55 protein-coding genes and 3 pseudogenes (1 of these 58 running past the window's edge) are annotated in these 55448 nt (G+C 71.6%); 26 read left to right on the forward strand and 32 right to left on the reverse strand.

Annotated elements, in window-relative coordinates; translation table 11 throughout:
- Positions 1–99: 99 nt before the first annotated feature.
- Positions 100–468, forward strand: coding sequence for a hypothetical protein (locus tag AC2CHE_RS15055; protein WP_484505516.1), 369 nt, complete (start codon positions 100–102; stop codon positions 466–468).
- Between the two features lie 49 nt (positions 469–517).
- A complete protein-coding gene (locus AC2CHE_RS15060) occupies positions 518–970 on the forward strand; it encodes a GNAT family N-acetyltransferase (protein ID WP_484505517.1) in 453 nt (150 codons plus the stop codon).
- Here AC2CHE_RS15060 and AC2CHE_RS15065 read toward each other — a convergent pair.
- Positions 960–1244 (reverse strand): hypothetical protein, encoded by a 285-nt coding sequence (locus tag AC2CHE_RS15065; protein WP_484505518.1) that lies wholly within the window; start codon positions 1242–1244, stop codon positions 960–962. The genes AC2CHE_RS15060 and AC2CHE_RS15065 overlap by 11 nt on opposite strands.
- A gap of 202 nt (positions 1245–1446) precedes the next feature.
- On the opposite strand from AC2CHE_RS15065, the pseudogene AC2CHE_RS15070 reads away from it, so the two are divergent.
- A pseudogene (locus AC2CHE_RS15070) lies at positions 1447–1554 on the forward strand (XRE family transcriptional regulator); the annotation flags it as partial.
- A gap of 49 nt (positions 1555–1603) precedes the next feature.
- Entirely contained in the window at positions 1604–1786 is a 183-nt protein-coding gene (locus AC2CHE_RS15075) for a DUF397 domain-containing protein (protein ID WP_484505519.1), read from the forward strand.
- 94 nt (positions 1787–1880) lie between these two features.
- On the opposite strand, the gene ligD is transcribed toward AC2CHE_RS15075, so the two are convergent.
- Positions 1881–2906 (reverse strand): non-homologous end-joining DNA ligase, encoded by a 1026-nt coding sequence (gene ligD, locus AC2CHE_RS15080; protein WP_484505520.1) that lies wholly within the window; start codon positions 2904–2906, stop codon positions 1881–1883.
- A 47-nt stretch (positions 2907–2953) separates the two neighbouring features.
- On the opposite strand from ligD, the gene msrB reads away from it, so the two are divergent.
- Complete coding sequence (gene msrB, locus AC2CHE_RS15085) at positions 2954–3364, forward strand: peptide-methionine (R)-S-oxide reductase MsrB (RefSeq protein ID WP_484505521.1); 411 nt, start codon at positions 2954–2956, stop codon at positions 3362–3364.
- A gap of 79 nt (positions 3365–3443) precedes the next feature.
- Here the strand turns inward: msrB and AC2CHE_RS15090 are convergent, their stop codons facing one another.
- Positions 3444–4094 (reverse strand): DUF305 domain-containing protein, encoded by a 651-nt coding sequence (locus AC2CHE_RS15090; RefSeq protein ID WP_484505522.1) that lies wholly within the window; start codon positions 4092–4094, stop codon positions 3444–3446.
- Entirely contained in the window at positions 4079–4828 is a 750-nt protein-coding gene (locus tag AC2CHE_RS15095) for a lytic polysaccharide monooxygenase (protein ID WP_484505523.1), read from the reverse strand. The genes AC2CHE_RS15090 and AC2CHE_RS15095 overlap by 16 nt, the downstream gene beginning before the upstream one ends.
- 152 nt (positions 4829–4980) lie before the next feature.
- On the opposite strand from AC2CHE_RS15095, the gene AC2CHE_RS15100 reads away from it, so the two are divergent.
- The 3 genes from AC2CHE_RS15100 to AC2CHE_RS15110 all read left to right on the forward strand — a co-directional run bounded on the left by AC2CHE_RS15100 (position 4981) and on the right by AC2CHE_RS15110 (position 7108).
- Positions 4981–5241: a Prokaryotic metallothionein gene (locus tag AC2CHE_RS15100; protein ID WP_484505524.1), complete on the forward strand. Its 261-nt coding sequence runs from the start codon at positions 4981–4983 to the stop codon at positions 5239–5241.
- A 66-nt stretch (positions 5242–5307) separates the two neighbouring features.
- Positions 5308–5748: a GNAT family N-acetyltransferase gene (locus tag AC2CHE_RS15105; protein ID WP_484505525.1), complete on the forward strand. Its 441-nt coding sequence runs from the start codon at positions 5308–5310 to the stop codon at positions 5746–5748.
- Between the two features lie 262 nt (positions 5749–6010).
- Positions 6011–7108, forward strand: a complete 1098-nt coding sequence (locus AC2CHE_RS15110) for a lytic polysaccharide monooxygenase auxiliary activity family 9 protein (RefSeq protein WP_484505526.1) — start codon at positions 6011–6013, stop codon at positions 7106–7108.
- Between the two features lie 152 nt (positions 7109–7260).
- On the opposite strand, the gene hemQ is transcribed toward AC2CHE_RS15110, so the two are convergent.
- The 3 genes from hemQ to hemE are packed head-to-tail and all read right to left on the reverse strand — an operon-like array spanning position 7261 to position 10471.
- Positions 7261–7962 (reverse strand): hydrogen peroxide-dependent heme synthase, encoded by a 702-nt coding sequence (hemQ, locus tag AC2CHE_RS15115; protein WP_484505527.1) that lies wholly within the window; start codon positions 7960–7962, stop codon positions 7261–7263.
- Positions 7959–9368 (reverse strand): protoporphyrinogen oxidase, encoded by a 1410-nt coding sequence (hemG, locus tag AC2CHE_RS15120; protein ID WP_484505528.1) that lies wholly within the window; start codon positions 9366–9368, stop codon positions 7959–7961. Before hemG ends, hemQ begins: the two co-directional genes overlap by 4 nt.
- A 5-nt stretch (positions 9369–9373) precedes the next feature.
- Positions 9374–10471 (reverse strand): uroporphyrinogen decarboxylase, encoded by a 1098-nt coding sequence (gene hemE / locus AC2CHE_RS15125; RefSeq protein ID WP_484505529.1) that lies wholly within the window; start codon positions 10469–10471, stop codon positions 9374–9376.
- A 180-nt stretch (positions 10472–10651) separates the two neighbouring features.
- On the opposite strand from hemE, the gene AC2CHE_RS15130 reads away from it, so the two are divergent.
- The 5 genes from AC2CHE_RS15130 (at position 10652) to AC2CHE_RS15150 (ending at position 17307) form a co-directional block, all read left to right on the forward strand.
- Positions 10652–11224, forward strand: coding sequence for a DUF3000 domain-containing protein (locus tag AC2CHE_RS15130; protein WP_281566624.1), 573 nt, complete (start codon positions 10652–10654; stop codon positions 11222–11224).
- A 172-nt stretch (positions 11225–11396) separates the two neighbouring features.
- Positions 11397–12716 (forward strand): ribonuclease D, encoded by a 1320-nt coding sequence (locus AC2CHE_RS15135; protein WP_484505530.1) that lies wholly within the window; start codon positions 11397–11399, stop codon positions 12714–12716.
- A 243-nt stretch (positions 12717–12959) separates the two neighbouring features.
- Positions 12960–14174 carry a thiolase family protein gene (locus AC2CHE_RS15140; protein ID WP_484505531.1) on the forward strand — a complete coding sequence of 405 codons (1215 nt, stop codon included), beginning with the start codon at positions 12960–12962 and terminating at the stop codon, positions 14172–14174.
- A 50-nt stretch (positions 14175–14224) separates the two neighbouring features.
- Entirely contained in the window at positions 14225–16294 is a 2070-nt protein-coding gene (locus AC2CHE_RS15145) for a 3-hydroxyacyl-CoA dehydrogenase NAD-binding domain-containing protein (RefSeq protein WP_484505532.1), read from the forward strand.
- Between the two features lie 128 nt (positions 16295–16422).
- Complete coding sequence (locus tag AC2CHE_RS15150; protein WP_484505533.1) at positions 16423–17307, forward strand: hypothetical protein; 885 nt, start codon at positions 16423–16425, stop codon at positions 17305–17307.
- 35 nt (positions 17308–17342) lie between these two features.
- Here the strand turns inward: AC2CHE_RS15150 and AC2CHE_RS15155 are convergent, their stop codons facing one another.
- Positions 17343–17774 (reverse strand): winged helix-turn-helix transcriptional regulator, encoded by a 432-nt coding sequence (locus tag AC2CHE_RS15155; RefSeq protein WP_484505534.1) that lies wholly within the window; start codon positions 17772–17774, stop codon positions 17343–17345.
- Positions 17775–17902: 128 nt separating this feature from the next.
- Here AC2CHE_RS15155 and AC2CHE_RS15160 point away from each other — a divergent pair, with 128 nt between their 5' ends.
- Positions 17903–18775 (forward strand): aldo/keto reductase family oxidoreductase, encoded by an 873-nt coding sequence (locus AC2CHE_RS15160; protein ID WP_484505535.1) that lies wholly within the window; start codon positions 17903–17905, stop codon positions 18773–18775.
- Positions 18776–18841: 66 nt separating this feature from the next.
- Here the strand turns inward: AC2CHE_RS15160 and AC2CHE_RS15165 are convergent.
- The 4 genes and pseudogenes from AC2CHE_RS15165 to AC2CHE_RS15180 all read right to left on the reverse strand — a co-directional run.
- A pseudogene (locus tag AC2CHE_RS15165) lies at positions 18842–19024 on the reverse strand (VOC family protein); the annotation flags it as partial.
- A 332-nt stretch (positions 19025–19356) separates the two neighbouring features.
- Positions 19357–20235: an RNA polymerase sigma-70 factor gene (locus tag AC2CHE_RS15170; protein ID WP_484505536.1), complete on the reverse strand. Its 879-nt coding sequence runs from the start codon at positions 20233–20235 to the stop codon at positions 19357–19359.
- Entirely contained in the window at positions 20232–20822 is a 591-nt protein-coding gene (locus AC2CHE_RS15175) for a carboxymuconolactone decarboxylase family protein (RefSeq protein WP_484505537.1), read from the reverse strand. The genes AC2CHE_RS15170 and AC2CHE_RS15175 overlap by 4 nt, the downstream gene beginning before the upstream one ends.
- Positions 20823–21193: 371 nt before the next feature.
- A complete protein-coding gene (locus AC2CHE_RS15180) occupies positions 21194–21451 on the reverse strand; it encodes a hypothetical protein (protein ID WP_484505538.1) in 258 nt (85 codons plus the stop codon).
- A gap of 317 nt (positions 21452–21768) precedes the next feature.
- On the opposite strand from AC2CHE_RS15180, the gene AC2CHE_RS15185 reads away from it, so the two are divergent.
- Both AC2CHE_RS15185 and AC2CHE_RS15190 read left to right on the forward strand, forming a co-directional pair.
- Complete coding sequence (locus tag AC2CHE_RS15185; RefSeq protein WP_484505539.1) at positions 21769–22923, forward strand: helix-turn-helix domain-containing protein; 1155 nt, start codon at positions 21769–21771, stop codon at positions 22921–22923.
- Between the two features lie 10 nt (positions 22924–22933).
- Positions 22934–23470: a GNAT family N-acetyltransferase gene (locus AC2CHE_RS15190; protein ID WP_484505540.1), complete on the forward strand. Its 537-nt coding sequence runs from the start codon at positions 22934–22936 to the stop codon at positions 23468–23470.
- Positions 23471–23529: 59 nt separating this feature from the next.
- Here AC2CHE_RS15190 and AC2CHE_RS15195 read toward each other — a convergent pair whose 3' ends face one another.
- The 5 genes from AC2CHE_RS15195 to AC2CHE_RS15215 form a co-directional block, all read right to left on the reverse strand.
- Positions 23530–23904 carry a type II toxin-antitoxin system VapC family toxin gene (locus AC2CHE_RS15195; RefSeq protein WP_484505541.1) on the reverse strand — a complete coding sequence of 125 codons (375 nt, stop codon included), beginning with the start codon at positions 23902–23904 and terminating at the stop codon, positions 23530–23532.
- Positions 23901–24155 carry a type II toxin-antitoxin system Phd/YefM family antitoxin gene (locus AC2CHE_RS15200; protein ID WP_484505542.1) on the reverse strand — a complete coding sequence of 85 codons (255 nt, stop codon included), beginning with the start codon at positions 24153–24155 and terminating at the stop codon, positions 23901–23903. Before AC2CHE_RS15200 ends, AC2CHE_RS15195 begins: the two co-directional genes overlap by 4 nt.
- Before the next feature lie 73 nt (positions 24156–24228).
- Complete coding sequence (locus AC2CHE_RS15205; RefSeq protein WP_484505543.1) at positions 24229–25419, reverse strand: sensor histidine kinase; 1191 nt, start codon at positions 25417–25419, stop codon at positions 24229–24231.
- Positions 25416–26084 (reverse strand): response regulator transcription factor, encoded by a 669-nt coding sequence (locus AC2CHE_RS15210; RefSeq protein WP_484505544.1) that lies wholly within the window; start codon positions 26082–26084, stop codon positions 25416–25418. The genes AC2CHE_RS15205 and AC2CHE_RS15210 overlap by 4 nt, the downstream gene beginning before the upstream one ends.
- A 98-nt stretch (positions 26085–26182) precedes the next feature.
- Positions 26183–27481: an outer membrane protein assembly factor BamB family protein gene (locus AC2CHE_RS15215; protein WP_484505545.1), complete on the reverse strand. Its 1299-nt coding sequence runs from the start codon at positions 27479–27481 to the stop codon at positions 26183–26185.
- Between the two features lie 76 nt (positions 27482–27557).
- Between AC2CHE_RS15215 and AC2CHE_RS15220 the strand changes: the two genes are divergently transcribed.
- Positions 27558–29402, forward strand: a complete 1845-nt coding sequence (locus AC2CHE_RS15220; protein ID WP_484505573.1) for a hypothetical protein — start codon at positions 27558–27560, stop codon at positions 29400–29402.
- 186 nt (positions 29403–29588) lie between these two features.
- Here the strand turns inward: AC2CHE_RS15220 and AC2CHE_RS15225 are convergent, their stop codons facing one another.
- The gene (locus AC2CHE_RS15225) at positions 29589–31415 is read right to left on the reverse strand and encodes a DUF6311 domain-containing protein (RefSeq protein WP_484505546.1); all 1827 of its coding nucleotides are present in this window, start codon (positions 31413–31415) and stop codon (positions 29589–29591) included.
- A complete protein-coding gene (locus tag AC2CHE_RS15230; RefSeq protein WP_484505574.1) occupies positions 31415–33403 on the reverse strand; it encodes a DUF6311 domain-containing protein in 1989 nt (662 codons plus the stop codon). The genes AC2CHE_RS15225 and AC2CHE_RS15230 overlap by 1 nt, the downstream gene beginning before the upstream one ends.
- A 261-nt stretch (positions 33404–33664) precedes the next feature.
- On the opposite strand from AC2CHE_RS15230, the gene AC2CHE_RS15235 reads away from it, so the two are divergent.
- The gene (locus AC2CHE_RS15235) at positions 33665–34864 is read left to right on the forward strand and encodes a hypothetical protein (protein ID WP_484505547.1); all 1200 of its coding nucleotides are present in this window, start codon (positions 33665–33667) and stop codon (positions 34862–34864) included.
- Between the two features lie 152 nt (positions 34865–35016).
- Here the strand turns inward: AC2CHE_RS15235 and dxs are convergent, their stop codons facing one another.
- The 3 genes and pseudogenes from dxs to AC2CHE_RS15250 form a co-directional block, all read right to left on the reverse strand.
- Positions 35017–36963: a 1-deoxy-D-xylulose-5-phosphate synthase gene (gene dxs, locus AC2CHE_RS15240; protein WP_484505548.1), complete on the reverse strand. Its 1947-nt coding sequence runs from the start codon at positions 36961–36963 to the stop codon at positions 35017–35019.
- A gap of 216 nt (positions 36964–37179) precedes the next feature.
- Positions 37180–38400 carry a class I SAM-dependent RNA methyltransferase gene (locus tag AC2CHE_RS15245; protein WP_484505549.1) on the reverse strand — a complete coding sequence of 407 codons (1221 nt, stop codon included), beginning with the start codon at positions 38398–38400 and terminating at the stop codon, positions 37180–37182.
- Positions 38378–40445 (reverse strand): annotated as a pseudogene (locus tag AC2CHE_RS15250) (APC family permease); the annotation flags it as partial. The pseudogene AC2CHE_RS15250 and the gene AC2CHE_RS15245, both read right to left, overlap by 23 nt.
- A gap of 152 nt (positions 40446–40597) precedes the next feature.
- Between AC2CHE_RS15250 and AC2CHE_RS15255 the strand changes: the two are divergent.
- Complete coding sequence (locus AC2CHE_RS15255; RefSeq protein WP_484505550.1) at positions 40598–41260, forward strand: potassium channel family protein; 663 nt, start codon at positions 40598–40600, stop codon at positions 41258–41260.
- Positions 41257–41952 (forward strand): potassium channel family protein, encoded by a 696-nt coding sequence (locus tag AC2CHE_RS15260; RefSeq protein ID WP_484505551.1) that lies wholly within the window; start codon positions 41257–41259, stop codon positions 41950–41952. Before AC2CHE_RS15255 ends, AC2CHE_RS15260 begins: the two co-directional genes overlap by 4 nt.
- A gap of 176 nt (positions 41953–42128) precedes the next feature.
- On the opposite strand, the gene AC2CHE_RS15265 is transcribed toward AC2CHE_RS15260, so the two are convergent.
- The 4 genes from AC2CHE_RS15265 to dut all read right to left on the reverse strand — a co-directional run bounded on the left by AC2CHE_RS15265 (position 42129) and on the right by dut (position 44652).
- Positions 42129–42851 (reverse strand): DUF3159 domain-containing protein, encoded by a 723-nt coding sequence (locus tag AC2CHE_RS15265; protein WP_484505552.1) that lies wholly within the window; start codon positions 42849–42851, stop codon positions 42129–42131.
- 31 nt (positions 42852–42882) lie between these two features.
- Positions 42883–43263, reverse strand: a complete 381-nt coding sequence (locus AC2CHE_RS15270; RefSeq protein ID WP_484505553.1) for an OB-fold nucleic acid binding domain-containing protein — start codon at positions 43261–43263, stop codon at positions 42883–42885.
- A 175-nt stretch (positions 43264–43438) separates the two neighbouring features.
- On the reverse strand, positions 43439–44125 hold the full coding sequence (locus AC2CHE_RS15275) for a DUF3710 domain-containing protein (RefSeq protein ID WP_484505554.1): 687 nt from the start codon (positions 44123–44125) through the stop codon (positions 43439–43441).
- Positions 44122–44652 (reverse strand): dUTP diphosphatase, encoded by a 531-nt coding sequence (gene dut, locus AC2CHE_RS15280; RefSeq protein WP_484505555.1) that lies wholly within the window; start codon positions 44650–44652, stop codon positions 44122–44124. Before dut ends, AC2CHE_RS15275 begins: the two co-directional genes overlap by 4 nt.
- 78 nt (positions 44653–44730) lie before the next feature.
- On the opposite strand from dut, the gene AC2CHE_RS15285 reads away from it, so the two are divergent.
- Positions 44731–45231 (forward strand): DUF3093 domain-containing protein, encoded by a 501-nt coding sequence (locus AC2CHE_RS15285; RefSeq protein ID WP_484505575.1) that lies wholly within the window; start codon positions 44731–44733, stop codon positions 45229–45231.
- Positions 45232–45300: 69 nt separating this feature from the next.
- Here the strand turns inward: AC2CHE_RS15285 and AC2CHE_RS15290 are convergent, their stop codons facing one another.
- Together AC2CHE_RS15290 and AC2CHE_RS15295 are read right to left on the reverse strand one after the other, a co-directional pair.
- Entirely contained in the window at positions 45301–46095 is a 795-nt protein-coding gene (locus tag AC2CHE_RS15290) for a hypothetical protein (protein ID WP_484505556.1), read from the reverse strand.
- Between the two features lie 143 nt (positions 46096–46238).
- Complete coding sequence (locus AC2CHE_RS15295; protein WP_007075406.1) at positions 46239–46535, reverse strand: DUF4193 domain-containing protein; 297 nt, start codon at positions 46533–46535, stop codon at positions 46239–46241.
- Positions 46536–46964: 429 nt separating this feature from the next.
- On the opposite strand from AC2CHE_RS15295, the gene AC2CHE_RS15300 reads away from it, so the two are divergent.
- Positions 46965–47480, forward strand: coding sequence for a LytR C-terminal domain-containing protein (locus tag AC2CHE_RS15300; RefSeq protein WP_484505576.1), 516 nt, complete (start codon positions 46965–46967; stop codon positions 47478–47480).
- A 147-nt stretch (positions 47481–47627) separates the two neighbouring features.
- Here AC2CHE_RS15300 and AC2CHE_RS15305 read toward each other — a convergent pair whose 3' ends face one another.
- Positions 47628–48449: an inositol monophosphatase family protein gene (locus AC2CHE_RS15305; protein WP_484505557.1), complete on the reverse strand. Its 822-nt coding sequence runs from the start codon at positions 48447–48449 to the stop codon at positions 47628–47630.
- Between the two features lie 287 nt (positions 48450–48736).
- Here AC2CHE_RS15305 and AC2CHE_RS15310 point away from each other — a divergent pair, with 287 nt between their 5' ends.
- Both AC2CHE_RS15310 and AC2CHE_RS15315 read left to right on the forward strand, forming a co-directional pair.
- Positions 48737–50338, forward strand: a complete 1602-nt coding sequence (locus tag AC2CHE_RS15310) for an RNA polymerase sigma factor (protein WP_484505558.1) — start codon at positions 48737–48739, stop codon at positions 50336–50338.
- Positions 50339–50581: 243 nt separating this feature from the next.
- Complete coding sequence (locus tag AC2CHE_RS15315; RefSeq protein ID WP_093410327.1) at positions 50582–50815, forward strand: DUF7455 domain-containing protein; 234 nt, start codon at positions 50582–50584, stop codon at positions 50813–50815.
- Positions 50816–50990: 175 nt separating this feature from the next.
- On the opposite strand, the gene AC2CHE_RS15320 is transcribed toward AC2CHE_RS15315, so the two are convergent.
- The 3 genes from AC2CHE_RS15320 to AC2CHE_RS15330 all read right to left on the reverse strand — a co-directional run bounded on the left by AC2CHE_RS15320 (position 50991) and on the right by AC2CHE_RS15330 (position 53827).
- The gene (locus AC2CHE_RS15320; RefSeq protein WP_484505559.1) at positions 50991–52721 is read right to left on the reverse strand and encodes a DEAD/DEAH box helicase; all 1731 of its coding nucleotides are present in this window, start codon (positions 52719–52721) and stop codon (positions 50991–50993) included.
- Between the two features lie 193 nt (positions 52722–52914).
- Positions 52915–53568 carry a trimeric intracellular cation channel family protein gene (locus tag AC2CHE_RS15325; protein ID WP_484505560.1) on the reverse strand — a complete coding sequence of 218 codons (654 nt, stop codon included), beginning with the start codon at positions 53566–53568 and terminating at the stop codon, positions 52915–52917.
- Positions 53569–53608: 40 nt separating this feature from the next.
- Positions 53609–53827, reverse strand: a complete 219-nt coding sequence (locus tag AC2CHE_RS15330; RefSeq protein WP_164445579.1) for a DUF3039 domain-containing protein — start codon at positions 53825–53827, stop codon at positions 53609–53611.
- Positions 53828–53915: 88 nt separating this feature from the next.
- Here AC2CHE_RS15330 and AC2CHE_RS15335 point away from each other — a divergent pair, with 88 nt between their 5' ends.
- On the forward strand, positions 53916–54851 hold the full coding sequence (locus AC2CHE_RS15335; RefSeq protein WP_484505561.1) for a pseudouridine-5'-phosphate glycosidase: 936 nt from the start codon (positions 53916–53918) through the stop codon (positions 54849–54851).
- Positions 54848–55448, forward strand: partial view of a carbohydrate kinase family protein gene (locus AC2CHE_RS15340; protein WP_484505562.1) — the 5' portion only. The gene runs 326 nt beyond the window's last position; the window shows 601 of its 927 coding nt (coding positions 1–601); it begins with the start codon at positions 54848–54850; its stop codon lies off the right edge, out of view. Before AC2CHE_RS15335 ends, AC2CHE_RS15340 begins: the two co-directional genes overlap by 4 nt.

Genomic DNA, 55448 nt, shown 5'->3' on the forward strand with positions numbered 1-55448 from the left:
GGGCCCCCCCCCCCCCCCCCCCCCCCCCGCCCGCCGGGGGCCCGCGCCGCCCGCCCCCGCCCCCCCCCCCCCCCCCCCCCGACGGTCGGGAGCGGCCGAGTGCTGGACGGCGACGGTTACCGGACCCTGGTCGCCGGTGCGACGTACGACTTTCTCGCGGCGATGCACGGTCGAGTGGCCGTCGGCGATGGCGGCTGTCTGACCCTGCGCGACGAAGCAGGGGCCGCACAGGTGGTGGTCTGGCCGCCGGGCACCACGCTGCTTCCGAACGGCCGGGTGGGCGTACGCGTGCCTGACGTCGGGGAGATCGTCGTGGGCGATCGGGTCGACGGGGGCGGCGGATTCTTCGAGGCCCCGCTCACCGAGGGCGATCCGCCGAAGCATCTGCCACCCGTCCCGGTCGGATGCGCTGCCGTCGGCACCTCCGTGGCGGTGCTCGAACGCGTCAGCCGGCACAGCGACAGTTGACGGTGCTCCGCCCCGGCATCGGGTCGCGCCGTTGTGGGACGCTCGCGGGATGAGTGGGGTGATCTTCCGGGAGGCGGTCCGGGCGGACCTGCCGGCCGTGCTCGACCTGCTCGCCGACGACGTGCTCGGGCGCACCCGTGACGTCGGGGAGGTCGACGCCACGTACGAGAAGGCGTTCGCGGACATCACCGCCGATCCGCGCAACCAGCTCGTGGTCGGCGAGGCCGACGGCGAGGTGGTGGGGTGTATGCAGCTCACCTACATTCCGGGGCTCGGCCGGCACGGCGCCGAGCGGTTGCTCGTCGAGGCGGTCCGGGTCCGCTCGGACCAACGCGGTCGGGGGCTGGGACGCCAGATGATGACCTGGGCGATCGACGCGGCCCGGCAGCGCGGGTGCGGACTCGTGCAGTTGACGACCGACAAGAGCCGTCGTGACGCGCACCGGTTCTATCGCGACCTCGGCTTCGTCGCCAGCCACGAGGGCATGAAGCTCAGCCTCTGACACCGGCGGACGGGGTCCCGGCCAGCCTGGGTCGCCCCACGTCGCAACCGAGGACGGTGGCCCAGAAGGTCGTCAGCGTCGCCAGACTCGACCCGTGGGTCAAGGACCGGGTGGACTTCCGGATCAGCCAGAAGTCTCCCTCAGGCAGGACGATCGCCCAGCCGATCGGGATGTCGTTCTCCGCCACGAGCACCAGCAGTTCCGGCTTGCTGTCGACGTCCATCTCAGGCAGGTCCGCCACCTCGACGGACCCCATCCCCTGCTCCCCGCTCACCAGTAGCACCGCCGGTCGCATCGCCGCACGGCGTGGCAAAAGCACTGCTGCCCCGCCCTCGTCAAAGGCCGCTGTCGTGGCTGGAACGCCGTCGGGGCGTTCGCACGCAGGTCGACCGCCGCGGTAGGTACCGGGCTGCTCGCGATGGGCGGACGGTTCACCACGTCGATCGGCTCGTACGGCAGCAGTCGCGCAATCTCGACCGGGCATCACGGACGAGGAGGTCGCAAAACTTATTGAGCTGCGGTTGGAGCGTCAACGCGTTCTCGCCAGGCAGCGTCCCGCTGCGCCCACCCTCGACGCAACGTTGAGCGTCGAAGCGTCCCAGACGCTGATGCGGCAAATCAAGGAGAGGCAGCATGACTGATTTCACCGGTGCGATCTGGCGAAAGGCCAGCCGCAGCAGCGACCAAGGCAACTGCGTAGAGGTGGCGGACGACCTTGCCCGGGTCGTGGGTGTACGGGACAGCAAGGACGTCGCCGGGCCGGTGCTGCTGTTCGCCCCCGCCCAAGGCCACAACTTCCCGCCCACACCTCGTTGATCATGAGGTTAGCGGCAGTTTGAAGATCTACAACTGCAGCCAACCTCATGATCAACGGATTCGGGAGGGGTGGGAGGGGGCGGAAGGGGCAGGGTCAGCGGGGGCGGTCGCGGTCCTTGGACGGCTGCACCCGCTTGGGTTCGCCGGGCATCTTCGGGTGGTCGGGCGGGTAGGGAAGGTCGCCCTCGCCGGCGGCGGCGTCCCGCTCGGCCCACTCCAGCAGTGGGGTGATGTCCCACCCGGCGTCGTCGATGCCGGCGTGCGGGTCGCCACGCTGGGCCAGCCGCTCCGGCACGGTACGCAGGTCGAAGTCGTCCGGCTCGACGTCGGCCAGCTCGTCCCAGCCGACCGGGGTGGAGACGGTCGCCCGGGCGTTGGCGCGCAGCGAGTACGCGCAGGCGATGGTGCGGTCCCGCGCCATCTGGTTGTAGTCCACGAAGACCCGCTCGCCGCGCTCCTCCTTCCACCAGGCGGTGGTGACCAGGTCGGGCCGGCGGCGGGCCAGTTCCCTGGCCAGCGCGATGGTGGCCCGGCGTACCTCGACGAACGTCCAGCGCGGCTGGATGCGCAGGTAGACGTGCACGCCCCGGCCACCGGAGGTCTTCGGCCAGCCCGGTACGCCCAGGTCGTCGAGGATCGCCCGCAGCTCGGTGGCGGCCGTCGCGGCGTGGGCGAAGTCGGTGCCGGGCTGCGGATCGAGGTCGACCCGCAGCTCGTCGGGCCGGTCGACGTCGGCGGCGCGGACCGGCCACGGGTGGAACACCACGGTGCCCATCTGCGCCGCCCAGGCCACATGGGCCAGGTCCGCCGGGCACAGCTCCGCGGCCTTGCGGCCACTGGGAAAGCTGATCTCGGCAGTCTGCACCCAGGGCGGCACGCCCCGGGTTGGCACCCGCTTCTGGAAGAACATCTCCCCCTCGATGCCGTCGGGGAAGCGCTGCAACGTCGTCGGTCGCTCACCCAGCGCCCGCATGATGCCGTCGCCGACGCTGACGTAGTAGTGGAAGACGTCGGCCTTGGTGAAGCCCCGCTCCGGGAAGATCACCCGATCGGGGCTGGACAGTCGTACGGTGTGCCCGGCCACCTCGATCTGCTCGGCCGCAGCCTTCGTGCCACCCATTGCGCGACCATATGCGATGGGTCCGACCTTCGGCGTACCGTTGACCCGTGACTCTTCCCGACAGCGAACTGCCCCATACCGAGGACGAGTGGCGGGTCCGGCTCAGCCCCGCCGAGTTCCGGGTGCTGCGCGAGCACGGCACCGAACCGGCGTGGACCGGTGAGTACGTCGACACGAAGACGCCCGGCATGTACCGGTGCCGGGCCTGCGGTGCCGAGTTGTACCCGAGCGACACCAAGTTCGACTCGCACTGCGGCTGGCCGAGCTTCGACGACGCCATCCCGGGCGCGATCAAGGAGATCGAGGACAACTCCCTCGGTATGAGCCGCACCGAGATCCGCTGCGCCCGCTGCGACAGCCACCTCGGCCACGTCTTCCGGGGTGAGGGCTTCACCCCGAAGGACACCCGGCACTGCGTGAACTCGCTCTCCCTCCGCCTGGACCCGACCGACGCCTGACCCGCGCCGCGACGGCCCACGCACGCCGGTTTCCGGTGCGCGCCGATGCCACACCAGGCCGAGTCCCGCTGCCGGGCGGTCAGCCGGACGCGGGTCGGCCAGCCATCAGCGCGACCTGAGCGGTACGCGACTGCTCCACACGCCGGGCCAGGTCGAGCACCCGGGTGTCGGTACCCGCAGCCTGATGCGCCCGGGCCAGGTCGGCTGCGGCCCGCTGGTGCTCGCTGAGCACCTCGATCAGCACCGCGTCGACCTCGGCGTCCGGGGCGTCGCGCAGCCGTGCCAACTGCTCGGGGCCGGTGCCGTGCCCGGCGTGGTCGTCGGGACGGGCGCTGCGCCCGGCACGTGCCAGCCAGCCTCGTGCGGTGGCCAGTTCGTCGGTCTCGGTCGCCTCGACGGCGGCGACCAGAGTGCGCAGCTCGCCGTCGGCCAGCCGGTCCCGCACGAGCCGGACGATCTGGAGGGTCTGCTCGGTGTGCCCGGCCATCATCGACAGGAACAGCAGGTCGATGCCGGTCATCCCACTCGCGCCGACCGGCGTCGCCACGGTGGTCGGGGCCACCGACGGCGTGGCGTCGCTCGGCGCGGGCTGCCCGGGCGGCGCGGGCGCGCCGCCACAGCCGGCGACCAGCAGCACCACGAGCAGGTACAGCGGCGGTACCCACGGTACGGCGGACGGGAGGTGCGGCCGGGGCCGGCCACACCTCCCGCTGGTCAGAGCTGGCTCCACAGCGCCGGTACGTTCGGCGGCTCCCAGCCGGCGATGGCGGTGTGTGCCTGCCGGCAGCGGTAGGTGCGGCCACCGTAGGTGACCTGGTCCCCGACCGCGTACGCGCGACCAGCCGCCCAGGTGCCGCCGGTCGGCGGGTTGGTGGTCGGGGTGACCGTCGGGGTGGGCGACGGAGCCGGCGGGTTGGTGGTCGGGCTGGGGCTGGGCGTGGGGTTGCCGCCGCCACCGCCGATCTGCAGGTCGACGCAGGAGTAGAAGGCGTTGGCGGTGTCGGAGATGTTCCACACCGCCAGCAGCTTCTGCCGGCCCGAGTAGCCGGACAGGTTGACGGTGTGCGAGACGGTCGCGCCGGGCTGGCGTCCGCCGCCGGAGAAGACCGCGACCCGGGTGTTGCCGATGAAGTACTCCCAGTCGCGGGTGGCGTGCAGGGCAGTGTTGACCCAGGTGAACGTCACGGTGGTGCCGACCGAGGTGGCCGGCCAGCCCCGGTTGTCGTCGTTCAGGACGGCGAAGTGCGAGATGTTGGCGTGGCAGTTGCGCAGCCCTTTGGGGCCTTCGACGCTCTGCGGCTCCCATCTGATCTGCCCGCAGTCGGGCACCCGGTTCTGGGCGCAGAGGGCCTGGCGGCTCGGTGGTGACGACACGTAGCCGTGGGCCTGGGCGGGGGTGGCGACGGCCAGGGTGGAGACCATGGCACCCGTCGCGACGAGCGGAAGGGTGATTCTTCGGCGCATGACGGCAGCTCCTTGTCGGCGTGATGCCTGGTGAGGTGCCACCAACATAATTTAAACCTTGTTAACAGTAAAGACTGCTGTCAATAAAACAGGAGCCCTGTGGCCCCGTGCCGCAAGATGGGACAAAAGGTCTACCAACGGAGGTACGGGGCGTGGCTACCTGCGAGGTCTGCGGCAACGACTACTGGCTCGCGTTCGAGGTGCGTACGGTCAGCGGCGACGTGCACACCTTCGACAGCTTCGAGTGCGCGATCCACAGGCTGGCACCGATCTGCGAGCACTGCGGCATCAAGATCTCCGGCCACGGGGTCGAGGTCTCCGGTCGATTCTTCTGCTGCGGTCACTGCGCCCGATCGGTGGAAGCCGAGCGCGGCGCCGAGATCCGGGACGCCGTCGGCTCGCGTCCCGCCTGACCGTCACCAAGGAAGACGCACGACACCGACACCGACACCCACCACACCCCCGGCTAGCCTGGCGGGATGTCTGACCCGCAGCTGCACAGCGCCGGTTTCGCCGAGTTGGAGGCCCGCACCTTCCACGATCTGGCCCGGCTTCGGGTAGACGTCTTCGTGGTCGAGCAGGAGTGCGCGTACCCGGAACTCGACGGGCGCGACGTCGAACCCGGCACCCGACACCTGTGGCTGACCCAGGACGGCGTCCCCGTGGCGTACCTGCGGATCCTGGCCGAGCCGGACGGGGGGGCCAGGATCGGACGGGTGGTGGTGGCACCGACGGCCCGGGGCGCCGGGCACGCCGGCCGGCTGATGGTGGCGGCCCTCGCGGAGATCCGCGACCGGCCGTGCGTCCTGGAAGCCCAGTCACACCTGGTCGACTTCTACACCCGGCACGGCTTCACGGTCAGCGGGCCGGAGTACGTCGAGGACGGCATCCCGCACACGCCCATGCGCCGGAAGGTGTGAACCACCTTCTCCCGGCTCGACGGGCGGCACCCGGCACCTCAGGCATCGGCACACGGTAGACCGGCGGAGTGGCCAGCACCTGCCTGGCGGTGGCGCCTGAGCCCCACTCCGGAGAGCGCTTCCCGAATTGACGTGCGCCGATTGTCCGTGGCACGCTTCCCTCGGAGCCAGCACCACAGGGGCAACGCAGATCGGCCACGGGAGAGGCAACTCCCGAGCATCCGGGCGTAGTCGCGAACTGACAATTCCCTTGGGGAGCTCCATGTCGAACGTACTCAGATCACCACGCGCCGCCTGGCTGCTGGCCATCGCGGCCGTCGCCCTGTTGCTGCTCACCACCGCGCTGACCAACCCCGCCTCCGCACACGGTGCCACGGTCAGCCCGGCGTCCCGCGCCTACGGCTGCTGGGAGCGCTGGGGCGGTGACCACATGAACCCACGGATGGCCACCGAGGACCCGATGTGTTGGCAGGCATGGCAGGCCGACCCGGCCGCCATGTGGAACTGGAACGGCCAGCTCCGCGAGGGTGTGGGCGGCAACCACCAGGCCGCGGTACCGAACGGCCAGCTCTGCTCGGGCGGGCGTGCCGAGGGCGGTCGCTACAACGCCCTCGACACGCTCGGCGCCTGGCGGACCACCCCGGTCGCCAACAGCTTCCAGTTGAAGTTCTTCGACCAGGCCAGCCACGGTGCCGACTACATCCGGGTGTACGCGACCCGGCAGGGCGTCGACACGCTCACCAAGCCACTGGCCTGGTCCGACCTGGAACTGGTCGGCCAGATCGGCAACACGCCGGCCTCGCAGTGGCAACAGGAGGTCGACGGGGTGTCGATCCAGATTCCGGTGAACGCGCCCGGCCGCACCGGCCGGCACATCATCTTCACCGTCTGGCAGGCCAGCCACTTCGACCAGTCGTACTACCACTGCAGCGACGTCCAGTTCGGTGGCGGCACCACCCCGCCGACGACCACCCCACCCACCACCACCCCACCCACCACCACCCCACCGACGACCACGCCGCCCACCACCACCCCACCCACCACCAACCCGCCGGTGACGGGTGCCTGCTCGGCGACGTACCGGGTCACTTCGACCTGGTCCGGCGGATTCCAGGGTGAGGTGCAGGTGACCGCCGGCAACGCGGCCATCCGCGGCTGGCGGGTGAGCTTGACGTACGCCAACGGCCAACAGGTCAGCCAGGCCTGGAACGCCACCGTGAGTTCCAGTGGTTCCACGGTGACCGCCACGAACGTCAGCTACAACGGCAGCCTCGGTGCCGGTGCCAGCACCAGCTTCGGCTTCCTGGCCTCCGGCAGCAGCACGAACACACCGACGGTGACCTGCACGGCCACCACCTGACCCCGGGCGGGGGGGGGGGGGCGGGGGGCGGCGCGCGGGGGGGGGGCGCGCCGCCCCCCGCCGCCGGCTCAGCCGGGCAGGCCGGACCGGCCAGGGTCAGCCGGGAAGACCGGACGGACCGGCGGGTCAGCACCAGCCGGCGGGCCGGAGCCTCAGGCCAGCGCCGAGACGATCTCGGCGATCGAGCGGCGGCGGCCGGTGTAGAAGGGGACTTCCTCGCGTACGTGCAGCCGGGCGCGGGAGGCGCGCAGATCACGCATCAGGTCGACGATCCGGTGCAGTTCGTCGGCCTCGAAGGCGAGCATCCACTCGTAGTCGCCGAGCGCGAACGAGGCCACCGTGTTGGCGCGTACGTCCGGATAGCCGCGGGCCATCTTGCCGTGCTCGGCCAGCAGTTCCCGCCGCTCGGCGTCGGGCAGCAGATACCAGTCGTAGGAGCGGACGAACGGGTAGACGCAGAGGTAGGCGCGGGCCTGCTCGCCGGCCAGGAACGCCGGGATGTGGCTCTTGTTGAACTCGGCCGGGCGGTGCAGCGCCATCTGCGACCAGACCGGGGTCATCGCCCGCCCCAGGGCGGTTCGCCGCAACCGCAGGTACGCGTCCTGGAGCGCGTCGCTGGACGCGGAGTGCCACCAGACCATCAGGTCGGCGTCGGCGCGCAGGCCGGACACGTCGTAGGTGCCGCGTACCACCACATCATTGCCCGCCAGCTCCTCGATCAGCGACTCGACCTCGCCGGTGACGTTGTCGCGCAGCGACGGCAGCGGCGCGCTGACCCGGAACACCGACCACATGGTGTAGCGGATGGTGTCGTTGAGTTCCCTCAGTCGGGCGGCGTTGCTCTGCTCGGTCATCTCCCCGATCCTTCCAGTGCGGTGATGATCTCCTCGGCCGCCGTCTCGCCGGAGCGGACGCAGATCGGGATGCCGACCCCGTCGTAGCCGGCGCCGGCCAGCCGCAGCGTCGGATGTGTCGCCCGCAGCGCCGACCGGGCGGCGATCACCCGGTCGAGGTGACCGGGGGTGTACTGCGGCAGCCCGCCGCCCCAGCGCTGCACGTGCCCGGCGACCGGAGCGGGCAGCGGCGCACCCAGCACCGCCGACAGTTCCCGGTGCACGGTGGCGGCGAGGTCCTCGTCGGTGCGCTGGATTCGCGCCTCGTCTCCGTACCGACCGACCGAGGCGCGCACCAGGGCCAAGCCGTCCGGCCGGCGCAGGTGCCCCCACTTGGTGGTGAAGAAGGTGGACGCCTTGACCAGCAGCCCTTCGGTGGCGGGCACCAGGAAGCCGGAGAGGTCCGGCAGCACCGGTTCGGGCAGCGCGAGGGTGACCAGCGCGACGCTGGCGTAGTCCAGCCCGCCGATCTCCTGCGCCGCTTCCGGGGCGACGTCGGCGAGCAGGCGCGCCGCCGGCCGGGCCGGCACCGCCAGCACCACCGCGTCCACGTCGACGTGCTCCGGGTCGCGGGTCGGGCCGACGGTCAGCCGCCAGCCAGCGCCGGTCGGGGTGAGTTCGCGGACCGCCGCGTTACGCCGGATCGTCGCCCCGCTGGCCGTCACCGCCGCGTCGACCAGGGTGCTCAGCCCGCCGTCGAGGGTGCCGAAGACCGGCTCACCGGGAGCCCGCGGCGTCGCGGCCTGCGCCGCGCGCACGGCCGCGAGCAGCGTGTGTTCCACCCGGGCGGCCCGGGCCAGCGCCGGCATGGTGGTGACCAGCGACAGGTCGTCGGCGTGGCCCGCGTACACGCCGCCGAGCATCGGGTCGACCAGCCGGTCGACCACCTCGTCACCGAACCTCGCCCGGACCAGCGCGCCCACCGGAACGTCGTCCCCCGGGCCGAGCAGCGGCCCACCACCGTCGCGGTCGGCCTCGGGGGTCGGCCGGGCCACCGCCGACACCTTCTCCAGATCACCGGGTACGCCGATCAGCGTGCCGCCCGGGATCGCGCGCAGCCCACCGTCGACGGCCAGCGCCGCCTGCCCGACGGTGGGGTGCACGATCCGTCCCGCCAGGCCGAGCCGGCGAACGAGGGCCACGGCGGCGGACTCCCCGCCGGCCGGGTCACGCATCAGGAACGACTCGGCGCCGAACTCGACCGGCCCGCCGGCCAACTCGCCGGTGCGCAGCTTGCCACCGAGCGAGCCGGACTGCTCGTACACGGTGATGTCGACCTCGGCCGGGACGCGGTCGCGCAACCGGACCGCGGCGGCCAGGCCGGCGATGCCACCGCCGATGACCGCCACCCGCCGCCGCGTCGCCACGACGGTCAGCCCTGGTCGACAGGTCGAGCGGACAACTCGTGCACCAGCGCGACCACCCGGCTCAGCACCTCCGGGTCGGTCTCCGGCAGCACCCCGTGGCCGAGGTTGAACACGTGCCCCGGCGCGGCCCGGCCCTGCTCCAGGATCCGGCGCACCTCCGCCTCCACCACCGGCCACGGCGCCAGCAGCAGGGTCGGATCGAGGTTGCCCTGCACCGCCCGCTCCGGCCCGATCCGGCGGGTCGCGACGTCCAGCGGGGTACGCCAGTCGACGCCGACCACGTCGGCGTCGGCCTCGCCCATCGCGCCGAGCAGTTCGGCGGTGCCCACCCCGAAGTGGATGCGGGGCACACCGGTGTCGGCGAGCCCGGTCAGCACCTTCGTCGAGTGCGGCAGCACGAAGCGGCGGTAGTCGGCCTCGGAGAGCGCGCCGGCCCACGAGTCGAAGAGCTGCACCGCCGACACGCCGGCCTCGATCTGCACCCGCAGGAACGCCAGGGTCACCTCGGCCAGCCGGCCGGCGAGGGCGTGCCACAGCTCGGGTTCGCCGTGCATCAGCGCCTTGGTCTTGGCGTGGGTACGCGACGGGCCACCCTCCACCAGGTAACTGGCCAGCGTGAACGGGGCACCGGCGAAGCCGATCAGCGGGGTGTCGCCCAACTCCTTGACCAGCTGCCGGACCGCCTCGTCGACGTAGTCGACGTCATCGCGGCCGATCGGCCGGATCCGTTCGACGTCGGCGGCGGTACGCACCGGTTCGGCCACGACCGGCCCGGTGCCGGGCACGATGTCCAGGTCGACCCCGGCGGCGGCCACCGGCACCACGATGTCGCTGAACAGGATCGCCGCGTCCACCCCGTGCCGGCGTACCGGCTGAAGGGTGATCTCGGTGACCAGGTCCGGGCGGCGGCACGACTCCAGCATCGCCACGCTGGCCCGGATCTCGCGGTACTCCGGCAGCGACCGGCCCGCCTGGCGCATGAACCAGACCGGGGTGCGCGGGACCGGCCGGCGGCGACACGCCAGCACGAAGGGCGAATCGGCGGGCCCGGCAGGGCGGGGTTCGTCGTCTCGGGCGGCGGTGCCCGTGGTGTCGGTGGTCATCGCGGCAATCGTGCCACGCAGCCGATCGCCGTCCCGTGCCCACCGCCACCTTTGTGACGTGAAACTAACGGCTTCCCGCAATCTCCTCGGTCCCACCCACTCCGCCCGCTTCCCAGCGGACGGCCGTGATCGTCGGCGCGCCTCGCGGGCGGGAACCGGACGGCGGAATAGGCTGCGGGCATGGCCCCCCCGATCGCGCTTCCCGACACGTTCGCCCGCGCGGTCGCGGGTCTCCGGTCGGCGACGCCCCGGCCGGAGATCCTGCTGGAGGAGGTGGGTGCCCCGCAACGGCTGGCGCCCTACTCGTTCGCGCTCTCGGCGTCGGTGCTGCGCGACGGTGACGAGGTGGCCAGCGGACGGCTGATCCTGCTGCACGATCCGGCCGGGCACGAGGCGTGGCAGGGCACCCTGCGGCTGGTCACCTACGTGACCGCCGAGTTGGAGGTCGACCTGGCCGCCGACCCGCTGCTGCCCGGGGTGGGGTGGACCTGGCTCACCGACGCCCTCGACGCCCAGGACGCGGAGTACCGGGCCATCGGCGGCACCATCACGCAGACCATGTCGACCCGCTTCGGCGAGCTGGCCGGCCCGCCCGCAGCCGGCGACGTGGAGATCCGCGCCTCCTGGACGCCGACCGGGGTCGACCTCGCCGCGCACCTGGACGCCTGGTGCACGCTGCTCGCCTCCACCGCCGGCCTGCCGCCGCCCGGCGTCACCGCCCTGCCCGAACGCCGCCCCGCCGCCACCGGCTGAGCTGCCCGCCGCCACCGGCTGAGCTGCCGGCCGCAATCGCGGCTGGCCCGCCCGACCCGGCGCCACCGGCCCTCGACCGCCAACGGGCGGCACCTTCCGGCCGCAGGGCGTCGGCCGACACGCGGCGGGGCGGGTGGCGGCACTCGATCCACTCGGGCACTAGGGTTGTCAGGTGACCGACGAACCACCCCTGCGCCGTCGGGCCGCCGCAAGCCGTACGGGAAACGACACGCAGAACCCGCCATCGGCGCGGTCGGAGCCCTCGGACGCGGAGTCCGAGCCCACCGGCAGCCAGTCCGTGCCGCTGACCGCACCCCGCGAGGGCACCCCCGAGCCAGTCGCCGCCCCGGAGCAGCTCGCCGAGGTAGTGGCCCGCTTCGCCAGCGGCGCCGGGCCGGTGGCCCTGGACGCCGAACGTGCCTCCGGCTACCGGTACAGCCAACGCGCCTACCTCGTACAGCTGCGTCGCGCCGGCGCCGGAACCGTGCTGATCGACCCGCTGCCGCTGCCGGACCTCAGCGCCTTGGACGCCGTTATCGCCGAGACGGAGTGGGTGCTGCACGCGGCGAACCAGGATCTGCCCTGTCTCGCGGAGCTGGGGCTGCGTCCCCGCCGGTTGTTCGACACCGAGTTGGCGGCCCGGCTGGCCGGCTTCGAACGGGTGGGGCTCGCGGCGCTGACCGAGCAGTTGCTCGGGTTCAGCCTGGAAAAGCACCACTCCGCGGCGGACTGGTCGAGCCGGCCGCTGCCCGAATCCTGGCTGACCTACGCCGCCCTGGACGTCGAGCTGCTGACCGACCTGCGCGACGCACTCGACGCGGAGCTGACCCGGCAGGGCAAATCCGAGTGGGCTGGGGAGGAGTTCGCCGCGCTCGTGCTGAACGGCGCCCGACCGCCCCGGGTACGCGCCGAACCGTGGCGGCGCACGTCCGGCATCCACCGGGTCCGGGGGGCGCGGGCACAGGCCCGGGTCCGGTCCCTGTGGTACGCCCGGGACCAGATCGCCGCCCGGCGGGACACGGCGCCGGGCCGGGTGCTGCCCGACTCGGCCATCGTCGCGGCGGCGGAGCTGGACCCGAGGGACGAGAAGACGCTGCTCACGCTGCCCGGCTTCGGTGGGCGGTCGGTCCGCCGGATGGCCCGTACCTGGCTGGCGGCGCTCGACGACGCCCGGCAGTTGCCCGATGATGCCCTTCCGGTGGCGCCGACGGTGGAAGGCCCGCCCCCGCCGCACCGCTGGGCGGAGCGGGACCCGGCCGCCGCCGCCCGGCTGGCCCGCTGCCGGGAGGTGGTGTTGCGGGTGGCCGGCGAGCACAACCTGCCCCCGGAGAACCTGATCTCGCCCGACACCATCCGCCGGGTCGCCTGGCAGCCTCCCGAGGAGATCACCGAGGCGACCGTCGCCGAGGCCCTACGCGCCCACCACGCCCGCGAATGGCAGATCACTCTCCTCCTCCCCGACCTGGCCACCGCCCTGCCCCCCACCCCCTGAACCCCCACCCCGCTGCGCCTCGGTGCTCAAGGGGCTTGGGTCGGCGACACGCCGGGCGGCTGACGCAAATCTCGTGATCAGGAAGCAGTACCGGTGGGTGTGGGGTGGGTTACACGGGGAGGTGGCGCGAGGATTATTACTGACGAGTAGCATCGGGGAAACGCCAGTACTGGCGACCTTTGTCCGGTCCGTCGCGCGCCTCGGGCGACACGGACCGGACCGTGGTCGAATAGGAGGCTCATCGTGCCCCGTGAAGTCCGGGATGTCGTTTTCGTCGACGGTGTCCGCACCCCCTTCGGCAAGGCGGGTGGCATGTACGCCAACACCCGCGCCGACGACCTGGTGATCCGCTGCATCCGCGAACTGCTGCGCCGTAACCCCCAACTGCCGCCGGAGCGGGTCGAGGAGGTCGCGATCGCCGCCACCACCCAGATCGGCGACCAGGGCCTGACCATCGGCCGCACCGCCGCGCTGCTGGCCGGCCTGCCCAAGACCGTGCCGGGTTTCGCGATCGACCGGATGTGCGCCGGGGCGATGACCGCCGTGACCACCGTCGCCAGCGGTATCGCCGTGGGCGCCTACGACATCGCGATCGCCGGTGGCGTCGAACACATGGGCCGTCACCCGATGGGCGAGGGCGTCGACCCGAACCCGCGCATCATCGCCGAGAAGCTTGTCGACCCGTCCGCGCTGGTGATGGGCTCCACCGCCGAGAACCTGCACGACCACGTCCCGCACATCACCAAGCAGCGCACCGACGCGTTCGCCCTCGCCTCCCAGCAGAAGACCGCGAAGGCGTACGCCAACGGCAAGCTCCAGGACGACCTGGTGCCGGTGGCGATCCGCGACGAGGAGAACGGCTGGGGCCTGGCCACGGTGGACGAGGCGCCCCGGGACACCTCGATGGAGAAGCTCGCCACCCTCAAGACCCCGTTCCGTCCGCACGGCAAGGTCACCGCGGGCAACGCGGCCGGTCTCAACGACGGCGCCACCGCCAGCCTGCTCGCCGACGAGGCCACCGCCCGCGAGTTGGGCCTGCCGGTGGCGATGCGGCTGGTGTCGTACGGCTTCGTCGGCGTCGAGCCGGAGGTGATGGGCGTCGGCCCGATCCCGTCGACCGAGAAGGCGCTGCGGATCGCCGGCCTGACCATCGACGACATCGGCCTGTTCGAGCTGAACGAGGCGTTCGCCGTGCAGGTGCTGGCCTTCCTCGACCACTTCGGCATCGCCGACGACGACCCGCGGGTGAACCCGTGGGGCGGCGCGATCGCCATCGGGCACCCGCTCGCCTCGTCCGGCGTACGGCTGATGACCCAGCTCGCCCGGCAGTTCGCCGAGCACCCGGAGGTCCGCTACGGCATCACCGCCATGTGCATCGGCATCGGCATGGGCGGCACGGTCATCTGGGAGAACCCGCACTGGACCGGGTCCGCGCAGACGGAGGGTGGAGACAAGTGAGCGCGAGGAGTGAGCTTGCGAGCCCCGCAGCCGGGAACGAAGGAGACTCAGTGAGCGCGCTCGCCGCACCGAACGAGGTGGTCACCAAGGCGCTGCTGCGGCAGGTGAACGTGCCGGGGCTGGACCGCCCGGCCGCCCTGATCACCCTCGACAACGGGTTCGACCACACCAAGCCGAACACCTTCGGCCCCGGCGGCCTGACCAGCCTGGACGAGGCGATCAGCGCCGCGCTCGCGGCCGACCCCGCGTTCATCGCGGTCACCGGCAAGCCGTACATCTTCTGTGTCGGCGCGGACATCACCGGCCTGCCGCGGCTCGCGGACCGCGAGCAGGCGCTGGAGATCGGCCGGCTGGGTCACCGGGTCTTCGCCCGGCTCAAGGACAGCTCCGTGCCGACCTTCGCCTTCGTCAACGGCGCGGCGATGGGCGGCGGTCTGGAGCTGGCCCTGCACTGCCACTACCGGACCCTGTCCGGCGGCGCGGCGGCGCTGGCGCTGCCGGAGGTCTCGCTCGGGCTGATCCCCGGCTGGGGCGGCACCCAGCTGCTGCCGAACCTGATCGGCATCCCGGCCGCCACCCAGGTGATCATCCAGAACCCGTTGATGCAGAACAAGATGCTCAAGCCGAAGCAGGCGGCCGAGCTGGGCATCGCGGACGTACTGCTGGAGCCGGCCGACTTCCTGGAGCGGTCGCTGGAGTGGGCCGCCGGTGTCGTCCGGGGCCAGGTCGAGGTGACCCGGCCCGAGGTCGACAAGGACATGTGGGCGGGCGTGCTCTACTTCGCCCGGCAGACGCTGGACCAGCGGCTGCACGGCGCGGTACCGGCCGCCTACAAGGCGCTCGACCTGCTGGAGACGGCGAAGGACGCGGACTTCACCACCGGCACTGCCGCCGAGGACGAGGCCCTGGCCGACCTGGTCTTCTCCGAGGAGTTGCGCAGCGGCCTGTACGCCTTCGACCTGGTGCAGCGGCGGGCCAAGCGGCCGGCCGGCGCGCCGGACAAGGGTCTGGCCCGCCCGGTGACGAAGGTCGGCATCGTCGGCGCCGGTCTGATGGCCAGCCAGCTGGCGCTGCTGTTCGCCCGCCGCCTCCAGGTGCCGGTCGTGCTGACCGACCTGGACCAGGCGCGGGTCGACAAGGGCGTGGCCTACGTGCACACCCAGATCGAGAAGGCGGTCAGCAAGGGCCGGATGGAGAAGGGCACCGCCGCGAAGCTGTACGGCCTGGTGTCCGGCTCGGTCGACAAGTCCGTCTTCACCGATGCCGACTTCGTCATCGAGGCGGTCTTCGAGGACCTGAACGTCAAGAAGCAGGTCTGGGCCGAGCTGGAGAAGATCGTCAAGCCGGAGGCGGTGCTCGCCACCAACACCTCCTCGTTGTCGATCACCGAGATGGCGGCGGAGTTGGAGCACCCGGAGCGGGTCGTCGGCTTCCACTTCTTCAACCCGGTCGCGGTGCTGCCGCTGCTGGAGATCGTCCGGGGCGAGCGGACCGACGACGCCACCCTGGCCACCGCGTTCGCCGTCGGCAAGCAGCTCAAGAAGTCGAGTGTGCTGGTGAAGGACGCCCCGGCGTTCGTGGTCAACCGGCTGCTCACCCGCTTCCTGGGCACCGTGTTCGCCGCCGTCGACGCCGGCACCCCGCTGGAGGTGGCGAACCGGGCACTGGACCCGCTGGGTCTGCCGATGCGCCCCCTCGCCCTGCTCCAGCTGGTCGGGCCGGCCGTCGCGTACCACGTGGGCGGCACCCTGCACGCCGCGTACCCGGACCGGTTCGGGGTCAGCGAGAACCTCAAGCGGATCGCCGACTCCGGCCAGCCGATCGTCGTCGACGACGAGATCAACGCCGAGGTGGCGAAGCTGCTGGTGGTCGGCGACCAGCCGCTCACCGAGGAGCAGGTACGCCAGAACGCGCTGGACGCGCTGGCGCAGGAGATCCGGCTGATGCTGGACGAGGGCGTCGTCGCCGAGGCGCAGGACATCGACCTGTGCATGATCCTCGGTGCCGGCTGGCCGTTCCACCTGGGCGGTGTGACGCCGTACCTGGACCGCACCGGCACCAGCGAGCGGGTCACCGGTAAGCGGTTCCTGCCGCGCGGCGCGGCCAGCCTGGCCGGCTGAGCCCCTGACGACACCGGTCGCGGTGGTCACCCGACGAGGGGTGGCCACCGCGAATCGCTTCTTCGTGGTGCTGCGGATGAACCACCTGGCTACGATGACCGATCCACCCGAATCCAGGAGCTGACCGCATGTCCCACCCCTCGGACGAGCACCAGAACCCGCCGGCCGCCGGTCCGTATCCGCCCCCGGTCGGGTATCCGCCCCCGGGTGCGTACCCCCAGCCAGGTCCGGTCCCGTACCCGCCGGCCGGCACCCAGCCGGTCCCGCCGCAGCCCGGCGGATATCCGGCACCCGGCACCCACCCACCGCCCGGCCAGCCGTACCCCGCCGGTCCGGGGCTCCCCGGTCCTGCGCTTGCCGGCCCGGGGCAGGCCGGTCAGGGATTTCCCGGTCCTGGCCTCCCCGGCCCCGGGCCGGCCGGTACGCCGAAGAAGAAGTTCCAGGTCTGGATGATCGTGCTGATCGTCCTCGCGGTCCTGCTGGTGCTCTGCGCCGGTGGCGGCACCGCCATCTGGTTCGCGGTCAAGGACGACATCAGCGAGGCCGTGGACGCTACCCGGACCCGGATGGTCGCCCCGGCCACGCTGGCCGGCCGCCCCAAACTCACCGAGCCGGAGTTGCAGCAGGCGGCCGACGAGATGCTCAGCGAGATCCGGTCCACGGTGAACAATGAGACAAGTGCGGTAGCCGCGTTCTACGGCAGCCCGGCCGGCGAGAACCTCGTCATGATCGCGGGTGCGTCCGGCCTGATGTCCGACCCGAAGCAGGAACTCGACGCGGCGGTCCGGAGCCTCACCGCCGGCATCGCGCTCCGCAACATGACCTCGATCGACGCGGGTCCGCTCGGCGGGGAGGCCCGCTGCGGCGACGGCGAGACCGAGGGGGTGCCGCTGGGCGTGTGCACCTGGGCCGACCGGGGCAGCGTGGGCCTGATCGTGATGTTCTTCTCGTCCCGCGCCGACGCCCAGGCGGAGTTCGTCACCATCCGCGGCCAGATCCAGCAGCGCGATTGATCACGGCCGGCCACAGGGCGGCGGGCACGAGCGCGTCATGAGGTGGCTGCGTCGTAGTCGTCGCGGTGGGCGAGGATCTCGCCCATGTGTGCCTGAGCCCAGTACCTGATCTCGCGTGTCGTGCGGTGGAGCGAGAGACCGAGGTCGGTCAGCTCGTAGGTGACGGTGACCGGGACGGTCGGCGTCACGGTACGGGTGAGCAGGCCGTCACGCTCCAGCGAACGCAGGGTCTGGGTGAGCATCTTCTGACTGACGCCGGCCAGCAGGCGGGCAAGCTCGGAGTAGCGCATCGCTCTCGGCGCTCCCGGACCCTGCGGAGCCGCGTCACCGCCCAACGCGCACAGGATCAGCACGACCCACTTGTTCGAGATCCGGTCGAGCAGCTGGCGGCTGGGGCAGACCGCGAGGAACGCGTTGTATCCCTCCCTGGCCTGCGTCTGCCGTTGAGCCGCTTTCGTCGTCGCCACCGAGCGCCCCTCTCACTGCTGGATGGTTACGCACTTTAGAGTGCCTACTTCCCGTTGGGAAGTTGCTCTCCAACACTGGGCAGGCAAGCGAAAAAAGCCACCGTCTCCGCAGCGAAGAGGGTCCCACCATGAGCACCCCTACTCCTTCCCTTCCCGGCGGCACCTGGATGCTCGGGGATCGGACCGTCACCCGGTTCGGGTACGGCGTCATGCAACTCGCCGGCCCCTGGGTGATGGGGCCGCCCGCCGACCGCGACGGGGCACTGGCCGTGTTGCGCGAAGCTGTCGACCGGGGCATCACCCACATCGACACGAGCGACGCCTACGGGCCGCACGTCACCAACGAGCTGATCCGCGAAGCACTGCACCCCTACCCCGAGTCGTTGCTCATCGCCACCAAGGTGGGGGCGAACCGCGACGCACAGGGCGGCTGGCCGACGGCCCGCCGTCCCGAGGACCTGCGCCGGCAGGTCCACGACAACCTGCGCTCCCTCGGGGTCGACACCCTCGATCTGGTCAACATGCGCATGGGTGACGCCGAAGGCACCCAGCCCGGCTCGATCACCGAGGCGTTCGAGACCCTCGCCGCGCTCCAGCAGCAGGGCCTGATCCGTCACCTCGGGGTCAGCAACGTCACCGCCGAACAGGTCGTCGAGGCGCGGGCGGTCGCCCCGGTGGTGTGCGTGCAGAACATGTACAACCTCGCCCACCGCCACGACGACGACCTCGTCGAGCAGCTCGCCGCTGACGACATCGCCTACGTGCCGTTCTTCCCGCTCGGCGGCTTCTCGCCGGTGCAGTCCGAGGCGCTCTCGGCGGTAGCCGCCCGGCTGGGCTCGACCCCGATGTCCGTCGCCCTCGCCTGGCTGGTGCAACGCGCACCGAACATCCTGCTGATCCCCGGTACGTCCAAGGTGGCGCACCTGCGGGAGAACATCGTCGGCGCGGGGCTCTCACTGTCCGCCGAGGACGTCGTCGCCTTGGACGGCATCGGCCGCTGATCGGTACGCAGGACTGACATCGGAGCGGCGGCACCCCGCCGCTCCGATGTCCCGGCGTCGCTTCGCTCAGCCGTCCGTCACAGAGCCTTCCGCCGCCTGCCGGGCCGCCGCCTTCTCGGCGGCACTACGCAGTACGCAGAACTCGTTGTCCTCCGGGTCGGCGAGCACCACCCAACCGGCACCGGTCGGGCTGATGTGGTCGGCGACGTGCCGGGCTCCGATGCCGAGCAGCCGCTCGACCTCCTGCGCTCATGTCGTCCCTCGTGGTGTTCGCCACCGACGCCGCGGCCCTGTCGGCTACCGGCCGCCGAATCGCCGAGCCTGCGAGAGGCGCAACCCGGCTTGGCGGATCGGAGGCGGACTTACGGGCACGGACGTCGGGGCAGTCAGAACTGGCGTGACTGGTCCGCTGAGTTACGGGACAGCGATCCCGCTACAGGTGCCCCGCGAGGATGAGCGATCAGCCGGCAGAGCGGGGCGCGGACAGCATCATCGTGAACATCGACGCACCCCCTCTCCTTGATCGGGCTGACCCGGTGATCGTCGCACCAGCCACATCTGCCGCGCAACCCCGTGCCCACTCACCGTCGAAGCTCGGCTACCTCGCCCAACCGTTCGAGCTTGTGCGGGTTGCGGATCGCATAGATCCGAGTGATCCGGCCGTCCTCGATGACGAACGACACGGCCGTGTCGTTCTCGCCGCCGGGGTCGATGCGGGCCGCGATGCCGCCGTTGAGGTCGACGACGAAAGCCCTGGCGTCGTGCGCGACCTCGGCGAAGCGGGCCAGCACCGGGGCGATCTTGGCGGCACCACGGACCGGCTTCGGGATCGCCGGAGCCAGACCGCCCCCGTCGCCCACGACGAGCACGTCGGGAGCCAGCACCTTGAGCAGTCCGGGCACGTCGCCGGTGGTCAGGGCGGCGAGGAACCGCTCGACCACCTGCTCCTGCTCGCTGCGGCTCACCGTCATCCGGGGCCGACGCGCCGCCACGTGCTTGCGCGCCCGCGTCGCAATCTGTCGCACCGCCGACGGCGACTTGTCCAGCGCCACGGCGATCTCGTCGTACGGCACGTCGAAGACCTCGCGGAGCACGAAGACCACCCGCTCCGTCGGTAGCAGCGTCTCCAGCACCGCAAGCATGGCGATCGAGACGTTCTCCGCAAGCTCGATGTCCTCGGCGACGTCCGGCCTGGTCAGCACGGGCTCGGGCAGCCACTCGCCCACGTAATCCTCACGCTGGCGCGCGAGCGTGCGCATCCGGTTGAGGCAGAGCCGGGTCACGATCCGCACGAGGTACGCCCGAGGCCCCCGCACCTGGCCGCGCTCGGCGTCGGCCAGGGCTGCCCACCGCAGCCAGGTCTCCTGCACCACGTCCTCGGCGTCGGAGACCGAGCCGAGCATCTCGTAGGCGACAGTGAACAGCAGGCTGCGGTGGGCCACGAAGGGGTCTTCGCTCATGACGCGGACGCTACTCCCGGTCGCTCGGCCAGCGGCTTCAAGCCGCACGCGGAGGCGAAGCCGTCGGACTCGATACCGAGCGCCACGTTGCCCCGCGTGGTCATGTTGGCGAATGCGATCACCGAGGTGAGCTCCACCACCGCGGCAGCTCCCAGCTCGGCATGCAGCCGGTGCACCAGCTCGTCGGTCACTGTCGGTGGCGTCTGGCTCATCGCCTCGGCGTACTCCAGGACGTCCCGCTCCAGCGGAGTAAACACGTCCACCTCGCGCCACCGCGGGATCTCGCGTGCCTTCTCCACGTCGAGTCCCTTGTTGCGGGCCTCGAAGTAGTTTAAGTCCAGGCACCACGTGCAGCCGACGAGCGACGCGACCGCCATGTGGGCGAACGACTTCAAGCTCTCGTCGCAGGCGTTCCACTTCTGCAGCTTGCCGCCGAGGCCGAAGCTGCCGAACAGCACCTTGGGGTTGTGCCAGTAGACGCCCACCGCTGTCGGCACCTTGCCCAGCTTCTTCTCGATCATCCGCTTGATCAACGCTCCCTTGACGCCGGTGATCTCGGCCGGGGGGATGCGGGTCGAGGACTGCATGTCTCCTCCTGCGTCGGTAGCCGGTCCGACAGGTTGGTGGACCGCCATGACATGAAGACACCGGCCGGGCCACGGCTGTGACATCGCTGAGTCGCGTCACCGTCGCCGGCCTCGTAGCGGTCTGGGCGTTGCCGCCGGACCGGCGGACGGACTGCGTCCCTGCCTGCGCAGACATTCGGGCTCCGGGCAGACACACCGGAAGCGCAGCTCGTCGGTGGCCGGGCCGTACGCGCACAGCAGATGGCCACGTACCGTGCCGCAGGGCCACGCGTCGCCGCACCCCGCGCAGTCCCAGGAAGGGCGACCAAGGCGGTGTCGGTCCGGATGCGACGCGTCCGCCAACCGCCGCTTGTCACCAGGTTCGCCGCTGGTCATCGTGCGCCGGCCAGGCACGCCCTGACGGCCGCCACGAGGACGTAGGCCTCCCAGCAGTGATGGCGTCCGCAGTCGGGATGCCGGTGGTCGCAGGCGTGCGCGTGCGCCAGGACCAGCCCGCCGGCGACCTGCCGGCTCACCGCGACCACCGACACGAGGACGTCGCGCCCGGCGGCCTTATCCGGCTCCGGATACCACTCGCCGGCCAGCAGCAGCAGAACCTGACCGGGTGGCACCTCAAGGTCGGTCGGCATAACCGCACCCCCCACCTGTCGTCGGGAGGCTGCGGCGACCGTTCGCCACCGTCACAGACGGGGGAAGCCTGGTACGGCTGGCTGGTCACCGCAGCCCGAGGACTTCCGCAGCTACCCGCCTCGACCACGACGTCAGCGACCGGTAGCGCGTTCATCCCCTTCGGTTCCGGCCAGTCGGCGCGGACCTGAACGTAGGTTGCCGACTACCCTGCGTGTACGGAAAGGTGTGAGCAGTGGGCCCACAGCACGGCCAACGGGGTGGAGGTGCCGATGGAGGATTTCGGGGCGACCCTGAAACGGCACCGGCTGGCTTGTCGTTGCGCGGGCTGGGAGCGGCGACCCACATCGACTACTCGTATCTGTCCCAGGTGGAGCGGGGTGCCCGGAACCCGTCCCGGAAGCTGGCGCAGGCGTGCGACGACGCGCTCGGTCTGGGCAGCGCACTCGTACAGCTTTGGCAGCAGCAGGTAGGCGAGGCCGACATGCACCGGCGCAGGTTCCTCGCAATGGGTGCCCTGGCCGCCGCGCCGACTGTCGCCCCGATGGTCAATTTGGAAGCCCTCCGGCACGGTTTCACCACCGTCGCAGGGCACACCCACGAATGGGACCAGATCGTCGCTGGCTACGGCTACGACTACTACCGGCTCCCCGCCGACCTGCTGGAACGCCAGCTCACCGCCGACCTGACCGTTCTACAACATCAGCTCGCGGTGACCAATGGGCCCGAGCGAGCAGGGCTGCTGCGGGCCGCGTCGAAGTTATCGCTGGTCGTCGCGTTCGGGATAGTCGCCTCGGGGCAGGGTTGGGCGGCCAGCAGGTGGTGGCGGTCATCGCGCAGACTCGCCGAGGAATCCGGCGACCGGGACTCGGTTGTCGCAGGGTGGGCGTGGGATGTAGTGAACGGCTGCTACGACGGCCGTGATCCCGACAAGGTGGTGGAGCTGTCGGACCGAGCGATGCCGCTACTACCTGAACGGGCGTCGGCGGCGACATGCGGTCTGCTGGCCGGACGGGCGCAGGCGCTGTCGCTTGCTGGACGGCATGCGGAGGCGATCGCCACCGTCGAGCAACTGTCGCGCCTCGCGGAACAGCTGCCCACTTCGGTGATCAACGATGTTGGATCACTCTGGGGGTGGCCCGAGCACAGGCTGCATCACACGGCCTCGTGGGTGTACACGCACGCCGGTCGCGTCGTGGAGGCGGAGCGAGCACAGACCCGGGCACTCGCGTTGTATCCGCAGTCGCAGGCGCGACTCCGCGCCCAGGTGCAACTACACAAGGCCGCATGCTTGGTTAGGAACGGTGACATCCCCGACGGGCTGCGGTTGGCCGCCGACCTGCTCGATGGTTTGCCGGCCGAGCACCGCAACGAACTGCTGCTGACCGTGGCCAGGCAGGTGGCGGACGCCGTTCCGGCAGGTGAGCGGCGGCGGTCCGCGTACGGGGAGTTGACCGCCCGCGTCGGCGCATAGGCTGCCGGCCATGGCCATCGCCTACGCCCGGCACACCAGCCTCACCCCTGCCCTGGTGGACGTCCTGGCTCACCTGTACGGGCTGGTGTACGCCGAGCCACCCTACGAAGAGGGACCGGACGAGGTGGCCGGTTTCCGCGACGGTCTGCCCGAGCAGGCCAAACGCAAGGGCTTCACCCTGCACACCGCCCACCAGGATGATGCGTTGGCCGGAGCCGCGTACGGATGGACGATGCCGGCCGGGGCGTGGTGGCGCAACGCCGACCGGAATCCGCCCACCGACATCCACGCCGCCGACAAGCTCGCGGTCATGGAATGGATCGTCCATCCACGGTTCCGCCGCCGGGGCGTCGGTGCCGAGCTGATGCGACGCCTGCTCGACGGGCGGCGAGAGCCGGTCGCGACCCTGGCAGCCAACCCGGAGTCGCCCGCCCGAGGGATGTACGAGCGGGCCGGGTGGGTGCAGGTCGCGAGGTCGATGTTGCCGTGGGGCACGCCGATGGACGTGTTGGTGCTGCGGCTATCCGCCGACAGCCTCGACGGCTGACGCCTGCTCGGTGACCCCCGTGTCACCGACCACCGGAGCGGGCTCCAACGACGTCCCTGTCACACCTTGAGGAGATCGACGTCGTACATCGCTATCGACATGTCACGGGAGGCCAGCGTCAAGCCTTCGGCGGTCGCTTGCGCCACCAACATCCGATCGAAGGGGTCGCGGTGATGCAGTGGGAGACGGCCGGCGAGAATCGCGTGCCCGTGGGTCACCGCCAGTTCACGAAAGCCCATGTCCCGTACCCGCTCGGCGAGATCGGGCGGTCCGGCGAGTTTACCGGCCGCCTGCTTGATGGTGATCTCCCACAGGCTGACCGGAGACAGGAAGATGTCCGGGTCGTGGCGAAGCCGCTCAAGGAACTCCGCGTCAAGAGTGTCATCACCAACGATGGCCCACAGTGCGACGTGGGTGTCGAGCAGCAAGCTCATGCGCCGATACCGAAATCGGTGGCGATCGCCGCGTTGGTGTGGGGCGAGTCCCAGTCACCCGACAGATCCACCTGCCCCGCGAGGGAGCCGATCGCGGTGCGGTTGACCCGCCGCACCAACGGCACGACTTTCGCCACCGGCGTGCCCGCCCGGTCGATGATGACCTCCTCGCCGCGTTCCACCCGCTCGATGATGCGCGACAGATGGGTCTTGGCGTCATGCATGTTGTAGTGCACAGCGTCGGCCGACATGCCCACCTCCCGGGTTAGCTAGCACGTTAGTCTACCCTGCCCCTGCTGGGCCTTGGGCGGTACTCGCCGCGCCTCACCGGGCGGCTTCGGCAGCCGGCAGGGTGACGGTCACCTCCAGGCCGCCGCCGGGCTGCGCGACGGCGGTCACCGTCCCGCGGTGCGCGCCGCAGACCGCCCGCACGATGGACAGGCCGAGGCCCGATCCGCGCGCCCCGGTCCGCTCCCGGCCGCCCCGCCGGAAGGGCTCGAACAACCCCGGCACGTCGGCCGGGTCGACCTCGAAGCCGGTGTTGCCGACCACCAGCCACGATCGTTGCCCGTCCGAGCCGGTACGCACCCAGAGCCGGCCGTGCAGGTGGTTGTAGCGGACCGCGTTCTCGATCAGGTTGCCGGCCAGCCGGTCCAGCAGCCCGGGATCACCCACCACCGGCGCCGGCTCCAGCGACGTCTGGACCGCCAGCTTGATCCGCTCCACCTCCCGACGTACGGCGGAGAGCGCGTTGACGGTGCCGGCGGCCAGGTCGAACTCGCTGCGCCGGCCGAGCCGCTGGCCGGCCTGCGCCTCGCTACGCGCCAGCACCAGCAACGCGTCGACAAGCCCGTTGGCGCGTTCGGAGGCGTCGCGGACCACTGTCGCCATTCGGCGGTACTCGGCCGCGTCCGCCTCGTCGTCGCTGAGCGTCACGTCGATCTCGGTACGCATCACCGCCAGCGGCGTACGCAACTCGTGCGAGGCGTTGGCGACGAACCGTTTCTGCGCCTCGAAGGCGGCGGCGATGCGGTCCAGCATGGCGTCGAACGTGTCGGCCAACTCGGCCACCTCGTCGTTCGCCCCGGAGTAGCCGATCCGCTGGTCCAGCGTGGTCTCGCCGAGCCGGCGCGCGGTGGCGGTGACCTGGTGCAGCGGACGCAACGCGCGCCCGGCGACCGCGTACGCCCCGACCACGCCGACGATGCCGATCGCCAGCAGCGCGGCCAGCCCCTTGGCCAGCAGCTCCCCGGAGGCCGAGTCGACGAGCCGCTGCTGCCACGCGGCGGCCTCCAGGATGCTCCCGTCGGCGAGCACCACCGTGGTGCCGGGCAGCAGCTCGTCGGTGGGACGCAGCGCGTCGCGCACCAGCAGCCAGGCCAGCAACACCAGGATCGCGCCGGCACCGACCAGCAGCACGCCGTTGAGCAGGGTCAGCCGCAGCCGCAGGGTGGGGCGCAGCCGCAGGGAGGGTCGTCGCGGCACGGGTAGCCGGCGGCGCTCGGTGCCCGTCACACCACCACCTCGGCCGTCCGGTAGCCAGCACCGACCACGGTCTCGATCAACGGTGGATCACCAAGCTTGCGGCGCAGCGTCATCACGGTGACCCGGACGATCGTGGTGAAGGGGTCGGTGTTGGCGTCCCAGACGCGTTCGAGCAGTTCCTCGCTGGAGACCACCGCACCCTGGGCCTTGAGCAGCTCGCAGAGGACGCCGAATTCCTTGTTGGTCAGCTCCACCGGCACTCCGCCCCGGGTGGTGGTACGGCGGGCCGGGTCGACCACCAGATCGGCGATTTCCAGCACCGGCGGGGCCGCCGGAGTGGCCCGTCGGCCCAGCGCCTGCACCCGGGCGACCAGTTCGTCGAAGGCGAACGGCTTGGGCAGGTAGTCGTCGGCACCGAGTTGCAGGCCCTCGACCCGGTCGGCGACCGTGCCGCTGGCGGTCAACATCAGCACCCGGGTCAGTTCGCCGGACGCGGCCAGCTCCGCGCAGATCTGATCGCCGTGCCGGCCGGGCAGGTCACGGTCGAGCACCACCACGTCGTACCGGGTCACGAAGGCCATCTCGTGGCCGCTGTCGCCGTCGTACGCGACGTCCACCGCCATGCCCCGTTTGCGTAGCCCCCGCGCTATCGCGTCGGCGAGGTTGCGCTCGTCCTCGACCACCAGTACCCGCATGCCCGCCCCTTTCCGCCCCCCGACCACCGACCACCGACCACCGACCACCGACCACCGACAACGTAACGCCGCCGGCCAAGCCGACCGTGACGGGACTGTCAGTCGGGCAGTTGCCAGATGCCGTAGCCGCTGTCGGATCGGCGGCAGGCGACGAGGTCGTACCGGCTCTGGCAGTCACCGCCGGCTTCGCGCAGCAGATCGATCCGGCGGGCCGGTGCGCCCGTCGGGTCGAGCCGGGCCAGCATCAGTCCCACCCCGGCCACCGGGCGCACCGCGAGCACCTGCGGGGCGTACTCGTAGCGGGCGACCATGTTCCACGACCCGTGCTCGGTCACCGTCGCACCGGTGTCCAGGTCGAGGGTGAGCATCTCGCTGCCGTTGCTGGCCACCGCCAGGGCGTTACCGTCGTCGACCAGCACGATGGCGAGATCGTCGTCGCTGCTCCAACGCACCGCCCCGGAGGCCGGGTCGAGGACCTGCAATCCGCCGCCGGCCAACCCGGCGCAGAGCAGTGGCCCGCAGCCGGCGACGTAGGTCGCCGTCGGCAAGGTCACCTGCCAGCGCTGGAGCAGTCCGTCCGCGGTGAGCGCGGTGACGGTGTTGGAGTTGCGCACCACCGTCACCAGATCGCCGGCCACCCACGCCTGCTGGTAGCTGCTCGAATGGTCGGCGGGCGGGGGTCGGCGGTGCCGCACGATTCCGGTCATCGGGTCGATCACCTGAACCTCGCCGTCGATCGTGGCCACCACGATGGAGTCGAGCGCTCCGTCTTCCCGCTGCCAGTGGTCGACACTGGCCGCCGACAAGGTGATGGACCACAGTTCGTCGGCGGCCGCTAGATCGATCATCCGTAGTACGTTCGGCTCGCTGTCGCTGAACGTGCGCAACAGCGCCCGGTCGGGCATCTCCAGGATGACGATACCGGGCACCCGCCAACGCTCCGCGCCGGTGCGCGCGTCCAATCGCACGGTCTGGCTGGCGCCGGTGTCCTGCCGAGCCATGACGACCAGCAGCCCGGCGTCGGCGACCGGCTGCACCCGGTAGACCCGGTTGCCCGACGGCACGGGTACGCGCCACAGCGGCGTCAACCGCTGCGGTGCGACGGTGGGACGGTCGGGCCGTGGGTAGGCGAGCAGTTCCTGGCTACCGTCGGTGACCCCGGGTATCGGGATGACAGTGAAGATCTGATCGGCGGCGATGAACAGATCGCTGTTCAGGGCGGCGGGCACGATCGCGTGGATCCGCCGGGCCGGCGGTGCGCCGCCAGCCAGCGTCAGCAGCGCGACAAGAGCCACCACCACGACCGCCACCTTGCGGCCACCCGGCCCGGGGCGGCGGCGCTGTGCTGGCGGCGGATCGGTCGGCTCGGTCAGCTCACCGAGGTCGATCAACGTCACGCCTGTCCTCCCCTGACACACACCAGACGCGCGGCGGGCGGGCGGGGTTCCGCCTGTACGATGGCCCGTCGTGGCCGTGCCGGTGGTGAATCCCTCGCTGAACCCCGTCTCCGAGACCGTCGAGACGCGATCAACGACAATCCGTCCCCGGCGGCGGCCGACCCGCGCCGACGTGCTGGCCATCGGAGCCTACGTGCTGCTCGGCGTCGTCGTCTGTCTGAACTACTGGGTGGACGTGAACAACCGGGTCTCCTCACACCTGCCCACCGACCACAGCTGGTTCGAGTGGCTCTTCGCGCACGGTGCGTACTCGGTGCAGCACCTGGAGAATCCCCTCTTCACCGCCCGGCAGAACGCCCCGGACGGGGTGAACATGATGGCCAACACGTCGCTGCTCGGGGTGACCCTGCCGCTGGCCCCACTGACCATGCTGCTCGGCCCGCAGGTGATGTACGCGCTCTACCTGGGTGGGGCGTTGGCCGCGACCGCGGGCACGTCGTACTGGATGCTGTCGCGGCATCTGGTGCGCTCCCGGGCGGCGGCCTTCGTCGGCGGCGCGTTCCTCGGTTTCGCTCCCGGCATCGTGCACCACGCCAACGGCCAGCCCAACTTCGTCTCCAACTTCCTGCTGCCGCTGATCGTGGTGCGGGTGTTCCGGTTGGTCGAGCCGGGCCGGTGGCGGCGCAACGGGCTGGTGCTGGGACTGCTGGTGGCGTACCAGATCTTCGTCAACGAGGAGATGCTGCTGCTCACGGCGCTGGCCTGCCTGGTCGTCGTGATCGCGTACGCGGCGATGCGTCCGCTCGTGGCGTGGGCACGGGCCGGCACGTTCGCGGCCGGGCTCGGCCTCGGCGGTGCGGTGGCGCTGCTGTTGACCGCCTACCCGGTCTGGTTCCAGTTCAACGGTGCGCAGTCCTACCGGGGGCTTCAGGGCGGGGTGTTCCACAGTTGGGGCGAGGACGTCGCCGCCTTCGTCACCTTCCCCCGCGACACCATCGCCGGTGACGAGGCGGTGGAGGCGACCATCGGGATGACGGAACAGAACACCTGGTTCGGCTGGCCGCTGGTGCTGCTGTCGGTGGCGGCGCTGGCCCTGCTGGTGCGCCGCTCGCTGGTGGCCCGGATCCTGGCAGTGCTGGTGGTGCTCTTCTCGGTCGCCGGACTCGGCCCGGAGATCCGGTTCGACGGCGAACTGACCGGCATCGCCGGCCCGTGGTCGTACATTCCGGAGGATCTGCCGCTTGTCGAGATGATGATGCCGACCCGGCTGACCCTGGTGACCACCGCCGCGCTCGGCGTACTGCTGGCGCTGGCCTGGGACGCGGTGGCCGGCAGCCACCGGCCGCTGGTGCCGGTTCCGCGCGCTCCGGAGGGGGTGGCCCCCACCCGGCGGCGTCCCCGCTGGCAGCACGTCGTCGGGTACGCCGCGATCATCCTCGCTGTCCTGCCGCTGCTGCCCCGGCCGCTACCGGCCGAGCCGGTCGAACCGCCGCCGGCCTTCATCACCTCCGGCGCCTGGCGGCCGTACGTGCCGGACGGTCGCACGCTGGTGCCGGTGCCCATCCCGAGCAACGTGCACGGCCTGTCCACACTGCGGTGGAGCGCGTTGACCGGGCACGAGTTCCCGATCCCGGCCGGCTACTTCATCGGCCCCAACCAGGACGGCGAGGGCGTCTTCGGCGCACCGAACCGGCCCACCAGCACCCTCATCTACCAGACGATGGACGCCGGTGAGCTGCCCGAGATCAGCGACGAGAACCGCCGGCAGGCGGTGGAGGATCTGCGCTTCTGGCGGGCGTCGGTGGTGGTGCTCGGCGCGCATCCCCGCGAGCCGGTGCTGCGGGAACTGCTGACCGCGCTGCTCGGCGACCCGCAGCGCGTCGACGACGTCTGGCTCTGGGACGTGCGCGACCTCGTGTGACACGACCGACTGGTCGTCGGCGGGCACCGGCCCGCCGGTTTCGGGAACCTCCGACCTCCGAGCGGAGATTGCCGGCACCACCGCACGGGTATCGACCGTCGAGAGTGGACGGGGGTGCCGGGTTGGGCGCGGGTCCTCGGCGCGTGCTCACCGTCGGCGGGCTGGTCTTCCCGGCGGCCGGACGAGTCAGCCCGCGAGAACCCGGACATCCCAGACGAGCGCACCGTCGATCTCCCGGGCCGGGCCGAGCAGCGCCTCGACCGTCCGGCGCACCGGGTCACCGTGGTGCAGCCCGCCCTGCACCACCACGGCCGCCCGCCAGTGCCGCAGGTCCGCCACCGCCTGCCGGCGGTCGGACTCGCTAATCGGCGGCACCTCGCCGGTGTCGGCCACCCGGCGCAACAGCAGCGAGGTGGGGCGGTCCGGAGCGCCCCAGCGGGCCGTCGGATCGTCCGGGGAACGAGGACCGATGAAGAAGCCACCCGGAGCGGTGAAGGCCAGCCCGGTCCGGGCGGACCAGAGCATCGCCGGGCTCTGACCCGCGTTTGTCACCGGCGGCACCGGCACCACCGTCCGCCCCGCCGGCACGTACGTCCGCCAGGTCCCCTCCGCCACGAACGCCGGGACCTGCCAGTTCGGCACGGTGCGGATCGGGGTCGGCGCCAACGGCAGCAGCGCGGCGGCCACCGCACCGGCCCAGAGCAGTCGCACCGGCACCGCGTCCGGTTGCGCGCCGGCGGGGGTCGACTGCCGCTGTACCCGGTCCACCGAGAGGGCGAGCAGGATGCCCAGCACCGGCACGCAGACCAGCGCGAACCGGGCCGGCACCACATGGTCGAGCAGGGGCAGCTCGGCGATCAGCCGGTACGGGCCGGGCAACTCCGTCAACGATCCGTCGAGGCGTACCCGGGGGCCGAGGGAGAGCAGGGCGAACACCAGCCCGCAGGCAGCGAGGGCCCGCACCAGCGGTCGACGCCACAGCCACACCGTCACGACCACGGCCAGCACCAGCAGACCCGGCCCGAAGAAGGAGTTCTCCTCGGTCGCGTTGGGGGCCAGCAGGGCGGGCAGGCGATGGTCGCCGAAGACGGTCTGCCGGGCCGTGGCGGTGAACGAGGCGGCGTCCAGCTGGAAGCCGTACGCGTGGAACGGCATCCCCCGGTAGTGGCCGGGGCCGAAGAACTGGAACCACAGCGGATAGGCCAGCAGCGCCGCCGCGACCACCGCACCGACCGCGATCCGGCCGGCCGTGACCGGGGCGAGCCGGCGTGCGGCGGCCCGGTCGGCCAGCGCGTACCCGAGCACGAGGACACCGGCGGCGAGCGCCACCAGAAGCAGCACCTCCTCGCCGAGGAACACCTGGTACGTCACGACCAGACCGAGCAGCACGCCCGGCCGCCACACCCGTGGCCAGGTGTCCACCCGTGCCGCTGTCGCATCGGCCGGGTCGGGCGCGAACACCAGTGCCAGGATCACCGGCACCAGGAACTGGGCGGCCATGTGCAGGTGCGATCCGGCCTGCGCGACCATGCCGGGGGCGAAGCCGCAGACCAGCCCGCCGAGCGCGGCGGCCAGCCGGGACTCGACCAAGCGGCGGCGCAGCAGCACGTACCAGGCGGTGGCCGTGCCGGCCAGGCAGCCGACCACCGCCACCGCGAACGCCACCTGCGAGCCGAACAGCAGCGTGACCGGGGCCAACGGGACGCCCAGGCCGAGCACCGAGGTGTTGGCCATCAGGTTCAACCCGCCGGGCGCGTTCAGCGCGTCGCTCCACAGCGGATCGTCCAGGCCGGCCACCGCACGGGCGGCATGGGCCAGCATCCACTCGAAGAGGATCTGGTCGCCGGCCTGGTGGAAGAGCCGGTCCGGCCGGCCCCACTGCCGGCTGGTCAGCCAGCCGGCCAACGCCAGGTAGCCGGCCACCACCACCAGGTCGGGCGTACGCGGGCGGAGCCGCCGACGGCGACCGGTGGTGCGGACCCGCACGTCCCGCTCGACGGTACCGAGCGACATCAGACCCGGGGGTCTGTGAGTGACCGTACGTCCCACACCCAGACGTCCAGTTCGAGCCGGGCCGGTCCGACCAGTTGCTCGACGGTCTGCCGCAGCGGCTCCGAGTGCGGCTGCCGGACCGGCAGCACGAGGATCGCCGCCCGCCAGTACCGCAACTCGTCCAGGGACCGACGCCGCTGCCGGTCGTCCAGTTGCGGAGTCCGGCCGGTGGTGGCGACCTCTTCGAGCAGCTTTCCGATGCCACTGGGCCGCCCACCGAAGCGACCCGGATCGCCGGTGTTGCCGTTGCGTGGAGCGAGGAAGTAGCCGCCGGGGATCTTGAAGTCGAGGTTGGTGGCGGCGGCCCAGCGCATGCCGTGGGTGTTGCCCATGCTCGGCACCGGGATCGGCACCAGGGTCTGGTCCGGTCCGACGTAGGCGCGCCACCGGTCGGACGTGATGAAATCCGGCACCGGCGGGCGGGAGGTCATCGGCAGCGGCATGGGAGTGATCGGCAGCAACGCGAGCACCAGACCGGTGGCGGTGAGCGTACGCACGGTCCGCCGGTCCATGGACAGGGTGCTGGTCCGTTCGATGCCCAATGCCAGCAGGATCGCCACCACCACGCTGGTGATCATGCCGAACCGGGTCGGCACCACCGCGTCGAGCAGCGGCAGCCGGACCAGCCATTCCCACGGCCCGACGACCAGTTCCCGGTCCCACCAGCTGATCCGCTCACCGAGGGAGAGGATCGTGTAGAAGGCGGCGGTCGCGGCGAGCGCCCGGATCAGCACCTCCCGCCGGAGCCAGAGCACGATGCCGACCGCGATCAACGCCAGGCTCCACCCGAAGAAGGCGTTCTCCTCGGAGTGGTTCGGCGCGAGATTGACGTTCGCCCGCTGGTTGCCGCCGATGGTGGGCGAACCGGGGGCGAAGTACGCGGCGATGTCGTTGCCGTAGTCACGGACGGCGTCGCTGAGCCCGTGGTACGCCATCGGGCCGGCGAACTGGATGTACAGCGGGTAAGCCAACAGCAAGCCGGCGATCACCGTGCAGGTGACCAGCGACTTGACCAACGGCCGCCAGGCCGCCGACCAGAGCCCGGGCCGCTGGACGACCACCGCGACCAGGAAGATCCCGCAGCCCATCGCGGTGAAGAGCAGGATCTCCTCGTTGATGAACGCCTGTGCGGTGACCAGCAGGGCCAGCAGCGCCCCGTCCCGGTACGGCCGCGTCGATCGGGTGATCACGATGACCCGCCACACGATGAACGGCAGCAGGAACTGGCTGATGATGTTCGGGTGCCAGCTGGCGTGCGACAACATCGCCGGTGAGAAGCCGCAGAACCAGCCACCCACCACCGCGGCGAGCGGATTGCGCACCACGTGCCGGGACAGCACGAAGTACCAGGCCGAGGCGGTCCCGGCGAGACCGAGCGTCACCAGCAGCACGAACGTCACGGCCGGCCCGAACAGCAGGGTCACCGGCACCATCGGGATCCCGAGGGCGAGGATGGCCGTGTTGGCCATCAGGTTGACCCCGTCGGGGTAGTTGAACTGCTCGGTGAAGAAGGGAAACTCCCCGTGCAGCACCACCCGCACCGAGTGGGCGAGAAAGAACTGCACCTGCGCCGGGTCACTGCTGTAGAGCGAGGCCACCCGACCGGCCGGGTCCATCCAGATCTGGCTGGTCACCCAGAGCGCGGTCAGCAGGAACCCGCCGAAGACCGCGAGATCCCGTCGCCGGGGCGTCCACCGGAACCGGCGTCGACGTTCCGGAGCGGCATCGGCGTCGGCGTCGGCGTCCTGAGTACCGTCGGCCGGTGCGGTCTCCGTCAACTGCCGGTCCGTCCCGCTCCCGGTCGCGGGGGCCTCGGGGACGGGGGCCTCGCTCGCGGGTGCCGGGGCCTTGACGGCGGGTGCCGCCCCGTCGATCGCTGCGGCCCCCGCCACGGCCGGGTCGGCGGCGGACGTGGTGGCACCCGGTGCGGACCGCGCGCGGTCGTGCACCTGATCACCGACGGTGACGACTTCGGTGGGAGAGCCGGCGACGTCGGCGGATCGCGGCAGCGCGGCGGCGCGGGTCTCGGCAGGCGTCACAGTCGGCGGAGTCTACCCGAGTGGAGGCAAATGCCCCAAGTCAACGCGATGTCCCCTGTGGCCGGTGTGGTGGCCACGCGACGCAGCGTATGGCGACCCGAAGCGGCGGCGGAACGTCTCGTAGTATGGCCCTCCGACACGACGACGCGATCCGATCGGGGGGCGTGACAGGTGGCTCCAGCCCGTTGGCGCGGCTTGACCGCCACCGGCCTGTCCACCCTGCTGATCGCCGTCACCGCCTGCGGGCCGGTCGTCGAGCGTCAGGCACGGGACCTGCGGGTCGGCTACGACAGCATCGACGGTTCCCTGACGGTTTGGCCCCCGCGCGGCTCACTCGCCGAGGACACCGCGGCGACCGCCGCCGTCACCGAGGCGGTACGCGACTGGCGCTCGCCCGTGGACGACCGGGTGCACGTACCCTCGTCCGGGATCCTCTTTTCCGGTGAGGTCGACGACCGGCCGTTGGCCCTGGTCGCCGCGTCGGTGCCCGGTGAGGCCGCGTCGTGGCTGCTCCAACTCACCCGCGACGGCGACCGGTACATGGTCAGTCACGCCACCGAGTACACCGATCCCGGCTACCTGGTCTACTCCGACGTGTTGCCGGTCCAGGCCGCCGACGGCCGACGCTATCTGACCTCCGAGCGCGTTCGGCGACTGGTCGGGCCGAACGGCCGCATCCTGTCCGACCGCGACGGCCTGACCGGACCGGTCGAGGTGCCCCGGTGCCGAGCGGTGACCGTCACCGCCACCCTGCGCTCCACCGAGTCGCTGCCCCGGGGCCGGGAAACCGATCGGCTGCTCGACCTCGGCACCGGCATCACCGCTCCCCGCTACCCGCTGGTACGCGACGCGAGCGGCTCCGGCCGGCGCGCCCTGACCGGCCTCGACACCTGCCTGCTGGCCGACGAGGACGGCCCGTTCGGCAGCATCCTCCGGCGCGTCGGTGACCGGGACGTGCCGCAGTCGGTGCCCGGGTCCTGGCCGATGGCGAAGCTCGCCGTGCGTACGCTCGGCGAGCTGTCGCTCGACGGTGGCGAGCCGGCGGAACTGGAGCAGCTCACCTGGGAGAGCGCCGAGGGCACGATGAGCGCGGTGGTGTACCGACCTGCCGACGACGGCCCGGTGGTGCTCTCCCCCGCCGACCGGACGAACCCGTTGCAGGTCTACGAGCTGCCGGTTCCGGATCAGCCGCTGGTCGTGCTGAGCTGGCGTGCCACCAAGGACACCACGCTGTCGGTGCCGCCGGACACGACCCGCCTGGTCGACCGTCCCGGACTGGTGGTGGCCCCCCTCCCCGAGCGCCGCGAGACCTTCAGCCTCGCCGCCGACGAGAAGACCCACTACCGCTCCGCCGGCTCCCCCCGCCGCTAACCACCCCCACCCCTGCCCGTCCCCGTCCCCACCCCGGCTCTCCGCGATCATGCAGTTGTGGCACCTAGCAAAGGGTGCATCCTTCGCTGAACGACAACCACAACTGCATGATCGACGCGGGTGGGGGTGGGGGTGGGGGGGGGTGGGGGGGGTTAGTTGGGGGTGGGGTTGGCGGTCAGGTGCGCGGGGTCGATGGGCTCGGTGTCCAGGCGGGAGATCCAGCCGGTGACGTCGCGGGCCACGTCCTGGGCGGTCAGGCCGAGGTCGGTCAGGAGCTGGTTGCGGGAACCGTGCGGATACCACCCCGGCGGCACGCCCAGGTCCCGCAGCGGCACCCGGACATCGGCGTCCCGCATGGCCTGGGCGAGCGCGTCGCCCACCCCGCCGGACCGTACGCCGTCCTCGACCGTGACGACCAGCCGGTGCTCGGTGGCCAGCTCGACCAGCTCCGCCGGGATCGGACGCACCCAGCGCGGGTCGACCACGGTGACCCCGTAGCCCTGCTCGGCTACCCGGGCGGCGACCTCCATGCCGAGCTGACCGAAGGCGCCCACCGCGACCAGCAACACGTCGGTACGCGCCGACTCAGCCAGCACGTCGACCGGCCCGACCCGCCGCACGGCGGGCAGATCGGCGGCGACCGCACCGGTCGGGAAGCGGACGATGGTGGGGCCGTCGTCCACGGCGACCGCCTCGCGCAGCTCCTCGCGGAGCGTGGCGGCATCCCGGGGCGCCGCGATCCGCAGGCCCGGCACCACCCCGAAGACCGACATGTCCCAGATGCCGTAGTGGCTCGGCCCGTCGGGGCCGGTGATCCCGGCCCGGTCCAGCACGAAGGTCACCGGCAGCTTGTGCATCGCCACGTCCAGCACGACCTGGTCGAACGCGCGGTTGAGGAAGGTCGCGTAGACCGCCACCACCGGGTGCAGCCCGCCGAGTGCCAGGCCGGCCGCCGAGGTGGCGGCGTGCTGTTCGGCGATGCCCACGTCGTAGGTGCGCTCCGGGTACTTGCGGGCCAGCTTCGCGATGCCGGTCGGCTCGGCCATCGCCGCGGTGATGCCCACCACGTCGGGCCGCTCGTCGGCGATCGCGACCAGCTCGTCGGCGAAGACGTGGGTCCACTTCACCGACGGCGCGGCCGTGGCCTTGCCGTCGGCGATGTCAAAGGCGCCCGGGCTGTGGAAGCAGTCCGCCTCGTCCTCCTCGGCGGGGCGGTACCCGTAGCCCTTGCGGGTCACCGCGTGCACGATCACCGGGCCGCCGAAGTTCTTCGCCGCCCGCAGAGCCGTCTCGACGGCGGTGATGTCATGCCCGTCGACCGGCCCGACGTACTTGATGCCGAGGTCCTCGAACATCGCCTGCGGGGCGACCGCGTCCTTGATGCCCTTCTTGACCGCGTGCAGCACCTCGTACATCGGCTTGCCGACCAGCGGGGTCGAGCCGAGGGCGTCCTTGACGGCGTCCAGGACCTTCTCGTAGCCGGGGCTGAGCCGCAGCGTCGAGAGGTGGTGGGCGAGACCACCGATCGTCGGCGCGTACGAACGGCCGTTGTCGTTGACCACGATGACCAGCGGGTTCTCGGTGGCGGCGATGTTGTTCAGCGCCTCCCAGCACATGCCGCCGGTCAGCGCCCCGTCACCCACCACGGCGACGACGCTGCGCGACTCGCCACGCAGCGCGTACGCCTTGGCCAGCCCGTCCGCGTACGACAGGGCGGTCGAGGCGTGCGAGTTCTCGATGAGGTCGTGCTCGCTCTCGGCCTGGTTGGGGTAACCGGAGAGCCCGCCCCGCTGGCGCAGCTGGTCGAAACCGCCCTGCCGGCCGGTGACGATCTTGTGAACGTACGCCTGGTGGCCGGTGTCGAACAGCAGCCGGTCCCGGGGAGAGTCGAAGACCCGGTGCAGGGCCAGGGTGAGCTCCACCACGCCCAGGTTGGGCCCGATGTGCCCGCCGGTACGCGACACCTTGGCGATCAGGAAGTCGCGGATCTCGGCGGCGAGGATGTCCAGTTCGGTGGCGGACATCCGCTTGACGTCCTGGGGACCGTGCACCGTGGCCAGCAGCCGGCCGTGGTTGGCCGTGTCCTCTTCAACACTCATGACCGCAGAGTCTATCGGCACTCGCGCACCTCGCAGCCCGGGCGCGACGGCCATCGGGCTGAGCGCCTGGTCAGCCCCGCACCCGTAGCCGGCGTGGCGACATCCCTCGCGGCGGCGCGAGTCGGCGGCATCCGCTCCGGCTGAGGTCGGCGAGGTGAGGTGGCCGACCTCGACGCGCACGGCCGGCATCCGCGCCGACCGCCGTGTGGCGGCCGGTCAGGCCGGCACCAGCAGCCCGACCAGCTCCACGTGCCGGGTCATCGGAAACAGGTCGTACCCGCGCAACGCCGCCAGTCGCCACCCTACCTCGGCGAAGACCCGTACGTCCCGGGCGAACGCGGCGGGATCGCAGGCGACGTACGCCACCGCGCGCGGCCCGGCGGCCACCACGTCGCGCACCACCCGCGCGCCGGCCCCCGCCCGGGGCGGATCGAGCACCACCACGTCGACCGGACCGGTGATGCGGCGACGGGCCAGAGCGGTCTCCACCCGGGCCGCCACCACCTCGACGGTGGGCAGGTCGTGCAGGTTCTCCCGGGCCGCCGCGACGCCGTCACCGGCCGCCTCGACCAGGGTGACCCGCCCGGTCTCGCCCACCCGACCGGCCAGCGCGGCAGCGAACAGGCCGGCGCCACCGTAGAGATCCCAGGCCCGCTCCCCCGGCCGGGGCCCGGTCAGCTCCAGCACCGCGTCGACCAGGGTGTCCGCGGCGGCGGGATGCACCTGCCAGAACGACGGGGCGGGCAGCACCCACTCCCGGCCGGCGGCCCGCTCCCGGATCCGCTCCGGGCCACTGACCCGGCGGCTGGCCCCGGCCGCCACGGCGGTCACCGCCACGTCCCCGCCGGTGCTGGCGACGGTCTCCACCGCCTCGGCGTCCGGCCAGCTCACCCCGGCGGCGGTGAGCACCGGCAACTCCTGGATCGCCGGATGGGCGATCAGGCAGCGGTCGACCGGCACCACCTCGTGGGAGCGGTGCTTGAGCAGCCCGGCACGACCCGCCGCGTCGACCGCGTAGCGGACCCGGGACCGCCAGCCGAGCGGACCGCCCGACAACGCCGTCACCCGCAGGTCCAGCTCGTCACACCGGGCCTCGTCCAGCCCGCCGATGCGGACGAGCTGCTCGCGGACCACCGCCTCCTTCCAGCGCAGCTGGGCGTCGGGGGCGACGTGTTGCAGGTCGCAGCCGCCGCAGCGACCCGGTCGCGCGTACGGGCAGGGCGGGTCGACCCGGTCCGGTGCTGCCTCCAGCACGGTGACCGCGTCGGCCCGGACGAAACCCCGGTGCACCTCGGTCACCTCTGCCAGCACCCGCTCGCCCGGCAGGGCGTGCCGGACGAAGACCACCTGGCCGTTCACCCGGGCCACGCAGTGTCCTCCGGGGGCGACCGCCGCCACGGTCAACTCGACCCGCTCGGCCTCCTCCAGGCCACTCATCGGGCCTCCCTCTCCGACGACTCGCGCTCGGCAGGCGGCGGCAGGGTGGCGCGTGACGCAGTCCGGGGACCGCGGACCGGCCCACGGCCGAGCGTGGCGTCCATCCGGTCCAGGTCCTTGCCGGCCGTCGAGGCGAGCTGCCACGGCACGCTGGTCACCATCACCCCGGGCTCGAACAGCAGCCGGCCCTTGAGCCGCAACGCGCTCTGGTTGTGCAACAGGTTCTCCCACCAGCGACCCACGACGTACTCGGGGATGAAGACGGTGACCACGTCGCGCGGCGACTCCCGGCGTACCCCGGCCACGTAGTTCAGGATCGGGCGGGTGATCTCCCGGTACGGCGAGTCGATCACGGTCAGCGGGATCGGCACTTCCCGCCGGTCCCAGTCGGCCTGCAACTGCCGGGTGTCGTGATCGTCGACGTTGACGGTCACTGCGGTGATGGTGTCCGGCCGGGTGGCCTGCGCGTACGCCACCGCCCGCAGGGTGGGCTGGTGCAACTTGCTGACCAGCACGATCGCGTGGTTGCGGGCCGGCAGCACCGGCCGTCCGTCGTCCGGGGCCAGTTCGACCGCCACCCGGTTGTAGTGCCGGCGGATGGCCAGCATCAGCACGTAGATCAGGCCCATCGCGACGATGGCGATCCAGGCGCCGAGCAGGAATTTGGTGATCAACACGATCACCAGCACCGCGCCGGTCATCGCCATGCCGAAGCTGTTGATCGCCCGGGACCGCAGCATTCGGCTGCGCACCTGCGGGTCGCGCTCGTTGCGCAGCAGCCGGTTCCAGTGCCGGATCATCCCGGCCTGGGAGAGGGTGAACGAGACGAAGACACCCACGATGTAGAGCTGGATGAGCTTGGTCACCTCGGCCTGGAAGCCGATGATCAACAGGATCGCGAAACCGGCCAGGAAGAGGATCCCGTTGGAGAAGGCGAGCCGGTCGCCCCGGGTGTGCAGTTGCCGGGGCAGGTAGCGGTCCTGGGCGAGGATCGAGCCGAGCACCGGGAAACCGGTGAAGGCCGTGTTGGCGGCCACGAACAGGATCGTGGCGGTCACCCCGGCGACCAGGAACAGCAGCACCGAACCCGGCCCGAAGATCGTCTCACCGAGTTGCGCGGTGACGGTTTTCTGTACGTATCCCTCAGGTCCGGAGACGATCTGCAGGGCGGGGTTCTCGACGAACTGCAGCCCGGTGAGCCGGGCCAGCCAGACGATGCCGACCAGCATGGTCACCGCGACCAGACCCAGCATCAGCAGCGTGGTGGCGGCGTTGCGGCTCTTCGGCGCCTTGAACGCCGGCACGCCGTTGGAGATCGCTTCCACGCCGGTCAGCGCGGCGCAGCCGGAGGAGAAGCTGCGCAGCAGCAGGAACGCCATCGCCCAGCCGGTGGTGTCGTGCCACTCGGCGGCGATGACCAGGTCGGCGCTGGGGGCGCGCAGGTCCTCGCCGAGTACGACGATCCGGACCAGCCCGGTGAGGATCATGCCAACAATAACGATCATGAACCCGTACGTGGGGATGGCGAACGCGCTGCCCGCCTCCCTGATCCCGCGCAGGTTGACCGCGGTCAACAGCGCCACGGCGGTGACCGCGATGAGCACCTTGTGGGTCGCCACGAAGGGGATCACCGAGCCGAGGTTGGCCACCCCGGAGGAGACCGACACCGCGACGGTGAGCACGTAGTCGACAAGCAGCGCGCTGGCCACCCCCACCCCGGCACGCGGGCCCAGGTTCACGGTGGCCACCTCGTAGTCGCCGCCGCCCGACGGGTAGGCGTGCACGTTCTGTCGGTAGCTGGCCACCACTGTCAGCATGACCACGACCACGCCGAGGGCGACCCACGGCGAGAGCACGAACGCCGAGGCACCCGCGATGGAGAGCATCAGCAGGATCTCGTCCGGCGCGTACGCCACGCTCGACAGCGCGTCCGAGGCGAAGACGGGCAGAGCGATGCGCTTCGGCAGGAGGGTGTGCTTGAGCCGGTCGGACCGGAACGGCCGGCCGACGAGCAGCCGCTTCAGCAGGGAGGTGGATCGGGCCACAACGGCCAAGCGTACGACCACCGACAACGGGCACGTGGGGTGGCCGGGTACGGGCGGATCTGGAGCGGGAGTACCGTCGGTCCCCGTCCGCGGTCCCGACGTGGCAGGCTCGCAGGCGACGAGGCGCAGCGGTACGCACCGTGGGAGGCAGCGTGCATGTCGTGATCATGGGTTGTGGCCGGGTCGGCTCGACCCTGGCGCACAACCTGGAGGCCCAGGGGCACTCGGTGGCGGTCATCGACCAGGACGCGGACTCCTTCCGCCGGCTGCGACCCGACTTCGCCGGGGTCACGGTCACCGGGGCCGGCTTCGACGGCGACGTGCTGCGCCAGGCCGGCATCGAGCGGGCCGACGCCTTCGCCGCCGTCTCCAGCGGCGACAACTCCAACATCATCTCGGCCCGCCTGGCTCGCGAGACCTTCGGCGTGGTCCGGGTCGCGGCCCGCATCTACGACCAGCGCCGCGCGCAGGTCTACGAACGGTTGGGCATCCCCACCGTGGCCACCGTCCGGTGGACGGCCGACCGGATGCTGCGGCACCTGCTGCCCGAAGGGAACGTGGAGATCTTCCGCGATCCGACAAGCACCGTCTCGATCGTCGAGGTGCCGGTGCACAAGGACTGGATCGGCCGCCCGGTACAGGCCCTGGAGCAGGCGACCGGTGCCCGCGTGGCGTACCTGACCCGCTTCGGAATCGGCACGCTGCCCACCGCGTCCAGCGTCGTGCAGGAGGGTGACCAGCTTTTCATGCTGGTCACCGACGACATGGTGGCGACGGTCACATCGGTGGCGGCGACGCCGGAAGGGGGTCAATGATCATGCGGGTCGCTATCGCCGGCGCCGGCAACGTCGGCCGCTCCATCGCCCAGGAGCTGATCGAGAACGGCCACCAGGTGATGCTGATCGAGCGGCAGCCCCGGATGCTCCGGCCGGCCCGGGTGCCGGACGCCGAATGGGTGCTGGCCGACGCCTGCGAGCTGGCCAGCCTGGAGGAGGCCGAGCTGGCCGGCTGTGACGTGGTGGTCGCGGCCACCGGCGACGACAAGGTCAACCTGGTGGTCTCGCTGCTGGCCAAGACCGAGTTCGCGGTGTCCCGGGTGGTCGCCCGGGTCAACCGGGCCGAGAACGAGTGGCTGTTCACCGAGCAGTGGGGCGTGGACGTGGCGGTCAGCAAGCCCCGGGTGATGGCCGCACTGGTCGAGGAGGCGGTCACCGTCGGCGACCTGGTCCGGCTGATGACGTTCCGGCAGGGCGAGGCCAACCTGGTCGAGATCACCCTGCCGCCGACCGCGCCCTACGTCGGGCACCCGCTGCGCGAGGTGCCACTGCCCCGGGACTCGGCCCTGGTGGCGATCCTGCGCGGCAAGCGCGTCCTGGTGCCCAGCCCGGACGACCCGGTCGAGGCCGGCGACGAGCTGGTCTTCGTCTGCACCGCCGAGGTGGAGGACGCGGTACGGGCGGTGGTGCTCGGCCCGGACAGCGTCGAGCGCACCCGTGAATCACGCTGATGCCCAGCTGTGAGCGCCGGGTCCGAGGCACCCGACCGACGCGGGTCATCATCACCCGGACATGTCAGGAAGACATGATTACGTCTGCCTGACATACCGCTCTCACCCGAAGCTGCCCTCTCGCCCAGTCCGCCGCGCCGCCAACCCGTCGCGGTCACTGCTGCCTGGCGGGCGGTTCAGCTCGGCAGCGGCTCCGTCTGGCGCTCGCGGGTCACCCGCCGCACCGTCCAGACCGTGATCAGCAGCAGCAGCACGTAGGGCGGGTAGCCCAGAGCGAGCCGCGCCACCCCGAGGGCGGTCTCCATGTCGGCGGCGGCGGCCTCGTCGCCGAGCTGGTCGAACCGGCGGGCCGCCAGGTAGATGGCGGCCTGCACGCCGACCTTGGCCAGCCAGACCACTCCCCACAGCACGGTCAGCCGGGTGAAGGTGCGGACCAGCAGGGGATCGTCGCGCCACTGCGAGCTGCCCTTGGCCACCAGCACCGACCAGATCCAGCCGACGAGCGGTTGGCGGATCACCGCCGACAGCAGCAGGGCCAGGCCGTAGCCGATGCCATAGAGGATCCCCGGCAGGTAGAAGTCGCGCGCGTCGCCGGTACGCCAGGCGATGGCGGCGCCGATCCCGATGCCGAACAGCCCGTTGACCGCGTGCCGCACCGGCCGGCGCTGAGCCAGCCGCAGCCCACCGATCAGCACCGCCACCGCCACCGAGGCGATCACGGCGGGCCGCAGGTCGGCGACGATGTTGGCGATCACGAAGACCACCACCGGGATGCTGGACTCGGCCAGCCCTCGCCAGCCGCCGAGCTGGTCGGCCATCTGCTCGGCGACGGTGGGCAGCCGCTCCTCGTCCGCCGGCCCGGACTCCGGCTGGGTCGCCGGGTGCTGTTCGGTCGTCATCGCCCGCTGTCCATCCGCAACGCCCGCAGGTTCACTTTGACGGCTCCAGCTCGTAGTACGGGTTGTAGATCACCTTGCGGTCGTCGCGCACCGCGACTCGTCCGCGGGCCGTCAGGTGCCGGCCCGGCTCGATGCCGGCGATGTGCCGCCGCCCGAGCCAGACCAGGGTCACGACGTCGCTGCCGTCGTAGAGATCCGCCTCCAGCGCTGGCTGGTTCGTCCGAGGGGTGTAGACCACGGTACGCAACCGACCGCTGACCGAAACCACCTGCCCCCGCGCGCACCGCAGCACCGGCACCGCGCCACAGCGGGCGCTCTCCCGCTGCAACTGCTGCGCCTCGATCTCGGCCTCGCTCGCGGTCAGCCGTCGCAACATCCGCCGCAGCGAACCCCGACCCTCGTCGGTGGTCATGAACTCCGCGTCACCCTCTCCACGCCGGCCGGCTGACGCCGGAAGCCACCGCCGCCGAACGACCGCCGGCACGGCACCCGCCAGCGTACGCCGGATCGGCCCCTGCCGGCGCGACGGAAGCGCTCGTCCAGCCGCGCCTGGCACACCTCGTCGGCGCCAGGCCGCCGACAGACGATCAGCGGTTACCGGACGCCGACGCGGTGTCGGCCTGGCCGGTGGCCGAATCGCCCGCCGCGGCCTGTTCGCCCGCCTCACGTGGCAGTCGCAGCGGCAGCGGCTCACGTACCGGTTTGGCCTCCACCCCCCGGTCGACGACCAGCCCGTCCAAGCAGCTGGCCAGCGGGCCGGCGGCGGCCGGGTCGGTGGCCGCCGCGCCCTGGTAGACCGCACGGACCATCCAGCGCGGGCCGTCGACGCCGACGAACCGCAGATCGGTCAGCCCCTCCTCGGTGCGTACCCGGGCGCGCAGCTCAGTGCCGTACTCACCGGCGACCTCCTGCGCGGCGACACCGTCGGCGAACAGCGACTGGCGGATCTCCTCGCGCACCTCGTCCCAGATCCCCTCGGACCGTGGGGCGGCGAAGACACCGAGTTGCAGGGCGCTCTGGCCGTGCACCAGCACGATCTGCTGGACCGCGCCCTGCGGGTCGGCCTGCACCCGTACCTCGACCTCGGGCACCGCCGGGATCTGCAGGCTGCCCAGGTCGAGCCGCTGCACCCCGGCCGGAGCCTCGGCGACGTCGTACGGCCCGCGCGCCGGCTCCGCCGGGGTCGAGGGGACGTCCTCGGCGGTCTCGGGCACGTTGGTGGCCCGCTCGTCAAGGGCGTGCCGTCCCGCGGCCTGCTTTCGGGAGAAGATCACTGCGTCCAACCTCCGCTGTTCGCACTCACGGTGCCATCGTTTCCGTTCGCGCCGTCCATCGCCGGCGGCGGTACCAGCCCGGCGTGCCCGCCGGTGGAGCCGTGCCCACCGGTCCCGCGTCCGGACGCGGGCAGCTCGGCCACCGGCTGGAAGATCGCCCGTTCCACCCGCTGCACAACCAGCTGCGCGATCCGGTCGCCCCGGGAGATCTTCACCGACGCGGCCCGATCATGGTTGATCAGGTTGACCAGGATCTCGCCCCGGTAGCCGGCGTCGACCGTACCGGGCGCGTTGAGCACCGTCACGCCGAGTCTGGCGGCGAGCCCCGATCGTGGATGAACCAGGCCCACATATCCCTCGGGCAGGGCGATCGCCACGCCGGTCGGCACCAACGCCCGACCGGCGGGAGGCAGCTCCACGTCGGCGGCCGCCACCAGGTCGGCCCCGGCGTCACCGGGATGGGCGTACGCCGGCACCGGCAGCTCGGGATCGAGCCGCCGGACCGGCACGGGCACCACGTCGGTCACGATGTCCCTCTTTCGTCCGTTCCGCTTGGGGGTGACCCTGTCATCCTGCCCGGTACCCGGAGGCCGCCGCGCCGTACCCTGGCACGAGTGAGCCAATCACCGTCGCCCTCGTCAGTCTCGGCGCCCCCGGCGTACGCCGAGCGTCTGTGGTTGCCCTGGTGGTTGTGGTTTGCCGGGCTCGCGGCCGCCGGCCTGCTCGCGGTGGAGGTGTGGATGGGCGCGGCCGGTGTGCGCGCCTGGCTGCCCTTCGCGCTGCTGCTGCCGGCCGCCGTCGCCGGGCTGGCCTGGCTGGGCCGGATCCGGGTCGCGGTGGCCGGCGGAGAGCTTCGGGTCGATGACGCCCGGCTGCCCGTCCGGTTCGTCGCCGACGCCGTCGCACTGGACGCCGAGGGTCGCCGTGAGGTGCTCGGTGTCGGCGCCGATCCGCTGGCGTTCGTCGTCCAGCGCCCGTGGGTACGCGGCGCCGTCCAGGTGGTCCTGAACGATCCGGCCGACCCCACGCCGTTCTGGGTGATCAGTTCGCGACACCCGGTGGAACTGGCCGAAGCCCTGCTGGCCGCGCGGGACGCGGCACGCTGATCCGACCCGGGTCGATCGCCGGTGCGGCGTTGACCGACGGAGCTTTCGCCGACAGCACCCGGTCGACGATCAGGGCGAGCCGGGCAGGGCCGGCGGCGCGGGCGGCGTGCCAGGCAGGACACGCCGCTGCCGGCGCAGGTCGCCGCGGAGCTGGTCGGCCAACGTCCGGGTGGCTCGCCGGTTCAGGTAGCTCGCCACCGCGGCTCCGGTCAGGAAGGGGCCCAGCGTGGTGAGGTTGCGACCGAACCGCTTGAGCAGGGTGTCCCGCAGCTCGTTCCGGGCGGCCGTGCCCAGCACGGCGCCCACGCCGACGCCCGGCACCATCGGATTGACGCCACGCTGGCTGGCCCAGGCCTGCACCAACGCGATCGTCCGTTCGGTGCCGCCGGCCGGCAGCGGTACGCCGTAGACCTCGTGCAGCTCGCCGGTCAACTTCAGCTCCACCGCCACCACCGCGACCGTCTCGGCGGCGAGCAGTACCGGGGCGGACAGCAGGGTCGGGGTCGCCGTCCACTGCACCGCCGAGGCTCCGCCGCCGGCAGCACCGACCCCCGCCGTGGCCAGCGACGCGTTGCGGACCAGCCGGTCGGCCAGTTCCTCGTCGGTCAGCCCGGGAAAATGCCGGCGCAGGGTGGCCAGGTCCCGGACCGGCACGTGGGGAGCGATCTCCGCGACCGTGTCCACCATCCAGCGCAGCGCGGCCCTCGGCTTGAACAGGTCGCCGATCCCACGGGCCCGAACCTGCCCGACCAGGCGGGTGAGCAGTTGACGCCGTTTCGCCGGCTCGATCTCGTCGGCGGTCAGTGCCGCTACGGTCTTCCCCAGCTCGTTCGGATCCTCGGCACGCTCGGTGTGCTCGCTCATGACCGCATCACGGCACCGAGCCGGCCGATTCGCTCGCTCATGGCTACCGAGTCAACCAGGTTCTGTGGCGTGGCGCTCGCCGAGCCGGGCGGCGGCGACTCCACTCGGGAGTCGCCGCCCTGGTCGTGGTCGTCGCCCTGCGATCAGACGCACTCACGGCAGATCAGCTCGCCGTTGCGTTCCACCGCCAGTTGGCTGCGGTGGTGCACCAGGAAGCAGCGGGCGCAGCGGAACTCGTCCTGCTGCATCGGTAGCACCTTGACCGTCAGTTCCTCGTCGGCAAGGTCGGCGCCGGGCAACTCGAAGCTCTCAGCCACTTCGGCCTCGTCGACGTCCACGGCGCCCGACTGCGAGTCGACGCGCCGGGCCTTGAGCTCTTCCAGGCTGTCCTCGCCGAGATCGACCTCGTCGCGGCGCGGGGCGTCGTAGTCGGTGGCCATCGGTTTCACTCTCCCATTTCGATGTTGTCGCTTCCGGTTGTAACGCCGGACGACGCTGTTTCGGTTCCGCTGGCCGGCCACCGCTTGTGTCGGCCACCTGACCCGACGACCGCTCGGACCAGACCGCCAGAGGATCTCCCCGGCGAGCGCGGAACCCTACCCCCCCGTTGGGCGAGGCATGTATACCGCCCTCGTGGCTGAGATGTACGCCCCTGCACGGGAAGTTGTTCCCAATGTGACTCAGGCGACACGAAGATAGGGGTAGTACTACCCCTATCTCCGGTGGCGCGCCGGCATGTCGGGCTGTTTCCACGCGACGGTCGGACACCCGTTAACCTCAGCGGCGTACCCGACGGCTGACGGAACGGCCCGATCGCCGGCCGCTGCCACCCACCGATGCCCGGGAGTGCCCTGATGAGCTTTGCGCGAGTGCGAGCACTCGTTGTCGTCGGCCTGCTGGCGGTGGTCGCCCTGGTCTTCGTGGTCATGGCCCTGGTCAGGGACACCCAAAGTAACGCGGGCCCCGGCGAGGGTTGCCCGGACGACTGGCCGCGCGCCGACGTCACCCTCCGCGACCGCATGAACGTCAAGATCAACGTGCTCAACGGTACGGACCGACCCGGCCTGGCCGCCGACGTCGGGGGCGACTTCCGCAACCGCGACTTCCAGGTGCAGAAGGAAGCCACCCAGAAGAAGAAGATCGACGACGTGGCGGTCCTACGTTACGGCCCGAAGGGGGTCGGCTCGGCGCACCTGCTGCGGGCGTACTTCCTCGGCGACGCCGAGCTGGAGTACAACCCCAAGCGCGAGGACGACATCGTCGACGTGGTACTGGGCGGCAACTTCCAGCAGCTGGCCACCACCACCGAGGTCAACCAGTCGCTGGGCGACCTCGGTGCCCCGGTCGCACCGCCCGGCTCCTGCCCGGTAGTGGTCGAGAACTGACCGTCGGCCCGATGTCGGCCGCAGCGGGCCACCAGTGCGGCTTCTAACCGGCTGCTGACGGGCCGCGGACGGCCTCCCGCCTCGCACGTCCCGCGTCGGCCGCCTCGCGCGTCCCGCGTCGGCCGTCGAGCGGGGTGCCTGGCCGCCTCAGGGGCCGCCGGAGGCGTCCAACGCGGCCAGGTGGTCGTGCAACGCGTCGAACAGGGTCGGCGGCGCGGCGATGACCATCTCCGGCCCGGGAGCCAGCCCCTTGAGCCCGCCAACCCGCAGGCCAGCCTCGGTGGCCACCAGCGCGCCGGCGGCTTGGTCCCAAGCCGCCAGGCCCTTCTCGTAGAAGGCGTCGGCCCGCCCCTCGGCGACCAGGCAGAGATCGACGGCAGCGGCGCCGAGGCGGCGGATGTCGCGTACGTGCGGGATCAGTTCGGCCAGCACCCGGGCCTGGTGGACCCGACGCGCAGCGTCGTAGCCGAACCCGGTGACCACCAGGGCCTGACCGAGATCGGTCTCGGTGGAGCAGTGCAACCGCCGGCCCTCGCGCCAGGCGCCCCCGCCGACTGTCGCGGTCCACTCCTCGCCGGTGTGGATGTTGCGAACCACACCCGCCACCACCTCGCCGTCCACCTCGGCGGCGATCGACACGCCGCAGTGCGTCAGGCCGTACAGGTAGTTGACGGTGCCGTCGATCGGGTCGACGATCCACCGCACCCGGGGGCGGGGGCCGTCGCCACTCGCCGCGGCGCCGTACTCCTCGCCCAGCACGGCGTCGTCCGGCCGCAGCCGGCGCAGCTCGGCGGTGATCTGGCGCTCCACGGCCCGGTCGGCTGCGGTCACCACGTCGGTGACGGTGCTCTTGGTCGCCGCCACCGAGACGCCCTCGGTGCGCATGCGGTACGCGGTGGCCGCAGCGCCCCGGGCCACCTCGATCGCGATCTCCAACAGCTGCGGTGGCGGTGGCGCCGAGCGCTCCATGTCCGTCCCCTTCCCGCACGGCCAGGAATCCGGCTTCCGCGCAGGTATCATCCTTACAAAGTCCAGAAGCGCACCGAATCGGCGGTCCCGGCCGCCAATCAGCCGTGCGGCGCAGGATGATCGCCGCCGACGGCGTTACAATTCACCCCTGCCCACGCGCCACGGGCCGCCCGACAACCGGCCGGCACGGGACACGGGGGTTCCTCAACCACATCGCCCGGCGCGGTGCCCCACGCTGCGTCGGACGAACCCGGCCGTGCTCGCTCTTCGCCTCCGGAAGGTCATTCGTGACAGAACCCCGCCAGACCGGCGCCGACGTTCGCTCGCTCACCGACACTTTGATCGCCCACGCGCAGAGCGCTGGCGGCCAGCTCACGTCGGCCCAGCTCGCGCGCACCGTCGAGTCCGCCGAGGTGACTCCGGCCCAGGCCAAGAAGATCCTGCGGGCGCTCTCCGAGGCCGGGGTGACCGTCGTGGTCGACGGCTCGGCCAGCACCCGCCGACGGGTCGCCGCCGCCCGATCCGTCACCCCCGCGTCCCGGGCCACCACCGCCAAGACCACCAAGAAGGCGGCCGCGGCCGCCCCGAAGCAGGCGCCTGCGGCCGAGGAGGCACCGGCACCGGCACCGCGGAAGGCGACCTCGCGCAAGGCCGCCGGCACCACCGCGGGAGGGGCCGCCGAGGCCGCCGCGCCGGCCAAGAAGTCCACCCGGGCCACCAAGGCCACCGTGGCGGCTGCGGCGGGTGCGGCGAAACCGGCCAAGGGTGCCGAGGGCAAGGCCGCCGAGGGCGAGGTCAATCCCGAGGAACTCGCTGCCGAGATCGAGGACGTCGTGGTCGAGGAGCCGGCGGAGCTGGCCCAGGCCGCCGCGACCGATGCGGCGAACTCCGCCACCGACAACGACTTCGAGTGGGACGACGAGGAGTCCGAGGCGCTCAAGCAGGCGCGTCGGGACGCCGAGCTGACCGCCTCGGCGGATTCGGTCCGGGCGTACCTCAAGCAGATCGGCAAGGTTCCGCTGCTCAACGCCGAGCAGGAGGTGGAGCTGGCCAAGCGGATCGAGGCCGGGCTCTACGCCGCGGAGCGTCTGCGGGCCGCCGACGAGGGCGAGGAGAAGCTCGCCCGGGACATGCAGCGCGACCTGCTGTGGATCTCCCGGGACGGCGAGCGGGCCAAGAACCACCTTCTGGAGGCGAACCTCCGCCTGGTCGTTTCACTGGCCAAGCGGTACACGGGCCGGGGCATGGCCTTCCTCGACCTCATCCAGGAAGGCAACCTCGGCCTCATCCGCGCCGTCGAGAAGTTCGACTACACCAAGGGCTACAAATTCTCCACCTACGCCACCTGGTGGATCCGACAGGCCATCACCCGCGCCATGGCCGACCAGGCCCGCACCATCCGCATCCCGGTCCACATGGTCGAGGTGATCAACAAGCTGGGTCGGATCCAGCGCGAGCTGCTCCAGGATCTGGGCCGCGAGCCCACCCCGGAGGAGTTGGCCAAGGAGATGGATATCACACCGGAGAAGGTGCTGGAGATCCAGCAGTACGCCCGGGAGCCCATCTCGCTCGACCAGACCATCGGCGACGAGGGCGACAGTCAGCTCGGTGACTTCATCGAGGACTCGGAGGCGGTGGTCGCCGTCGACGCGGTCTCGTTCTCCCTGCTCCAGGACCAGCTCCAGCAGGTGCTGCAGACGTTGTCCGAGCGTGAGGCGGGTGTGGTACGTCTGCGGTTCGGGCTAACCGACGGCCAGCCGCGTACCCTGGACGAGATCGGCCAGGTCTACGGAGTGACTCGCGAGCGGATCCGGCAGATCGAATCCAAGACGATGTCCAAGCTCCGGCACCCCTCCCGTTCCCAGGTGCTCCGCGACTACCTCGACTGATCAGCATCCGTCAACTGATAGTGCCGTTTTGACCACTTGGCGTACAAGTCGGATGGTGATCAGGTGGTTGCACGGATGTGATCGTTGACGTGGCACCCTGGGTGCACGGCACACTGTCCGTGCCAGGTGTGACCTCGGTCCCCCGCGGGCACACAGGGAAGGCAGAGCCCGACAAGGGTGTTGCACGATAGGTGACCAAGACCGAAGAGATTGTTCATCGGTGACGACCAGAGGAGGAAGGCGATGACCCCGACCCTCACGCCGCCGCCCGAGACGGTGAGCCCCCCGGCCGCCGATGAACGGTGCGACCGCTGCAATGCCGCCGGCAAGCTCCGGATCACCCTGGCGGGTGGCAGTGAACTGGTGTTCTGTGGGCACCACGCCAACAAGTACGCCGAGGATCTCGTCAAGATCACCGTACGGTACGCGACGGACCCGGAGTTCACCTGGCGCGGCGCTGACCTGATGGCCAACTGAGGGCCAGCAACCCGACACGAGCCGGCCGGAGACATCCCCAGGATGTCTCCGGCCGGCCTTTCCATCCCCGGACCAACCACCCATCCATCCGAGTTGATCAATAAGGTTGCGTCAAGGAAACGCGTCGCGGCGACCGAAACTTCTTGATCAACGTGGGGTGGGTGGGGTGGGTGGGTCAGAGGGTTTGGACGGTGGCTATGCGTTCTTCCAGCTGCTCGATGGTGGCCTGGGCGCTGGGGGGGCCGCCGCAGATCCGGCGCAGCTCGGCGTGGATCTTTCCGTGGGGCTGGCCGGTGCGGTGGTGCTGGGCGGCGACCAGGGCGTTGAGCTGGCGACGCAGGGCCACCCGGCGCTGGGCGGCGCTCATCGGCGCCGGTGGAGCGGACGCGGGCGCTACGGATCGCGTCGTCCGCTCGGTCGCCCGGCGTCGCTGGGCGGCGAGCTGATCGGCCTGCCGCTTGGCGAGCAACGACGCCACCTGTTCCGAGGTGAGCAGCCCGGGCAGGCCCAGATACTCCTCCTCCTCGGGGGTGCCGGCCTGTGCCGCCGTACCGAACGAGGCACCGTCGAAGATCACCTGATCAAGCTCGGCGGTGGCGGACAACGCGGCGAAACGCTTCTCCAGTTCACCGCTGGCCTGTTCGTCGCGCTGGGCCCGGTCCAGCAGCTCGTCGTCGAAGCCCTCGCGGTCCTTGGGCTTGCCGAGCACGTGGTCCCGCTCGGCCTCCATCTCGCTGGCCAGCCCGAGCAGATGCGGCACGCTGGGCAGGAAGACCGACGCGGTCTCCCCCGGGCGGCGGGCCCGGACGAACCGCCCGATCGCCTGCGCGAAGTACAGCGGGGTGCTGGCACTTGTCGCGTAGACGCCGACGGCCAGCCGGGGGATGTCGACGCCTTCGGACACCATCCGCACCGCCACCAGCCACCGTCGCTCAGACGCCGCGAACGTCGCGATCCGGGCCGAAGCGCCCACATCGTCGGAGAGCACGACGGCCGCCCGTTCCCCCGTGACCTGCTCGATGAGCTTGGCGTACGAACGGGCCGTCTGCTGGTCACTGGCGATGACGAGGCCGGCCGCGTCGGGCATGCCCGCCGCCCGCAGCACGGTCAGCCGGGCATCGGCCGCCCGCAGCACCTGAGGCATCCAGTCGCCGGCCGGGTCCAGGGCGGTACGCCACGCCTGCGCGATGAGATCCTGCGTCATCGGCTCGCCCAGGCGGGCCGCCAGCTCCTCCCCGGCGTTGGTCCGCCACCGGGTCTCCCCCGAGTACGCCAGGAACAGCACCGGCCGCACCACGCCGTCGCGCAGCGCATCGCTGTAGCCGTAGGCCGAGTCGGCCCGGGAGCGCAGTAGGCCGTCGCCGCCCCGCTCGTAGCTGACGAACGGGATCGGGTTGTCGTCGGACCGGAAGGGCGTACCGGTCAGCATCAGCCGGCGCACCGCGGGCTCGAAGGCCGCCTTCACCCCGTCACCCCAGGTTCGCGAGTCACCGGCGTGGTGGATCTCGTCGAGGATGACCAGGGTCCGGCGGGTCATGGTGCGCCGCCGGTGCACCTGGGGTGCCATCCCGACCTGCGCGTAGGTCACCACGACGCCGTGGAAGTCCGCCGAGGAGTGCAGGTCGGCGTTGCGGAACGCGGCGTCCAGTTGGATGCCCACCCGGGCCGCCGCCTCCGCCCACTGCGCCTTCAGGTGCTCGGTCGGCGCGACCACGGTGACCGCCTCGACGCTGCCGTCGGCGAGCAGTTCAGCGGCGATCCGCAGGGCGAAGGTGGTCTTTCCGGCCCCCGGGGTGGCGACCGCGGTGAAGTCGTCGGCCCGGCGGCGCAGGTACTCCACCAGAGCCTTGCGCTGCCAGGAGCGCAGGGGCGGGAACGTCTCGAGCGGCGGCGTCCGGACTGCCACGCGTTCGCTCCTCTCCGGCCACGGGATGTCCCGGCCGCAGGCCGGCGGACCCGGGCCGAGGGGCACGGCGGTCGCCCCACGAAAATGCCTCCGCGCAGCCGAGCCGCGAAGGCCGACTCAGCATAACCAGCAGCCGCCGGGCTGCCCACGCGACGCCACTGCCGTCACCAAGGTGCCACCCGCCACTGCGTGTTCACTGCGGCGGCGGCCCCGGCAGGCCGGTTCGCGGTGGTCGGACCGTCGCCACCGGCGCCGACCAGCGGCGACGCAGGGCCACCAGGCGTACGCCGAAGACCAGCACGACGGCGGCGATGAGCGTGATCGGCCCGGTGTGACCGAGGCCGTACAGGAGCACCACCACGATCGACCCGACGAGCGACGCGACGGCGTAGATCTCCCGCCGCAGTACCACCGGGATCTCGCCGGTGAGCAGATCGCGGACGAGTCCGCCACCGATCGCGGTGATCATGCCGATCAGGCAGGCGCCGACCGCCGGGACGTGAGCGTCGAGGGCCTTGAGGGTGCCGGCGACGGTGAACAGACCGAGCCCGGCCGCGTCCAGCACCAGGACGGTGGTGCGCAGCCGGGCGAACTGCGGATGAAGCCAGAAGATCGCCGCGGCGGTCACGGCGGCGGTGCCCGCGTAGCGCCAGTCGGCGAAGGCGAGCGGTGGTACCTCGTCGATGACCAGGTCTCGGACTATCCCGCCGCCGAGGGCGGCGACGAAGCCGACGAAGACCACGCCGAAGAGGTCGAGCCGTTTGGCCACCGCCGCGGAGGCCCCCGAGGCGGCGAAGACCGCGACCCCGGCCAGGTCAGCCAGGAGCAGGGCGGTGGAGGTGGTCACCGCCGCAGGTTACGCGGGCCGCCGCGCGGGCCGTCGGATGTCACTCGCGGTACGAGTCGTAGATCTCCTTGCACTTCGGGCAGACCGGCGAACCCGGTTTCGGCGTCTTCGTCACCGGGAAGGTCTCCCCGCACAGCGCCACGACGAAGGTGCCCATGACGGCACTTTCGGCAATCTTTTCCTTCCGGACGTAGTGGAACATCTCCGGACCGGTGTCGGCGTCCTTCAGCTCGGGACGCTCGAGAATCTGTGTAGTCACGTCTGCACCTCCAACCGACAAGTTTGGCAGGTCACCCTCACCCGGTCCACCTGAGGTGACCCGGCTGGCGGGCGTACCGTGAGCGACTGTGACCGACTTTCACCTCCGCTACGGCACCGGAGTGGCCCGAGCGCTGCGCGAGCAGGGGCCCGTGGTCGCTCTGGAGAGCACCATCGTCTCGCACGGCCTACCCCGGCCGGACAATCTTCGGGTGGCCCGGGAGATCGAACAGGCCGTCCGGGACGCCGGCGCGGTGCCGGCCACGATCGGCATGGTCGCCGGCGAACTCGTGGTCGGGCTCGACGACGCCGAGTTGACCCGGCTGGCCACCGCCGACGGGGTGACCAAGCTCTCCGTACGCGATCTCGCGGTGGCCGCCGCCGTCGGTGCGGACGGCGCGACCACCGTGGCCGCGACCAGTGCCGTAGCGGCCGCGGCGGGCATCGGCGTGTTCGCCACCGGCGGGCTGGGCGGGGTGCACCGCGAGGCGGCGCAGACCTTCGACGAGTCGGCCGACCTGGTCACCCTGGCGCGTACGCCGATCGCGGTGGTCTGCGCCGGAGTGAAGTCGATCCTCGACGTGGGCGCGACCCTGGAACGGCTGGAGACCCTCGGGGTGGCCGTGGTCGGTTACCGGACCCGCCGGTTTCCGGGCTTCTTCATCACCGACGGCGGTTTCGACCTGGACTGGTCGGTCGACTCCCCGGAACTGGTCGCCGACGTGCTGGCCGCCCGCGAGCAGCACCGCGCACACCACGGTGGGCTGATCGTCGCCAATCCGCTGCCCACCGACGAGCAGCTCGACCCGGACCTGCACGACCGTACGCTCACCGAGGGTCTGGCCCTGCTGGAACGCGACGGAGTGACCGGCAAGGCCGTCACGCCGTACCTGCTGGCCCATTTCCACTCCGCGACGCAGGGCGCCAGCCTGGCGGTCAACGTCCGGATCATCCTGCGCAACGCCGACCTGGCCGCCCGGATCGCAGTCGCCGCCGCCCAGCGCCGGGCCGACGCATCGGCGTGACCGGGAACGGCAGCGGGGCGGGCCGAGCCGGGACCGACCGCGTCCTGGTCGTCGGTGACGTGGTCACGGACGTGGTGGCGGTGCTCGCCGGCCCGTTGGCGCCCGGATCCGACACCCCGGCGGCGATCAGGTCCACCGGAGGTGGGCAGGCGGCCAACACCGCGTCCTGGCTGGCCGCCGAGGGAGTAGCGGTGACCCTGGTGGGCGCGGTCGGTGACGATGGCCCCGGCCGTGACCGGGTGACGGAGTTGATCAGCGCCGGGGTCGACTGCGCGGTGCAGCGGATCGTCGGAGCCGCCACCGGCACGGTGATCGTGCTGACGGCCGGCGGCGAGCGCACGATGGTCACCGAGCGCGGGGCGAACCTACGGCTGCGTCCCGACCACGTGGATGCGGCGCTGGACGGTGCGCCGGACGCGACGCACCTGCACCTGTCCGGGTACACCCTGCTGGACGCGGACTCCCGACCGGCCGGCCTGCGGGCGCTGGCCGGCGCTCGCCAGCGCGGCCTCACCACAAGTGTCGACGCGGCCTCCGCGGCACCGCTGCGGGCGGTCGGGTCGGCGGCCTTTCTGGGCTGGGTACGTGAGGTCGACC

Source organism: Micromonospora sp. ATLC16 (assembly GCF_057196645.1).

What these genes read in the sequence shown, in the direction of transcription:
- AC2CHE_RS15105 (WP_484505525.1), top strand. Translation starts at nt 5,308, where the DNA reads ATGTCTGACCCGCAGCTGCACAGCGCCGGTTTCGCCGAGTTGGAGGCC.
- AC2CHE_RS15130 (WP_281566624.1), top strand. Translation starts at nt 10,652, where the DNA reads ATGGCCCCCCCGATCGCGCTTCCCGACACGTTCGCCCGCGCGGTCGCG.
- AC2CHE_RS15245 (WP_484505549.1), bottom strand. Translation starts at nt 38,400, where the DNA reads ATGAGTGGCCTGGAGGAGGCCGAGCGGGTCGAGTTGACCGTGGCGGCG.
- AC2CHE_RS15295 (WP_007075406.1), bottom strand. Translation starts at nt 46,535, where the DNA reads ATGGCCACCGACTACGACGCCCCGCGCCGCGACGAGGTCGATCTCGGC.
- ligD (WP_484505520.1), bottom strand. Translation starts at nt 2,906, where the DNA reads ATGGGTGGCACGAAGGCTGCGGCCGAGCAGATCGAGGTGGCCGGGCAC.
- AC2CHE_RS15265 (WP_484505552.1), bottom strand. Translation starts at nt 42,851, where the DNA reads ATGACGACCGAACAGCACCCGGCGACCCAGCCGGAGTCCGGGCCGGCG.
- hemE (WP_484505529.1), bottom strand. Translation starts at nt 10,471, where the DNA reads ATGACCACCGACACCACGGGCACCGCCGCCCGAGACGACGAACCCCGC.
- AC2CHE_RS15270 (WP_484505553.1), bottom strand. Translation starts at nt 43,263, where the DNA reads ATGACCACCGACGAGGGTCGGGGTTCGCTGCGGCGGATGTTGCGACGG.
- AC2CHE_RS15175 (WP_484505537.1), bottom strand. Translation starts at nt 20,822, where the DNA reads ATGCAGTCCTCGACCCGCATCCCCCCGGCCGAGATCACCGGCGTCAAG.
- AC2CHE_RS15315 (WP_093410327.1), top strand. Translation starts at nt 50,582, where the DNA reads ATGACCCCGACCCTCACGCCGCCGCCCGAGACGGTGAGCCCCCCGGCC.
- AC2CHE_RS15150 (WP_484505533.1), top strand. Translation starts at nt 16,423, where the DNA reads ATGTCCCACCCCTCGGACGAGCACCAGAACCCGCCGGCCGCCGGTCCG.
- AC2CHE_RS15110 (WP_484505526.1), top strand. Translation starts at nt 6,011, where the DNA reads ATGTCGAACGTACTCAGATCACCACGCGCCGCCTGGCTGCTGGCCATC.
- AC2CHE_RS15290 (WP_484505556.1), bottom strand. Translation starts at nt 46,095, where the DNA reads ATGAGCGAGCACACCGAGCGTGCCGAGGATCCGAACGAGCTGGGGAAG.
- dxs (WP_484505548.1), bottom strand. Translation starts at nt 36,963, where the DNA reads ATGAGTGTTGAAGAGGACACGGCCAACCACGGCCGGCTGCTGGCCACG.
- AC2CHE_RS15190 (WP_484505540.1), top strand. Translation starts at nt 22,934, where the DNA reads ATGGCCATCGCCTACGCCCGGCACACCAGCCTCACCCCTGCCCTGGTG.
- hemQ (WP_484505527.1), bottom strand. Translation starts at nt 7,962, where the DNA reads ATGACCGAGCAGAGCAACGCCGCCCGACTGAGGGAACTCAACGACACC.
- AC2CHE_RS15180 (WP_484505538.1), bottom strand. Translation starts at nt 21,451, where the DNA reads ATGCCGACCGACCTTGAGGTGCCACCCGGTCAGGTTCTGCTGCTGCTG.
- AC2CHE_RS15060 (WP_484505517.1), top strand. Translation starts at nt 518, where the DNA reads ATGAGTGGGGTGATCTTCCGGGAGGCGGTCCGGGCGGACCTGCCGGCC.
- AC2CHE_RS15170 (WP_484505536.1), bottom strand. Translation starts at nt 20,235, where the DNA reads ATGAGCGAAGACCCCTTCGTGGCCCACCGCAGCCTGCTGTTCACTGTC.
- AC2CHE_RS15305 (WP_484505557.1), bottom strand. Translation starts at nt 48,449, where the DNA reads ATGGAGCGCTCGGCGCCACCGCCACCGCAGCTGTTGGAGATCGCGATC.
- AC2CHE_RS15075 (WP_484505519.1), top strand. Translation starts at nt 1,604, where the DNA reads ATGACTGATTTCACCGGTGCGATCTGGCGAAAGGCCAGCCGCAGCAGC.
- AC2CHE_RS15260 (WP_484505551.1), top strand. Translation starts at nt 41,257, where the DNA reads ATGATCATGCGGGTCGCTATCGCCGGCGCCGGCAACGTCGGCCGCTCC.
- AC2CHE_RS15225 (WP_484505546.1), bottom strand. Translation starts at nt 31,415, where the DNA reads ATGTCGCTCGGTACCGTCGAGCGGGACGTGCGGGTCCGCACCACCGGT.
- AC2CHE_RS15200 (WP_484505542.1), bottom strand. Translation starts at nt 24,155, where the DNA reads ATGTCGGCCGACGCTGTGCACTACAACATGCATGACGCCAAGACCCAT.
- AC2CHE_RS15210 (WP_484505544.1), bottom strand. Translation starts at nt 26,084, where the DNA reads ATGCGGGTACTGGTGGTCGAGGACGAGCGCAACCTCGCCGACGCGATA.
- AC2CHE_RS15160 (WP_484505535.1), top strand. Translation starts at nt 17,903, where the DNA reads ATGAGCACCCCTACTCCTTCCCTTCCCGGCGGCACCTGGATGCTCGGG.
- AC2CHE_RS15195 (WP_484505541.1), bottom strand. Translation starts at nt 23,904, where the DNA reads ATGAGCTTGCTGCTCGACACCCACGTCGCACTGTGGGCCATCGTTGGT.
- AC2CHE_RS15095 (WP_484505523.1), bottom strand. Translation starts at nt 4,828, where the DNA reads ATGCGCCGAAGAATCACCCTTCCGCTCGTCGCGACGGGTGCCATGGTC.